The following is a 49329-nucleotide window of genomic DNA, read 5'->3' as shown; positions in this document are numbered from 1 at the left end:
AATAGCGATCTTTTCCTGTGTAGTACGCCGTCTGCGTTTCTCCGGTCCTAAGACATCAATCATCTGCTCTCCAATGACTAGTCTAAAAACTAGTATTAAGACTATCACTTATTTAAGTGATATTGGTTGTCTGGAGATTCAAGGGGCCAGTCTAATAACAAACTATAGCTGTACATCCACTACACAGCCACGAAGGATGATAATGAAGCATTGCCTGTACGATCAATCGACTTTGTAGAGTTTCGGACGAAGGTCCGCAGAATATTCGCAGTATTAAATAAGTGTTCATTAATGCGGCAAAAACAAATACACCGCATCAATATAACATCTCTGCGGTGTATGAAGAATAACCAGAATGGTTAATAGGCGTTAGACCGCGCGGAAGGAAATCTCGCCTGGAATGACTTCACCCTGCCAGTAGAGCTGAGCTGCAACGCGGTCAGCCAGCTGGCGGTAGATAGCGGTAAATTCGCTCTCCGGACGGCTGATAACCGTTGGCGTGCCTTTATCGAGATCCTCACGTAAGGAGATGTGTAACGGCATCTGCCCCAGCAGCTGTGTGTGGTATTTTTCAGCCAGTTTCTCAGCACCACCGGTACCGAAAATCGGTTCATGGTGACCACAGTTACTGCAAATATGCACACTCATGTTCTCGACAATACCAAGCACCGGAACCTCGACTTTCTCGAACATCACAATGCCTTTTTTCGCATCGATCAACGCGATGTCCTGCGGGGTGGTGACCACGACTGCACCAGTTACTGGAATGTTTTGCGCCAGCGTCAATTGAATGTCACCGGTGCCTGGCGGCATATCAAGCACCAGATAGTCGAGATCCGGCCACAAGGTTTCCTGCAACATCTGCATTAACGCCTTGCTCGCCATCGGTCCACGCCACACCATCGCATTGTCGTCAGTGACCAGATAACCAATTGAATTGGTTGCCAGGCCATGAGACATAATCGGTGCCATATGGGTACCGTCCGGCGAAGTTGGACGCTGATTTTCTGCGCCCAGCATGGTGGGAATTGATGGGCCGTAGATATCGGCGTCCAGAATGCCGACTTTCGCCCCTTCCGCCGCCAGTGCCAGCGCCAGGTTTACCGCCGTGGAGGATTTACCCACGCCGCCTTTACCGGAACTGACCGCAATGATGTTCTTCACACCATTAATACCCGGCTGATTCTTCACGCGTTTTAAGGTGGCGATATTGTGCGACAGTTTCCAGTCGATAGCTTTCGCCCCGGTGATACGCAGCAGTTCGGCGCTACATTGCTCTTTTAACTCTTCAAACGCGCTATGCCAGACGAATGGCATAACCAGTTCCACATGCAACGTGTCGTCCATCCAGGCGACATGGTGCAACGCTTTCAGCGTGGTGAGGTTATGCTTCAGGGTTGGGTGCTGAAAATTGGCCAGTGTCCCGGCGACCATTGCGCGCAAGGCTTCTGGTGATTTGGCCTGGGATTGTTCGTTCATCCCGACTCCTTTTTTGTATAAATAAACCATCAGCTGATAGTTTACCTGAAGAATATAGAGAAGTACTTACTTAACATTTTCCCATTTGGTACTATCTAACCCCTTTTCACTATTAAGAAGTAATGCCTACTATGACTCAAGTCGCGAAGAAAATTCTGGTGACGTGCGCACTGCCGTACGCTAACGGCTCAATCCACCTCGGCCATATGCTGGAGCACATCCAGGCTGATGTCTGGGTCCGTTACCAGCGAATGCGCGGCCACGAGGTCAACTTCATCTGCGCCGACGATGCCCACGGTACACCGATCATGCTGAAAGCTCAGCAGCTTGGTATCACCCCGGAGCAGATGATTGGCGAAATGAGTCAGGAGCATCAGACTGATTTCGCAGGCTTTAACATCAGCTATGACAACTATCACTCGACGCACAGCGAAGAGAACCGCCAGTTGTCAGAACTTATCTACTCTCGCCTGAAAGAAAACGGTTTTATTAAAAACCGCACCATCTCTCAGCTGTACGATCCGGAAAAAGGCATGTTCCTGCCGGACCGTTTTGTGAAAGGCACCTGCCCGAAATGTAAATCCCCGGATCAATACGGCGATAACTGCGAAGTCTGCGGCGCGACCTACAGCCCGACTGAACTGATCGAGCCGAAATCGGTGGTTTCTGGCGCTACGCCGGTAATGCGTGATTCTGAACACTTCTTCTTTGATCTGCCCTCTTTCAGCGAAATGTTGCAGGCATGGACCCGCAGCGGTGCGTTGCAGGAGCAGGTGGCAAATAAAATGCAGGAGTGGTTTGAATCTGGCCTGCAACAGTGGGATATCTCCCGCGACGCCCCTTACTTCGGTTTTGAAATTCCGAACGCGCCGGGCAAATATTTCTACGTCTGGCTGGACGCACCGATTGGCTACATGGGTTCTTTCAAGAATCTGTGCGACAAGCGCGGCGACAGCGTAAGCTTCGATGAATACTGGAAGAAAGACTCCACCGCCGAGCTGTACCACTTCATCGGTAAAGATATTGTTTACTTCCACAGCCTGTTCTGGCCTGCCATGCTGGAAGGCAGCAACTTCCGCAAGCCGACCAACCTGTTTGTTCATGGCTATGTGACGGTGAACGGCGCGAAGATGTCCAAGTCTCGCGGCACCTTTATTAAAGCCAGCACCTGGCTGAATCATTTTGACGCTGACAGCCTGCGTTACTACTACACTGCGAAACTCTCTTCGCGCATTGATGATATCGATCTCAACCTGGAGGATTTCGTTCAGCGTGTGAATGCCGATATCGTGAATAAAGTGGTTAACCTGGCCTCCCGCAACGCAGGCTTTATCAACAAGCGTTTTGACGGTGTGCTGGCAAGCGAGCTGGCTGACCCTGAGCTGTACAAAACCTTTACCGATGCCGCTGAAGTGATTGGTGAAGCGTGGGAAAGCCGTGAATTTGGTAAAGCAGTGCGCGAAATCATGGCACTGGCTGACCTGGCTAACCGCTATGTCGACGAGCAGGCTCCGTGGGTAGTCGCAAAACAGGAAGGTCGCGATGCTGACCTGCAGGCGATTTGCTCAATGGGCATCAACCTGTTCCGCGTGCTGATGACTTACCTGAAGCCGGTACTGCCGAAACTGACCGAGCGTGCAGAAGCCTTCCTCAATACGGAACTGACCTGGGATGGTATCCAGCAACCGCTGCTGGACCACAAAGTGAATCCGTTCAAGGCACTGTATAACCGCATCGATATGAAGCAGGTTGAAGCACTGGTGGAAGCGTCTAAAGAAGAAGTGAAAGCAGCTGCCGCGCCAGTTACTGGCCCACTGGCAGATGATCCGATTCAGGAAACCATCACTTTTGACGACTTCGCCAAAGTTGACCTGCGCGTAGCGCTGATCGAAAACGCAGAGTTTGTTGAAGGTTCTGACAAACTGCTGCGCCTGACACTGGATCTCGGCGGTGAAAAACGCAATGTCTTCTCCGGTATTCGTTCTGCCTACCCGGATCCGCAGGCACTGATTGGTCGTCACACCATTATGGTGGCTAACCTGGCACCACGTAAAATGCGCTTTGGAATCTCCGAAGGCATGGTGATGGCTGCCGGTCCAGGCGGGAAAGATATCTTCCTGCTAAGCCCGGATGCTGGTGCTAAACCGGGTCATCAGGTGAAATAATCCCCCTTCAAGGCGCTGCATCGACAGCGCCTTTTCTTTATAAATTCCTAAAGTTGTTTTCTTGCGATTTTGTCTCTCTCTAACCCGCATAAATACTGGTAGCATCTGCATTCAACTGGATAAAATTACAGGGATGCAGAATGAGACACTTTATCTATCAGGACGAAAAATCACATAAATTCTGGGCGGTGGAGCAACAGGGAAACGAGTTGCATATCAGTTGGGGAAAAGTTGGCACCAAAGGGCAAAGTCAGATAAAAAGTTTTTCAGATGCTGCGGCAGCGGAAAAAGCGGAACTTAAGCTGATTGCGGAGAAGGTGAAGAAGGGGTATGTGGAGCAAGCGAAGGATAATTCTTTGCAACCTTCCCAAACGGTAACGGGCTCTCTCAAGGTAGCGGACTTATCCACCATTATTCAGGAACAACCCTCTTTCGTAGCAGAAACCCGTGCGCCTGACAAAAATACAGATGCTGTTTTACCGTGGCTGGCGAAAGATATTGCTGTCGTTTTTCCGCCCGAAGTTGTACACACCACGTTAAGTCATCGCCGCTTTCCCGGAGTTCCTGTTCAGCAAGCAGACAAATTGACCCAATTACGTCGCTTAGCCTGTAGTGTGTCGCAACGGGATAATAAAACAGCCACATTTGACTTCAGCGCCTGTTCTTTAGAATGGCAAAACACCGTCGCCCAGGCGATCAGTCAGATCGACGGCCTGAAAACAACACAGTTACCATCACCAGTAATGGCTGTACTCACGGCACTTGAAATGAAATGCACAAGATATAAAGTGCGTGAGGATGTTATGGATCAGATCGTCCAGGAAGGCGGTCTGGAATATGCTACTGATGTAATAATACACCTTCAACAGATTGATATTGAATGGGATTATGCGAATAATGTCATTATTATTCTGCCGTCTGGCATTGCACCTAGCTACTTGGAGCAATATTCCAGATTTGAATTACGCCTACGTAAACATTTATCACTGACGGAAGAGTCTCTCTGGCAAAAATGTGCACAAAAACTTATTGCCGCAATTCCACATATTCCAGAATGGCGGCAACCATTAATTGCTTTGTTATTACCCGAAAAACCAGAAATTGCACATGAAATTGCCCAGCGTCTACTGGGGCAAAAAAAATTACCCTCGCTTGAGTGGTTAAAAATAGTGGCGACTGATGAGCACATTCTTGCCTCATTAGAAAAATATCACGAACCATATGCCATTTTTGATGATTACTATTGTGGTGCGATATGGTCAGCCACCGTATTACAGGAGCAAGGTGTTGCAGCCCTGCCCCGATTTGCTCCCTATGCCGCAAGTGACTACTGCGCCGATGTGTTGCGTCATATCAATCATCCGTTCGCATTGACACTGCTTATACGTGTAGCCGGGCAAACTAAACGCTGTCACGATCGGATGACGAAAGCCATTGCTGCGTTCCCACATGCAGCAATGGCGGCACTGACGGAACTTCTTGGGCAAAAAGAAGAGAACAGTTGGCGCATTATGCTAATGACAATGCTTATCTCACAACCAGCACTGGCAGAACAGGTCATTCCCTGGCTCTCGACACCCGCAGTTGCCGTACTGAAATCATGCCAGCAACAACTGACACAGCCCTCAAACCATGCCAGCGCCGATCTACTGCCAGCCGTAGTAGTCTCCCCTCCCTGGCTTTCGAAAAAGAAAAAATCGCCGATTCCGGTGCTGGATTTAGCGCCATTAGGCATTGAGCCAATCTGTTATCTGACAGAAGAAATCAGTAATCAACTTTTGGCGAAATATATCTGGTATTCAAAACACATCACGGTTAGCCATGAAGAAAGTACTACCAACCTGTTGGCAAGGATGGGTTTTCAACGACGGATCGCTGGTACATATATTAAAGCTCCCGAAGCGGTAGTTGAGGCATGGCTAAATGAAGATTATTCAACCTTACTAAGTGAATTTAAGGTGTTTCATTCACCTACCGGGCATTATTGGCAGTTGGGGATTTTGACAACATTGCCGCTGGAGAAAGCAGTAAAAGCATGGAATGCCCTTACCCTATCTCCACATACCGATACCGAATACTCCATGTTACATTTTGGACTCAAAGGGTTACCTGGGTTAGTAAACTCACTTGCACGCTATCCACAAGAAGCCTTGCCCATCACGAATTACTTCGCAGCGAGTGAGCTGGCTCCTGCCGTCGCCCGTGCCTTCAACAAACTGAAAACGCTACGCGAAAACGCCCGTAGCTGGCTGTTGAAATACCCGGAACATGCCCTTACCGGCCTGCTGCCTGCGGCGCTCGGCAAAGCCGGTGAAGCACAGGATAACGCCCGCGCTACCTTGCGTATGCTTACCGAAAACGGTCATCAGCCATTACTGCAAGAAATCGCCCGACGTTATAACCAGCCGGAAGTAACCGATGCGGTGAACGCTCTGCTTGCGCTCGATCCCTTAGATAATCACCCGACAAAAATCCCCACTCTTCCGGCCTTTTATCAGCCATCGCTCTGGACGCGCCCGGTATTAAAAGCAAATGCCCAATCACTGCCAGATAGCGCCCTCCTCCACCTCGGTGAAATGCTCCGCTTCCCTCAGGAAGAGGCTCTGTATCCGGGATTATTGCAGGTGAAAGACGTCTGTTCCGCCGACTCACTGGCGGGATTTGCCTGGGATCTGTTTACCGCCTGGCAGACCGCTGGCGCGCCGTCGAAAGAGAGTTGGGCGTTCACTGCGTTAGGCGTTCTCGGTAACGATGACACCGCCCGCAAACTGACGCCATTAATACGCGCCTGGCCTGGTGAATCCCAGCATAAACGCGCCACCGTTGGGTTGGATATTCTCGCTGCTATCGGTAGTGATATCGCCCTTATGCAGCTTAACGGCATCGCCCAGAAACGGAAATTCAAAGCATTACAGGAGCGGGCAAAAGAAAAAATTGCCGACATTGCCGAGAGCCGCGAACTCACGGTGGCGGAGCTTGAAGATCGGTTAGCACCGGATCTCGGTCTGGATGATAACGGTTCGCTGCTGCTGGATTTTGGCCCACGGCAGTTCACCGTCAGCTTTGATGAAACCTTAAAACCGTTTGTGCGTGATGTTTCCGGCAGCCGCCTGAAAGACCTGCCCAAACCGAACAAAAGCGATGATGAAACGCGGGCGAACGATGCGGTTAACCGCTACAAATTGCTGAAAAAAGATGCGCGTACCATCGCCGCCCAGCAGGTAGCAAGGCTGGAATCCGCCATGTGCCTGCGCCGCCGCTGGTCGCTGGAAAACTTCCAGCTCTTCCTGGTTGAGCATCCGCTGGTTCGTCACTTAACCCGCCGTCTGATTTGGGGCGTTTATAGCGCCGAAAACCAGCTACTGGCTTGCTTTCGCGTAGCAGAAGATAACAGCTCCAGCACCGCTGACGATGATCTTTTCACCCTGCCGGAAGGCGATATCTCTATCGGCACTCCTCACGTTCTGGAAATATCACCAACGGATGCTGCCGCCTTTGGTCAGCTTTTTGCCGACTACGAACTGCTACCACCGTTCCGCCAGCTCGACCGTAACAGCTACGCCCTGACAGAAGCCGAGCGCAATGCCAGTGAACTGACCCGCTGGGCAGGCAGAAAATGCCCGAGTGGTCGGGTCATGGGGCTGGCGAATAAAGGCTGGATAAAGGGCGAACCACAGGATGGAGGCTGGATCGGATGGATGATCAAACCTTTGGGTCGCTGGTCGTTAATCATGGAAATCGATGAAGGCTTTGCGGTAGGCATGTCGCCAGCCGAACTCAGCGCTGAGCAGCTCTTAAGCAAGCTGTGGCTATGGGAAGGCAAAGCAGAAAGATATGGCTGGGGGAGTAATTCAACACAGGAAGCGCAGTTCTCCGTAATCGATGCCATCACCGCCAGCGAGCTAATTAACGATATTGAAGCCCTGTTTGAATAAGGAAAGAGCATGGACAAGGAATTACCGTGGCTGGCGGATAACGCCCAACTGGAACTGAAATATAAAAAAGGCAAAACGCCGCTCAGTCATCGTCGCTGGCCGGGCGAACCAGTGTCCGTTATCACTGGAAGTCTCATCCAGACATTGGGTGATGAATTGCTACAAAAAGCTGAGAAGAAAAAAAACATTGTCTGGCGTTATGAGAATTTTTCACTGGAGTGGCAGTCCGCCATCACGCAGGCCATCAACTTGATCGGCGAACACAAACCCTCAATCCCGGCCCGGACAATGGCGGCGCTAGCCTGTATCGCGCAAAATGACAGCCAACAGTTGCTCGACGAAATCGTCCAACAAGAGGGGCTGGAATATGCGACTGAGGTGGTGATTGCACGCCAGTTTATTGCGCGGTGTTATGAGAGTGATCCTCTGGTAGTGACATTGCAGTATCAGGACGAGGATTATGGCTATGGTTATCGCTCAGAAACCTATAACGAATTCGATCTCCGACTGCGTAAGCATCTCTCTCTGGCAGAGGAAAGCTGCTGGCAGCGTTGCGCCGACAAACTCATTGCCGCACTACCAGGAATAACCAAAGTTCGCCGCCCTTTTATTGCGCTGATCCTCCCGGAAAAACCAGAAATAGCCAATGAGTTGGTAGGCCTTGAATGCCCGCGAACTCATTTTCATTCTAAGGAGTGGTTAAAAGTTGTTGCTAATGACCCCACAGCGGTGAGAAAACTCGAACACTACTGGAGCCAGGATATATTTAGCGATCGAGAAGCCAGCTACATGTCGCATGAAAACCACTTCGGCTACGCGGCCTGCGCCGCCCTTTTGCGCGAACAAGGACTGGCAGCCATTCCGCGCCTCGCGATGTATGCCCATAAAGAAGATTGCGGCAGTCTGCTGGTACAAATTAACCATCCGCAAGTCATCCGCACCTTGCTACTGGTGGCTGATAAAAACAAACCCAGCCTGCAACGTGTAGCTAAATACCATAAAAACTTCCCCCATGCGACGCTCGCCGCACTGGCAGAACTGCTGGCGTTAACAGAACCACCAGCCCGCCCTGGTTATCCAATCATCGAAGACAAAAAGCTGCCTGCACAGCAAAAAGCACGCGATGAATACTGGCGTACGCTGTTACAAACGCTGATGGCATCGCAGCCACAACTGGCAGCAGAAGTGATGCCGTGGTTAAGTACTCAACCCCAGTCAGTGCTGAAGAGTTATTTATCGGCACCGCCCAAACCGGTTATTGATGGCACCGATAACAGCAATCTGCCAGAAATCCTCGTTTCACCACCGTGGCGTAGTAAGAAAAAAATGACAGCTCCACGTCTTGATTTGGCACCGCTCGAATTAACTCCGCAAGTTTACTGGCAACCAGGCGAACAAGAGAGGCTTGCCGCCACTGAGCCTGCCCGTTATTTCAGCACAGAATCTCTTGCGCAACGCATGGAACAAAAAAGTGGACGAGTTGTATTACAGGAACTGGGTTTTGGGGATGATGTATGGCTGTTTCTGAATTATATACTCCCCGGAAAACTGGATGCTGCACGCAATTCACTCTTTGTTCAGTGGCATTACTACCAGGGGCGGGTTGAAGAGATCCTGAATGGCTGGAACTCCCCGGAAGCACAATTAGCAGAACAGGCGCTCCGCAGCGGTCACATAGAAGCGTTAATTAACATATGGGAAAATGACAACTACTCACATTATCGTCCGGAAAAGAGTGTCTGGAACCTGTATTTATTGGCACAGTTGCCGCGTGAGATGGCTTTGACCTTCTGGCTGCGTATCAATGAGAAAAAGCATCTGTTCGCGGGTGAGGACTATTTTCTCAGTATCCTCGGATTGGATGCGCTACCAGGTCTGCTGTTGGCTTTTTCACATCGTCCAAAAGAAACATTTCCGTTAATTTTAAATTTTGGCGCAACAGAACTGGCGCTGCCTGTTGCCCACGTCTGGCGACGTTTCGCGGCGCAGCGTGATCTGGCTCGCCAGTGGATTTTACAATGGCCGGAACATACGGCTAGTGCACTTATCCCTCTTGTCTTTACCAAACCCAGCGATAATAGCGAAGCCGCATTACTTGCCCTGCGTTTACTGTACGAACAGGGACATGGCGAATTGCTACAAACCGTGGCAAACCGCTGGCAGCGTACAGATGTATGGTCTGCCCTGGAGCAGTTGCTTAAACAGGGTCCAATGGACATTTACCCGGCACGCATTCCAAAAGCCCCTGATTTCTGGCATCCGGCAATGTGGTCCAGGCCTCGACTTATCACTAATAATCAGCCTGTTACCGGTGACGCTCTGGAAATTATCGGCGAAATGCTGCGCTTTACCCAGGGGGGACGTTTTTATAGCGGGCTGGAACAACTGAAAACGTTCTGCCAGCCACAAACGCTGGCAGCTTTTGCCTGGGATCTCTTCACTGCGTGGCAACAAGCTGGTGCCCCCGCAAAAGACAACTGGGCATTTCTGGCGTTAAGTCTCTTTGGTGACGAAAGCACGGCACGGGATCTGACGACACAGATCCTCGCCTGGCCACAAGAAGGCAAATCTGCCCGTGCTGTCAGCGGCCTGAACATCCTTACCCTGATGAATAATGATATGGCGCTGATACAGCTGCATCATATATCGCAACGGGCTAAATCCCGCCCCTTACGTGATAACGCGGCGGAATTTCTTCAGGTGGTCGCAGAAAATCGCGGGCTAAGCCAGGAAGAGCTAGCGGACAGATTAGTCCCAACCCTGGGCCTTGATGATCCGCAGGCGTTGAGTTTTGATTTTGGTCCCCGGCAGTTTACCGTTCGCTTCGATGAAAACCTCAACCCGGTTATCTTTGATCAGCAAAACGTTCGCCAGAAAAGCGTTCCCCGTTTGCGCGCCGATGACGATCAACTGAAAGCGCCCGAGGCACTGACCCGACTAAAAGGGCTAAAAAAAGATGCTACTCAGGTGAGCAAAAACCTGCTCCCGCGTCTTGAAGCTGCCCTACGTACCACCCGACGCTGGTCGCTGGCAGATTTTCATTCTCTGTTTGTTAATCATCCCTTTACCCGTCTGGTTACCCAGCGATTAATATGGGGGGGTTATCCGGCAAATGAACCGCGTCGTTTACTCAACGCCTTTCGTGTGGCCGCAGAGGGGGAGTTCTGCAATGCGCAAGATGAGCCAATTGACCTGCCTGCGGACGCTCTGATTGGCATTGCCCACCCGTTAGAAATGGCAGTAGAAATGCGCAGTGAATTTGCACAGCTTTTTGCCGATTACGAAATTATGCCGCCTTTTCGCCAGTTGTCGCGCCGCACGGTGCTGCTCACACCTGACGAGTCAACCAGTAACAGCCTGACTCGCTGGGAAGGTAAATCCGCTACCGTTGGGCAACTTATGGGAATGCGATACAAAGGCTGGGAGTCAGGCTATGAGGACACATTTGTCTATGACCTGGGCGAGTACCGGCTGGTCCTTAAGTTTTCACCCGGTTTTAACCACTACAATGTTGATAGCAAAGCGTTAATGAGCTGCCGTTCTCTTCGAGTGTACCGTGACAATAAATCCGTCACTTTTGCCGAACTTGATGTGTTTGATTTGAGTGAGGCGTTAAGCGCACCTGACGTCATTTTCCATTAAAACACAGCGGGCAGTGATGCGACTGCCCGTTATCTACACGACTTACCAGCGGGGAAAGCGATGATCGTGCAAAAAGAGCTGGTTGCTATTTACGATTATGAGGTCCCTGTACCTGAAGATCCGTTTTCCTTCAGACTTGAGATCCATAAATGCCCTGAATTATTTACAGGTTCCGTCTATCGACTGGAGCGATTCCGGCTACATCCAACATTTCATCAACGTGATCGAGAAGATGCTGACCCGCTAATAAATGATGCGTTGATTTATATAAGAGATGAGTGTAATGATGAGCGGAAATTACGAGGTGAATCACCTGAAACTGTAATAGCAATTTTTAATCGTGAACTACAGAATATATTCAACCAAGAAATAGAATAATATACTCTAAATAATTCAAATTGGTCCGATCCGGCGCAACGTCCCAATGGCCTGGATTATAAATCTCATTATCTTAATTGCAACGGGGTCCAGCCGTGGTTATAATTCGTTCGTTGGAACACGATGTTGCACAGGCTGCGGTGTTGGGCCTGAAAATAGTAAATAAAAGAACCTGCCTCACCAGCAGGTTTTTTTATTTACTGTGATCTGCTTTCCAGATATTTTCCGCTCAAACAACTAATGCGCCAAACATTTATTGCGCGTAAAATATCGTTTATTTCATTAATACATTTCAGGGATGAATATATGTCACCGCAGAATAATCATCTGCAGCGTCCGCCTGCCGCTGTGTTATACGCCGATGAACTGGCAAAATTAAAACAAAATGATAACGCACCTTGCCCGCCCGGTTGGCAGTTAAGTTTGCCTGCGGCCCGTGCTTTTATCCTTGGCGATAGCGCGCAAAATATTAGCCGTAAAGTGGTGATTAGTCCCTCTGCTGTCGAACGTATGTTAGTCACTCTTGCCACCGGGCGCGGTTTGATGTTGGTGGGGGAACCTGGCACCGCAAAATCTCTCCTGTCTGAATTACTGGCAACCGCTATTAGCGGCGATGCCGGGTTAACCATCCAGGGCGGGGCATCTACCACCGAAGATCAAATCAAGTATGGCTGGAACTACGCCCTGCTTATCAATCATGGTCCGTCAACGGAAGCGCTGGTCCCTGCCCCGCTTTATCAGGGAATGCGCGACGGCAAAATCGTCCGTTTTGAAGAGATAACGCGTACACCGCTGGAAGTGCAGGACTGTCTGTTAGGTATGCTTTCTGACCGGGTTATGACGGTGCCGGAACTCACCAGTGAAGCCAGTCAGCTCTATGCGCGAGAAGGCTTTAATATTATTGCCACTGCCAATACCCGCGATCGCGGCGTCAATGAGATGAGTGCCGCGCTAAAGCGTCGCTTCGATTTTGAAACTGTCTTTCCGATTATGGATTTCGCCCAGGAGCTGGAACTGGTCGCCAGTGCTTCGGCGCGTTTGCTGGCCCATAGCGGTATTCCGCATAAAGTGCCTGACGCGGTACTGGAGTTACTGGTCCGCACCTTCCGCGATCTGCGTGCCAACGGCGAAAAGAAAACGTCAATGGATACCCTGACGGCAATTATGTCCACCGCTGAAGCCGTGAACGTGGCCCACGCAGTGGGCGTCCGCGCCTGGTTTTTAGCGAATCGCGCAGGTGAGCCAGCCGACCTGGTGGACTGCATTGCCGGAACCATCGTCAAAGATAATGAAGAAGATCGCGCTCGTCTGCGCCGTTACTTCGAACAGCGTGTCGCCACACATAAAGAAGCTCACTGGCAGGCTTATTATCAAGCCCGCCACCGCCTGCCGTGAGGAAAGATGCATGAGCGAGCCGTTAATTGTCGGCATCCGGCATCATAGTCCGGCCTGCGCCCGGCTGGTGAAATCGTTAATCGAAAGCCAGCGGCCACGATACGTGTTGATTGAAGGCCCGGCTGATTTTAATGACCGGGTAGACGAACTGTTTTTAGCCCACCAGCTTCCGGTAGCTATTTACAGTTATTGCCAGTATCAGGACGGTGCAGCCCCCGGGCGTGGTGCCTGGACGCCATTTGCTGAATTTTCGCCGGAGTGGCAGGCGCTACAAGCCGCTCGTTGTATTCAGGCACAAACTTACTTCATCGATTTGCCTTGCTGGGCGCAGAGTGAAGAAGAGGACGATTCGCCTGATACGCAAGAGGAAAGCCAGACCTTGCTGCTGCGTGCCACCCGCATGGATAACAGCGACACCCTGTGGGATCACTTGTTCGAAGATGAAAGCCAGCAAATTGCATTACCCTCTGCGCTGGCGCACTATTTTGCCCAACTGCGCGGCGATTCCCCCGGCGATGTACTCAATCGTCAGCGCGAAGCCTTTATGACCCGCTGGATTGGATGGGCGATGCAGCAAAATGATGGCGACGTATTGGTTGTCTGCGGTGGCTGGCACGCTCCGGCACTGGCAAAGATGTGGCGCGAATGCCCTCAGGAAATTAACAAGCCAGAATTGCCCTCGCTGGCAGATGCCGTTACAGGTTGTTATCTCACACCCTACAGTGAAAAGCGCCTTGATGTGCTGGCAGGATACCTTTCAGGAATGCCTGCCCCGGTATGGCAAAACTGGTGCTGGCAGTGGGGCTTGCAGAAGGCCGGTGAACAACTGCTAAAAACTATCCTTACCCGTTTGCGCCAGCACAAATTGCCCGCTTCTACCGCGGATATGGCTGCCGCTCATCTGCATGCGATGGCGCTGGCACAGTTGCGCGGTCATACACTACCGTTACGCACTGACTGGCTGGATGCCTTAGCAGGCTCGCTGATTAAAGAAGCCCTGAATGCGCCGTTGCCGTGGAGCTATCGCGGCGTTATTCATCCCGATACCGATCCGATTCTGCTAACGTTGATAGACACATTAGCGGGTGACGGATTCGGTAAACTTGCCCCTTCTACGCCACAACCGCCTCTGCCAAAAGATGTCACCTGCGAACTGGAACGTACCGCAATCTCTCTTCCGGCGGAGCTTACCTTAAATCGCTTTAACCCCAATGGACTAGCGCAAAGTCAGGTGTTACATCGGCTGGCAATACTGGAGATCCCAGGGATTGTACGCCAGCAGGGAAGTACACTGACACTTGCAGGCAACGGTGAAGAACACTGGAAATTAACCCGCCCGCTTAGCCAGCATGCGGCATTGATTGAGGCCGCCTGCTTTGGTGCAACACTCCAGGAAGCCGCACGCCATAAATTAGAAGCCGATATGCTGGACACGGGTGGAATCGGCAGTATCACCACATGTCTTAGCCAGGCGGCGTTAGCGGGTCTGGCGTCCTTCAGTCAACAATTACTGGAGCAACTCACATTATTAATCGCCCAGGAAAATCAATTTGCCGAAATGGGCCAGGCGCTGGAAGTGCTATATGCCTTATGGCGGCTGGATGAAATTAGCGGTATGCAAGGCGCGCAGATATTACAAACGACGTTATGCGCGGCTATCGATCGCACGCTGTGGCTGTGTGAATCCAACGGCAGACCGGATGAAAAGGAGTTTCACGCTCACCTGCATAGCTGGCAAGCGTTGTGTCATATCCTGCGCGATCTGCATAGCGGTGTGCAGCTCCCCGGCATTTCTCTTTCTGCGGCGGTAGCCTTACTGGAGCGACGCAGTCAGGCAATCCATGCCCCGGCGCTGGATCGCGGCGCGGCTCTTGGCGCACTGATGCGTCTGGAACATCCCAACGCCAGTGCCGAAGCGGCGCTGACGATGCTGGCGCAGTTATCCCCGGCACAATCCGGCGAAGCGCTGCACGGTTTGCTGGCATTAGCCCGTCATCAACTGGCCTGTCAGCCGGCATTTATCGCCGGTTTCAGCAGTCATTTAAATCAACTGAGTGATGCCAATTTTATCAATGCCCTGCCCGATTTACGCGCGGCGATGGCCTGGCTACCACCACGAGAACGCGGGACGCTGGCGCATCAGGTGCTTGAGCATTATCAACTGGCGCAACTTCCCGTTTCGGCGCTGCAAATGCCGTTGCATTGTCCACCACAAGCCATTGCACATCATCAACAACTCGAACAGCAGGCACTGGCATCGCTGCAAAACTGGGGAGTTTTCCATGTCTGAACTGAACGATCTTCTGACCACCCGTGAGCTACAACGCTGGCGATTAATTCTTGGCGAAGCGGCAGAAACGACGCTTTGTGGGCTGGATGACAACGCCCGGCAGATAGACCACGCGCTGGAGTGGCTGTATGGGCGCGATCCTGAACGGCTCCAGCGTGGTGAACGCTCCGGTGGATTAGGTGGCTCAAATCTCACCCCCCCTGAGTGGATCAACAGTATTCACACGCTGTTTCCGCAACAGGTGATTGAGCGGCTGGAAAGCGATGCCGTACTGCGCTATGGCATTGAAGATGTGGTGACGAATCTCGACGTGCTGGAACGTATGCAGCCTTCTGAAAGCCTGCTACGCGCCGTTTTGCACACCAAACATCTGATGAATCCCGAAGTACTGGCTGCCGCCCGCCGGATAGTGCGCCAGGTTGTTGAAGAAATTATGGCTCGACTGGCAAAGGAAGTTCGTCAGGCTTTTTCTGGTGTCCGCGATCGCCGTCGCCGCTCATTTATTCCACTGGCGCGAAACTTTGATTTCAAAAGTACTCTGCGCGCCAACCTGCAACACTGGCACCCGCAACACGGCAAGTTGTATATCGAATCCCCCCGCTTTAACAGCCGCATTAAACGCCAAAGCGAACAATGGCAACTGGTCTTACTGGTTGATCAAAGCGGCTCGATGGTCGATTCGGTGATCCACTCTGCGGTGATGGCGGCCTGTTTATGGCAGTTACCCGGCATTCGTACCCATCTGGTGGCGTTTGACACCAGCGTGGTTGATCTCACGGCAGACGTTGCCGATCCGGTAGAGTTATTAATGAAAGTGCAATTAGGCGGCGGAACCAATATCGCCAGTGCCGTGGAATATGGTCGGCAACTTATTGAACAACCAGCGAAAAGCGTCATTATCCTCGTGAGCGATTTTTACGAAGGGGGTTCATCATCATTACTGACGCATCAGGTGAAAAAGTGTGTCCAGAGCGGCATCAAAGTGCTGGGACTGGCGGCGCTCGATAGCACCGCAACACCTTGCTATGACCACGATACGGCCCAGGTGCTGGTAAATGTCGGCGCACAAATAGCCGCCATGACACCGGGCGAGCTGGCATCATGGCTTGCGGAGAATCTTCAGTCATGAATTCACTACGTCCGGAATTATTAGAACTGACACCGCAGGCCCTGACAGCGTTAAGCAATGCCGGTTTTGTTAAGCGCAGTCTTAAGGAACTGGAAAATGGCAACGTCCCGGAGATCAGCCATGAGAACGGCGCTTTAATCGCCACCTTCAGTGACGGTGTCCGTACCCAGCTGGCGAACAGCCAGGCACTGAAAGAGGCTCAGTGCAGCTGCGGGGCCAGCGGCATGTGCCGTCATCGCGTGATGCTGGTGTTAAGTTATCAACGACTTTGTGCCACCGTCCAGCCCACGGAAAAAGAAGAAGAGTGGGATCCGGCAATCTGGCTGGAAGAACTGGCTACCCTGCCCGATACCACCCGCAAACGCGCACAGGCGCTGGTCGCTAAAGGCATCACCATTGAGTTGTTCTGTACGCCGGGCGAAATTCCCTCTGCCCGCTTACCGATGAGCGATGTGCGTTTTTATTCCCGTAGCAGCATTCGTTTCGCCCGTTGTGATTGTATTGAAGGCACACTTTGCGAACATGTCGTACTGGCAGTACAGGCCTTTGTCCAGGCAAAAACTCAGCAAGCGGAATTTACTCATTTAATCTGGCAGATGCGCAGCGAACACGTCACATCATCTGACGATCCGTTTGCCAGCGAAGAAGGCAAAACGTGTCGTCAATATGTTCAACAACTAAGCCAGGCATTATGGCTGAGCGGCATCAGCCAGCCGCTTATTCACTACGAGGCCGCTTTCAACCGCGCATTGCAGGCGGCAGAGGCCTGCAACTGGCGCTGGGTGAGTGAATCGCTACGGCAACTGCGCGCCAGCGTTGATGCCTTCCACGCCCGCGCCAGCCACTATCATGCCGGAGAATGCTTACGTCAGCTTGCGGCATTAAACAGTCGATTAAATTGCGCACAAGAGATGGCCCGGCGCGACAGTGTTGGTGAAGTTCCTCCTGTGCCGTGGCGCACGGTCGTTGGCTCTGGCATTGCCGGAGAAGCAAAGCTTGATCATCTGCGGCTGGTGTCTTTAGGTATGCGTTGCTGGCAGGATATTGAGCATTATGGTTTACGCATCTGGTTTACCGATCCCGACACCGGCAGTATTTTGCATCTTTCGCGTAGTTGGCCGAGAAGCGAACAAGAAAACGCTCCCGCGGCAAAACGTCGGCTGTTTAGTTTTCAGGCTGGCGCACTGGCAGGTGGGCAAATTGTTTCACAAGCAGCGCGTCGCAGTGCCGAAGGCGAACTGCTGTTCGCGACCCGTAACCGCTTGAGTAGTGTTGTTCCACTGTCGCCAGATGCCTGGCAAATGTTGAGCGCGCCGTTGCGCCAGCCGGGCATTGTGGCTTTGCGGGAATATTTACGCCAGCGTCCCCCCGCCTGCATACGGCCTCTTAATCAGGTCGATAACTTATTTATTCTGCCGGTCGCTGAGTGTATTTCACTAGGTTGGGATAGCAGCCGCCAGACGCTGGATGCGCAGGTAATCAGCGGCGAAGGTGAAGATAATCAGCTGACGTTATCACTGCCAGCCTCAGCCAGCGCGCCTTATGCCGTTGAACGCATGGCGGCGCTTTTGCAACAAACAGACGACCCCGTGTGTCTGGTTTCTGGCTTTGTCAGTTTTGTTGATGGGCAATTGACACTGGAACCACAGGTAATGATGACAAAGACTCGTGCCTGGGCGCTGGACGCAGAAACTGCGCCTGTGGCACCGCTACCTTCTGCCAGCGTTCTGCCTGTGCCGTCTACTGCTCATCAGTTGCTGATGCGCTGCCAGGCATTACTTATTCAACTGCTCCATAACGGCTGGCGCTATCAGGAACAGAGTGCTATTGGTCAGGCAGAGTTGCTGGCGAATGACCTCACCGCGGTGGGTTTTTATCGGCTGGCACATGTGTTGGGACAATTTCGTAATACAGAAAGCGAGGCACGGGTAGAAACAATGAATAACGGTGTTTTGCTGTGCGAACAATTATTCCCTATGCTTCAGCAACAAGGATGAAATAGTGCTTTTTACTAAGAGTTCTACTCCAGTTCCGGACTGCTCACGCCACGGTATTAGGCATATCCTATATAGCCCCTGGTGAGAGTCACCAGTTCCTTGATTAAATAAAATGGAGTTTTACATGAAGGCTTTCAATAAGCTGTTTTCCCTTGTTGTTGCATCTGTTCTGGTTTTCTCTCTTGCTGGCTGCGGTGACAAAGAAGAATCGAAGAAATTCAGCGCCAATCTGAACGGCACTGAAATTGCCATTACCTATGTCTACAAAGGTGACAAGGTGCTTAAGCAATCTTCTGAAACCAAAATTCAATTTGCCTCCATTGGTGCAACCACCAAAGAAGATGCTGCCAGGACACTTGAGCCGTTAAGCGCCAAATACAAAAACATCGCGGGTGTTGAAGAAAAATTAACCTATACCGATACCTACGCGCAGGAAAACGTGACTATCGATATGGAAAAAGTAGATTTTAAAGCCCTGCAGGGTATTTCAGGAATCAACGTTTCTGCTGAAGATGCCAAAAAAGGTATCACTATGGCGCAAATGGAACTGGTGATGAAAGCCGCTGGTTTTAAAGAAGTGAAATAATCTGTCGGCGGCCATGTTTCGCATGGCCGCCATACCCGTCTTAGCTTTTCTTCACATGCTGGCGCGCTGCCAGTCCACGCAGAAAATAACGTAAAAATTGATCGCCGCATTCGCGGAAATTTTTATGATCCGGTGCACGCATCATCGCCGTAATTTCCGGCATCGAAACGCGGAACTGCTGTTCGGTGAGGATCGCCAGAATGTCATCGGTTTTCAGCGAAAACGCGATGCGTAATTTTTTCAGCACGATGTTGTTATTAATGCGACGTTCCGGCTCCAGTGCCGGAGCAGACTCATCCTTGCCGCGTTTTTCATAAATCAGGCCATTGAGGAATGACGACAAAACAATGTCCGGACAACGCTGAAAACCCTCTTCGTCTTCTTTACGTAGCCAGACGGCGATCTGTTCCGTGGTGGCTTCGACATTACCCAACGCCAGAATACGCACCAGGTCATTGTTATTGGCTTTCAAAATGTAGCGCACGCTGCGCAGAATATCGTTACTTAGCATGAGGCCTTCAGGTGTTGATGAGGCAAAAAGCCATTTTAGCAGTCTTTTACAGGCCAATCGCCTCTTTTAAGCTTTTCAGATAACGGCGGCTGACCGGCACGGTTAAGCCATTACGCAAAATCAACTCGGCCTGGCCGTTATCTTCCAGACGAATCTCCTGTAAATGCGCGAGGTTAACCAGATACTGACGATGGCAGCGCAGTAGTGGTGTACGACTTTCCAGGGTACGTAATGTCAATTCGGTAAAGCCCTCTTTCCCTTCGTGGCTGGTAACGTAGACACCGCTCATCCGACTGCTGACAAATGCCACATCTTTCATTTGCAGCAAATAAATCCGACTATGCCCCGTACAAGGGATAAATTTCAGCGCCTGTTGATTTTCCGGTAACAGCGAAACATCCTGCTTGCTGCGTTCCTGACGCAAACGCGCCAGCGTTTTCTCCAGTCGCGCTTCATCAATTGGCTTCAGCAGATAATCAAAGGCATGTTCTTCAAAGGCTTTAATAGCGTATTCGTCAAACGCGGTGAGAAAAACGATATACGGGCGATGTTCCGGGTCAAGCATCCCCACCATTTCCAGACCACTGATGCGCGGCATCTGGATATCGAGAAACAGCACATCCGGGCGCAGTTTATGCACCGCGCCGATCCCTTCCACGGCGTTTGAACACTCTCCAACGATTTCAATATCGCTCTGCTCCTGCAAAAATACGCGCAGGTTCTCCCGTGCTAACGGTTCATCATCGACAATTAAGACTTTAATCATGCCTCGTCCCTCCATGGTAGTCGTAACGTTATTCGGGTGTAACTATCAGGCTCACAGGCGACGCTTATCCCATAGTCATCGCCAAACCGTTCACGTAAACGCTTATCCACCAGATTCATCCCCAGCCCACTGGCATTGGTTACCGGTTGATACAAACCGGCATTGTCTTCGATCTCCAGCATTAAATGTTGCCCCTCACGTCTGGCGCTGATTGCCACTCGCCCTGTATCCAGCAGTTGTGATGTCCCATGTTTAATGGCGTTTTCCACTATCGGTTGCAGGGTAAACGCGGGCAATTGCTGCTGGGATAATTCTTGCGGAATAGCAATGTTGACCTGCAACCGCGACTGGAAGCGCGCCTTTTCAATTTGCAGATAAGCGTTCACATGTTCAATTTCGTCGGCGAGAGTAACAAACTCCGAAGGCCGCTTTAAGTTTTTGCGGAAAAAAGTGGAAAGATACTGCACCAGCTGGCTGGCCTGTTCGCTGTCGCGACGGATCACCGCTTTAATGGTGTTAAGCGCATTAAACAAAAAATGGGGGTTCACCTGGGCGTGAAGCAGTTTGATCTCTGACTGGGTGAGCATCGCTTTTTGCCGCTCATATTGCCCGGCGAGGATCTGCGCCGAAAGCAGTTGCGCAATCCCCTCGCCCAGCGTGCGGTTGATTGAACTGAATAAACGGTTTTTGGCTTCATACAATTTGATGGTACCCATCACCCGCTGATTTTCGCCACGCAACGGAATTACCAGCGTCGACCCCAGTTTGCATTGCGGATGCAAAGAGCAACGATAAGGTACTTCGTTGCCATCAGCGTAGACCACTTCACCGGTTTCAATCGCTTTTAAGGTGTAAGTCGAAGAAATCGGTTTGCCGGGTAAATGGTGGTCGTCACCAATTCCGGTAAAGGCCAGCAATTTCTCTCGATCGGTAATCGCGACTGCACCAATATCCAGCTCCTGATACAGCACCTGTGCCACTTTCATGCTGTTCACTTCGTTAAACCCCTGGCGCAAAATGCCTTCCGTCGAGGCCGCCACTTTCAGCGCAGTGGCAGAAAAAGCTGAAGTGTATTTTTCAAACATCGCGCGTTTATCGAGCAATATACGCATAAACAGCGCCGCGCCGACGGTATTGGTGACCATCATTGGCGCAGCAATATTACTCACCAGACGCACCGCATCTTCATAAGGTCGGGCGATCGCCAGGATGATCAACATTTGCACCATTTCAGCGACGAACGTGACGGCACCGGCGGTAATGGGGTTAAAGACTTTATCAGTGCGCCCGCGGCGGATCAGGATGCTGTGTACCAGGCCACCGAGTAATCCTTCAACGATGGTCGAGATCATGCAACTTAGCGCGGTCATGCCCCCCATCGAATATCGATGTAACCCGCCGGTCAGGCCAACCAGCCCACCGACGACCGGACCGCCGAGTAAGCCGCCCATTACCGCGCCTATCGCACGGGTATTGGCAATAGAATCGTCAATGTGCAACCCAAACCAGGTGCCCATGATGCAGAAGATGGAAAAGACGATGTAGCAGAGAAACTTATGCGGCAGACGAACCGTGACCTGCATTAACGGTATGAATAATGGCGTTTTACTCATTAACCATGCAATGACTAAAAAAACGCACATCTGCTGAAGCAGCAGCAACACCAGATTAAAATCGTACATACCCGCAAACCACACTTCCCTTTAAAACGCGTAACATACATTGCCTGCGTTTAACTTTCTTTGAACTCTTGCAGAAAAATGAGAATTCGTGAGTACGATCACTCAAAATCGCCTGGCAAAAATAAAATCACCCTATAAATGCACAAAAAACGGGCAAAACTACCTGGTTCGCAAAACTGCGTCTAAAGTTAAACCGGGACCTCGCGAGCAAGGGTGAGACGATGGCGCTTTACACAATTGGTGAAGTGGCGTTGCTTTGTGATATTAACCCTGTCACGTTACGCGCGTGGCAGAGGCGTTACGGATTGCTGAAACCGCAACGGACAGACGGCGGTCATCGGCTGTTCAACGATGCCGATATTGACCGGATCCGCGAGATCAAACGCTGGATCGACAACGGCGTGCAGGTCAGCAAAGTTAAAATGCTGCTCAGTAATGAAAATGTTGATGTGCAGAACGGCTGGCGCGATCAGCAAGAAACATTACTGACTTACTTGCAAAGCGGCAATCTGCATAGCCTGCGAACGTGGATCAAAGAGCGCGGTCAGGATTACCCCGCCCAGACGCTCACCACGCATTTGTTTATTCCTCTGCGCCGACGGCTTCAGTGCCAACAACCGACTCTCCAGGCGCTGCTGGCGATCCTCGACGGCGTACTGATCAACTACATCGCCATTTGTCTGGCTTCGGCACGTAAAAAACAGGGTAAAGATGCGCTGGTGGTTGGCTGGAATATTCAGGATACCACCCGTCTGTGGCTGGAGGGCTGGATTGCCAGTCAACAAGGATGGCGCATTGATGTCCTCGCCCACTCGCTCAATCAACTACGCCCTGAACTGTTCGAAGGCCGTACATTGCTGGTGTGGTGCGGTGAAAATCGAACCTCCGCCCAACAGCAGCAACTCACCAGTTGGCAAGAACAAGGCTATGATATTTTCCCACTCGGCATTTAATGATTCGTTAACAAATGCGCTTTACTGTACAATCCTTTCGTTAACATAAGGAGTGCATTATGCGCATAGCTAAAATTGGGGTCATCGCCCTGTTCCTGTTTATGGCGTTAGGCGGAATTGGTGGCGTCATGCTCGCAGGTTATACCTTTATTTTGCGTGCTGGCTAAGCGCCTGCACCAGCCTTTCAAACAGGCGGTCTGCGATGATCGCCGCCAGTGCCACCAGTAACGCCCCCTGGATCACATACGCGGTATTAAATCCGCTAAGCCCGATGATGATGGGCGTACCCAGCGTGTTGGCCCCTACCGTTGAGGCGATCGTCGCCGTACCAATGTTGATAATCACCGAAGTTCGCACGCCCGCCAGAATCACCGGAGCCGCCAGCGGTAGCTCGACCTTACGCAGTCGCTGACCTCGACTCATTCCCATACCTTTCGCAACTTCTGTCACGCTGGCATCAATCGCTCCCAGCCCGGCAAGTGTCGCCTGCAGGACGGGCAGCACACCGTAAAGGATCAAGGCGATAATCGCTGGTTGCAGACCAAACCCGATCACCGGAACGGCGATCGCCAGCACCGCGACGGGCGGAAAAGTCTGTCCAACGGCGGCAATAGTTTCCACCAGTGGGCGAAATTCCGCGCCCCACGGGCGAGTGACAGCAATTCCGGCACCAGTACCAATGATCACCGCAAACAAACTCGAAATTCCCACCAGCCAGAAATGAGCCAGTGCCAGAGCTGCAAAACTTTCTTGCTGATAAACGGGTCGTGGCAGTTGTGGGAACAAGGCAGCAAACAGCGGCTGGCTGTAAGGCAGCCAGAAAATCAGTGCCACAAACAAAGCAATGAGCCAGAACAGCGGATCGCGCAACATCTTCATACGCTTACGCCTCCACCAGCAGATCCTGAAAATGCAGCGTGCCGCAAGGCTGGCCCTGCGTGTTCACCACCGGCAGCACCTCGCATCCCCGCGCGACAAACAGAGAGAGCGCATCGCGTAGCGTCATCTCTTCTGCCAGTGCCTCACCTTCTGCTCGTTCTTCGCGACGCACGTAATCCACCACACTACGTAACGAAAGCAGGCGCACACCCAGTTCACTACGTCCAAAAAACTGGCGGACAAAATCATTCGCCGGACGAGTCAGCATCGTCAGCGGATTCCCCTGCTGCACCACTTCACCGTGATCCATCAATACCAGATGTTCTGCCAGCCGTAGCGCCTCATCAATATCATGAGTGACCAGCACAATAGTGCGCCCCAGCAAACGGTGAATGCGCGTCATCTCTTGTTGCAACGCGCCGCGCGTTACCGGGTCCAGTGCGCCAAAAGGTTCATCCATCAGTAAGACTTGCGGATCGGCAGCCAGTGCGCGCGCCACTCCCACACGTTGCTGCTGACCACCGGAAAGCTGATGTGGATAACGCTCACGTAAATTTGACTCCAGCCCCAGTAGCGCCATTAATTCGTCGATACGATCGTCAATCCTCGCCCGCGACCATTTTTGTAATTGCGGCACGGTGGCAATGTTTTGCGCCACGCTCCAGTGGGGAAACAGGCCAATAGATTGAATGGCATAGCCCATACGGCGGCGCAACTCCAGTACTGGCAGCGAGCGAATTTCTTCTCCGGCAAAGCGGATCTCTCCGCTGTCATGTTCCACCAGGCGGTTAATCATTTTCAGGGTGGTGGATTTGCCGGAACCAGATGTGCCAATCAGCACCGAAAAACTCCCTTCCTGAAAATTGAGATTGAGATCGTTAACGGCTTTTTGTGCGCCGAACAGTTTGCTGACATGGCTAAATTCAATCATTACGTTTCACCTTCAACAGTGCGATAAGTAAATCGAACAGCGCATCGATCAGCACCGCCAGAACAATTACCGGGATCACCCCCAGCAACACTAAATCAATGGCGCTGCTTAGCAGCCCCTGGAAAACCAGCGCACCAAAACCGCCTGCGCCGATTAACGCCGCAATCACCGCCATGCCTACAGTTTGCACCATCACCACCCGCAGGCTGCGCAGAAATACCGGTAACGCCAGCGGTAACTGAACATGCAGGAATCGCTGCGCCCCGCTCATCCCCATCGCTCTGGCGCTCTCCAGCACATCGCGCGGGATCTGGTTCAAGCCTACTACCACGCCGCGCACCAGCGGCAGCAAGGCATAGAGCACCAGCGCAATCAGTGCGGGTGTCATTCCGGTTCCTGCTATGCCGAACTTCCCCAGCCACGGAAAGGCCGTAACCAGTCCGGCAAGCGGCGCAATCAGCAGGCCAAAGAGCGCCACCGAAGGCACGGTCTGAATGACATTGAGCAGAGAAAAAATTGCCCCCTGCCGCGCAGTGGAAAAGTAGCACCAGATGCCCAACGGCACACCAATCACTAACGCAGGCAGCACCGCACCAAACAGCAACGTCAGATGTTGTGCCAGCGCGTCGTCAAACACATCCTGACGGTTGGCGTATTCTTTCATTAGTGAGAGATCGTTAAGCGTGCCGGAGTACAGCAACCACAGCGGAATAATGGCAATCTGCATATGCAACAACCAGCGCCACAGCGGATGCGTGGAGATTCGGCGGATGGCATCGCTACAGGCCAGCAATGCCAGCGCCGCAGCCAGCCAGAAACCACTGCCGAGGCTGGTACGCGCCAGCGCACTGCCATTTTGCGCCAGTTGGGTCGCCGCCTTTCCTGCTCCCCACACCAGCAATACGAAGACGAATTGCGCCAGAATGAGTGCAAAAATGCTGCCTTTTTTAGCGGGAATAAAACAGGCTGTCAGCCAGGCGCAACCAACGCCCACCAGCATCCAAATCGTTTGCGGCCACAGCTGCCAGAGATGTCGCCCTTCACCCGAGACTAAACGATTAGGCGCGTAACTGATAAACGGCAGCGCCGCTGCGATTGCCGTCAGCAACAGCAGCAGCGCCAGAACAGGATTGATACGTAGATAAGTCACGGGAAATTACTTCGTCCACCCTTTTTGTTTCAGGTAGTCGGCAGCCACTTTTTTGGCATCCAGTCCTTCAACTGCAATGCTGGCATTCAGTTGCTGCAATGTTTTTTCATCGAGGCTGGCGAAGACTGGCTGTAGCCACTGTGCCATTTGCGGATACTCCTTCAACACCGATTCACGCACCACTGGTGCAGGCGCGTAGATAGGTTGCACGCCTTGCGGATCGCTTAAGGTTTGCAGCCCCAGCGCCGCGACCGGACCGTCAGTGCCGTAAGCCATTGCGGCATTAACGCCAGAAGTTTGTTGGGCAGCGGCTTTAATCGTTACCGCCGTGTCGCCGCCAGCCAGTGACAGTAACTGATCCTGATCGAGTTTAAAGTCGTAGGCTTTTTCAAACGCGGGTAACGCATCGGCGCGTTCGATAAACTCTGCCGAGGCTGCCAGTTTGAAGGTGCCGCCCTCTTTCAGATAACGACCGAGATCGGCAAGCGAAGTGAGTTTGTTTTTCTCTGCCACATCCTGACGCACGGCGATGGTCCAGGTGTTATTCGCCGGTGCAGGCGTCAGCCAGATTAACTTGTTTTGCTCTGCATCGAGTTTTTTGACTTTCTCGTAACCTTGCTGCGCGTTTTTCCATGCCGCATCGTTTTCATCTTTAAAGAAGAAAGCGCCATTGCCGGTATATTCCGGATAGATATCCAGTTCACCGGAAGTAATCGCCCCGCGCACCACAGGAGTCGTTCCGAGTTGCACTTTATTCACCGTCGGTACGCCGTGGCTTTCGAGTACTTGCAAAATGATATTGCCGAGCAGCGCGCCTTCGGTATCGATTTTTGAACCGACTTTAACGGGAGAAGCTGCCTGTAGCGGCAGGCTCACGGCTGCCAACATAACCAGTGAACCTGCCCAGACCTTTGAGAGTGGCATGATGCTTTCCTCATTCTTTTACTGTTGTTTTCAGCGAATTAAGAGAAAAGCATAGTTGATAATGACAGAGTTAGCCTGAGCGGACGGATTCAGTTGCAGAATCAGATAAATACTTAAGAGGCATATTCGGTCCGGCGTTTCCTGCCGGATGCGGCGCGAGCGCCTTATCCGGCCTACAAAGGGCGAAAATTCAGCAAGTTAAGATATGAACATCAGGCAAAGGGCGCAAACGTCGCGCCCTTACTAAAGCATTACAGCAACTCAAACTCGCCTTTCTTAACGCGTGCGGAATCAGTGCCGATAAAGACATTGAACTTGCCAGGCTCGGCGTCATATTTCATCTGTTGATTCCAGAACTTCAGCGCCTCGATATCAATCGGGAAGCTAACGGTCTGAGTTTCGCCCGGTTTCAGGGTGATTTTCTCAAAGCCTTTCAGCTGTTTCACCGGACGACTCATGGAAGCCGTCACATCCTGCAAGTACATCTGCACTACCGTGGCCCCTTCGCGTTTACCGGTGTTCGTCACCTGCACGCTGGCCGTCACTTTGCCGTCACGCTTCATGGTCGGCGCAGAAAGTTTCACATCAGAGACGGTGAAAGTGGTATAGCTCAGACCATAGCCGAACGGATAAAGCGCCCCGTTAGCTTCATCAAAATAACGCGAAGTGTATTTGTTCGGCTTGTCGGCATTATACGGACGACCGGTGTTCAGATGGCTGTAGTACACCGGGATCTGCCCGACAGAACGCGGGAAGGACATCGGCAGCTTGCCGGACGGGTTGTAATCGCCAAACAACACATCGGCAATTGCATTACCGCCTTCAGTCCCCGCAAACCAGGTTTCCAGAATCGCATCAGCCTGCTGATCTTCTTTCACCAGCGCCAGCGGACGCCCGTTCATCAGCACCAGCACCAGCGGTTTACCGGTGGCTTTCAGCGCCGCAATCAAGTCACGTTGGCTTTGCGGAATAGTAATATCGGTACGGCTGGAGGCCTCGTGCGCCATCCCCTGTGCTTCACCGACTACAGCCACCACCACATCAGATTGTTTCGCCGTCTGCACCGCTTCATCAATCATCTCTTGCGGCGAACGCGGATCGACTTTGACCGCTTCTTCATACTGATTCAGGAAATCGATAATGCCTTTGTCACTGGTAACGTTCGCCCCTTTGGCATACAGCACTTTACCGTTTTCACCGACGGCATTTTTAATCCCGGTCAGCACGGTCACGGATTGATCTGCAACACCTGCCGCCGACCAGCTTCCCATCACGTCACGCTTGCTGTCTGCCAGCGGGCCAACCACCGCAATGGTTGCGGATTTTTTCAGCGGTAACGTTTCGAGACGGTTTTTCAGCAACACCAGGCTTTCACGCGCCACTTCACGCGCTTCTTTGCGGTGCAAGCGGCTTTCGGCATTGGTATCCACCGGGTCAGACTCTTTCGGACCGAGATGGCTGTATGGGTCGTTAAACAACCCCATATCATATTTAACGTTCAGTACATGGCGGGCAGCATCGTCCAGCTCTGCCATCGTCACTTTACCGGATTTAATCAACCCAGGCAGATACTTCGAGTAGTACTCGTCGCTCATGCTCATGTTGATTCCGGATTTCAACGCCACGCGCACCGCATCTTCCGGATCTGCCGCCGTGCCATGTTTAATCAGCTCTTTGATTGCACCGTGATCGGAAACGGTGATGCCTTTAAAACCCCACTGGTCGCGCAGAACATCTTTCAGCAGCCAGGAATCGGAGGTGGCTGGCGTGCCGTTCAGCGAGTTCAGCGCCACCATCACCGCGCCGCTGCCTGCGTCCAGCCCCGCTTTGTACGGCGGCATATAATCATTAAACAGGCGCTGCGGACTCATATCGACGGTGTTGTACTCTTTACCGCCTTCTACCGCACCGTATGCGGCAAAGTGTTTGACGCTGGTCATCACTGAGTAGCGATCTGCCGGGCTTTTACCCTGCATCGCTTCCACCATGGTTTTACCCATTATTGAGGTGAGATACGTATCTTCGCCAAAACCTTCGGAAGCACGTCCCCAGCGCGGATCGCGCGAGACATCGACCATCGGTGCCCAGGTCATATTCAGGCCATCATCTGCCGCTTCATAAGCAGAGACACGTCCGACCGTTTTTACTGCATCGAGGTTAAAAGACGAGGCCAGACCGAGGCTAATCGGGAACACCGTGCGCTGACCGTGCAGCACGTCGTAAGCAAAGAAAAGAGGAATTTTCAGGCGGCTTAATTCCATCACCTGATCCTGCATGGCGCGGATATCCTGACGGGTTACGGTGTTGAAAATCGCCCCAACCTGACCGTCTTTGATCATCTCGCGGATCGCCTCTTTCGGGTTATCCGGGCCGACGCTGATTAAGCGCAGCTGACCAATTTTCTCATCAACTGTCATTTTCTTAAGCAGTTCGGTGACGAACGCATCCCGCGCTTCAGGCGTTAATGGATGGTTACCGAATAAATCATCCGCCAGTGCTGGCTGCAGGGCCAGACTCACCGCGATTCCTACTGAACATAGCCATTTCATATGGATTTTTCTTCCTTTGTTGCCCGACGTGGCAGCGAAAATGGTGCAAAAACCGTAGTTTGCCATAAGCATGATGGAGAGAGAAAAAGAATGCTCAGTTTATTGTCTGAATTTTCAAAATATTCACTCGCTGAATTGTCATACAAGGCGCTATTCTAGTTTGTGATATTTTTTCGCCACCACAAGGAGTGGAAAATGTCTTCCATGACAACAACTGATAATAAAGCCTTTTTGAATGAACTTGCCCGTCTGGTCGGTCATTCACACCTGCTCACCGATCCCGCAAAAACGGCCCGCTATCGCAAGGGCTTCCGTTCTGGTCAGGGCGACGCGCTGGCTGTCGTTTTCCCTGGCTCACTACTGGAATTGTGGCGGGTGCTGAAAGCCTGCGTCACCGCCGACAAAATTATTCTGATGCAGGCTGCCAATACAGGCCTGACCGAAGGATCGACGCCAAACGGTAACGATTATGATCGCGATATCGTGATCATCAGCACCCTGCGTCTCGACAAGCTGCACGTTCTCGGCAAGGGCGAACAGGTGCTGGCCTATCCGGGCACCACGCTTTATTCGCTGGAAAAAGCCCTCAAACCGCTGGGACGCGAACCGCACTCGGTGATTGGTTCATCGTGCATTGGCGCATCGGTCATCGGCGGTATTTGTAACAACTCAGGCGGCTCGCTGGTGCAACGTGGCCCGGCGTATACCGAAATGTCGTTATTCGCACGCATAGATGAAAACGGCAAGCTGACGTTGGTTAACCACCTGGGGATTGATCTGGGCGAAACGCCGGAGCAGATCCTTAGCAAGCTGGATGACGATCGCATCAAAGATGACGATGTGCGTCACGATGGTCGTCACGCCCACGATTATGACTATGTCCACCGCGTTCGTGATATTGAAGCCGACACGCCCGCACGTTATAACGCCGATCCGGATCGGTTATTTGAATCTTCTGGTTGCGCCGGGAAGCTGGCCGTCTTTGCAGTACGTCTTGATACCTTCGAAGCGGAAAAAAATCAGCAGGTGTTTTATATCGGCACCAACCAGCCGGAAGTGCTGACCGAAATCCGCCGTCATATTCTGGCTAACTTCGAAAATCTGCCGGTTGCCGGGGAATATATGCACCGGGATATCTACGATATTGCGGAAAAATACGGCAAAGACACCTTCCTGATGATTGATAAGTTAGGCACCGATAAGATGCCGTTCTTCTTTAATCTCAAGGGACGCACCGATGCGATGCTGGAGAAAGTGAAATTCTTCCGTCCGCATTTTACTGACCGTGCGATGCAAAAATTCGGTCACCTGTTCCCCAGCCATTTACCGCCGCGCATGAAAAACTGGCGCGATAAATACGAGCATCATCTGCTGTTAAAAATGGCGGGCGATGGCGTGGGCGAAGCCAAATCGTGGCTGGTGGATTATTTCAAACAGGCCGAAGGCGATTTCTTTGTCTGTACGCCGGAGGAAGGCAGCAAAGCGTTTTTACACCGTTTCGCCGCTGCGGGCGCAGCAATTCGTTATCAGGCGGTGCATTCCGATGAAGTCGAAGACATTCTGGCGCTGGATATCGCTCTGCGGCGTAACGACACCGAGTGGTATGAGCATTTACCGCCGGAGATCGACAGCCAGCTGGTGCACAAGCTCTATTACGGCCATTTTATGTGCTATGTCTTCCATCAGGATTACATCGTTAAAAAAGGCGTGGATGTGCATGCGTTGAAAGAACAGATGCTGGAACTGCTACAGCAGCGCGGCGCGCAATACCCTGCCGAACATAACGTCGGTCATTTGTATAAAGCACCGGAGACGTTGCAGAAGTTTTATCGCGAGAACGATCCGACCAACAGTATGAATCCGGGGATCGGTAAAACCAGTAAGCGGAAAAACTGGCAGGAAGTGGAGTAAAAATTACGGATGGCAGAGTATCGCCATCCGTAATTCACTCAATCGTTCTGTGCCGTCTGCCCCGCCGCCGCCATTTGGGCGGCTTTTTGTTTTTTATAGCTTAACGCTGCTGCCGGAACAGGCATCACTTTACCGGTCTCAATCCAGGTACGCAGGCGGCTGGCATCGGCAAAATGGGTATATTTGCCAAACGCGTCCATCACTACCAGCGCTACCGGTTTATTATTGATAACCGTACGCATCACCAGACAATGGCCCGCCGCATTGGTAAAGCCCGTTTTGGTTAACTGAATATTCCAGTTATCGCGATACACCAGATGGTTAGTATTGCGGAACGGCAGCGTATACGTCGGGTTAGAGAAGGTTGCCATATCTTCCCGGGTAGTACTTAACTGACCGATCAACGGATATTGTTTGCTGGCAATGAGCAGTTTGGTTAAGTCACGGGCAGTTGAAACGTTATGCACCGACAATCCGGTCGGTTCAACAAAGCGCGTGTTGTTCATTCCGAGCGATTTCGCTTTCGCATTCATCGCCTTAATAAAGGCTTTGTAACCACCGGGATAATGGTGCGCAAGGCTTGCCGCCGCGCGGTTTTCTGAAGACATCAGCGCCAGCAACAGCATATCTTTACGGCTGATTTCGCTGTTCAGTCGTACGCGCGAATAGACCCCTTTCATCTCCGGCGTCTGGCTGATATCCACTTTTAGTTTTTCATCCAGCGGCAGTCGTGCATCCAGCACAACCATCGCGGTCATTAATTTGCTGATAGACGCAATCGGACGCACCAGATCCGGGTGGTTCGAATAGATCACTTTGTTGGTATTCAGATCAACAATCATCGCGCTACCGGAGGCAATTTCCGGTTGTGAAGCGGTGGTAGCTGCTGCCGTTTTCGCAACGGCCTGCGGTGCAAAAGGCACAGCCAGCATAAGGGCCAGGCTAAATAAAGAAACTCGAAATTTCGGCATGATGAGCATTCAGATAGTGGTTCACGCGCACGGGTTGCGCACCGCCGGAGTAAGGATTTACTGAGGCTAGCGACGCCATCATAACGAGCAAAAAGTGCGATCGTCAAAGGAGAATCGTGAGGAAATGCTGCATTGCTGACATTTACGCCAGCAATGCAACGTCAAAGAACTTTCTAGAACAAACGATAACCGTAGCCCCATAGTATAACGGTTAGGGCGAGCAGCACTTCCAGTACCAGCACGCCAATCGCCAGCGTCGAACTGGAGAAGCTAAGGCCTTCCTCTTTGTTGATATTCAGGAAGCTCGGAATACCAAGGTAAAGCAGGTAACCGGTGTAAAACAGTGCCACCGTGCCGACCAGCGCACACAACCAGACCAGCGGATAAAGCGCCACCAGACCGCTTAAAAACAGCGGAGTTGCAACGTAGCCCGCGAAGACCATGCAGTGCGCAAGTGACGGACGCTGCGGGTAATTACGCGCCATCCACCAGATGACCCGCCCCATCACCGCAACCCCAGCCAGCATAACGCCGTAAAACAAGACAGCCAGCGCCAGTCCGGTAAACCAGGATAACTTCAGGATAGTGCCATCGCCAAAATTCCAGCCAATCTGTGTAGTGCCAATGAAGGCGCAAATCACCGGAATCGCCGCCATCAGCAAAACGTGGTGGGTGTAATGGTGAGAAATCGTTTCGTTTTCGCGATTAATCACCTGCATTTCACGATCGGGATGGGAAAACAGTCCCCAGACATGGCTCATACCGCCCCCTTGTTGTGAGTTCATGAACCTGACAGTTCAAGTATAAGTCAGCTTGTGATTATTTTTTGTTCGCTCATGTAATTTGCACCGTCTGATGTACGTCCTTTTTCAGCGTGAATGATTTCCAGGGTGTATGCTTACAGGCAACCAAAGGGAGACAGACTGGCCTATGGATCTCAATACACTCATCTCACAATATGGTTATGCCGCGCTGGTGATCGGTAGCCTGGCGGAAGGTGAAACCGTGACTTTGCTGGGAGGCGTTGCGGCGCATCAGGGGCTATTAAAGTTCCCGCTGGTGGTACTTTCTGTAGCGCTTGGCGGCATGATTGGCGACCAGGTGCTCTATCTGTGCGGGCGGCGGTTTGGCGGCAAGCTGTTACGCCGTTTCTCGAAACATCAGGATAAAATTGAGCGGGCGCAGAAACTGATCCAACGCCATCCGTATCTGTTTGTCATTGGTACGCGCTTTATGTATGGCTTTCGGGTGATTGGCCCGACGCTGATTGGTGCCAGCCAGCTGCCGCCGAAAATCTTTCTGCCGCTGAATATTCTCGGCGCATTTGCCTGGGCGTTGATTTTTACCACTATCGGTTACGCTGGTGGTCAGGTGATTGCGCCGTGGTTGCACAATCTCGACCAGCATTTGAAGCACTGGGTCTGGTTGATTCTGGTCGTGGTTCTGGTGGTAGGCGTGCGCTGGTGGCTGAAACGGCGCGGGAAGAAAAAGCCGGATAATCAGGCGTAAAAACATTGCTCTGGATAAGGCGTGCGTACCGCATCCGACATCCGGTGCACCATGCCTGATGCGGCGCTTGTGCGTCTTATCATGTCTACCAAAATTTTACCCATTGAAATAACCACGCACCTCACTGCGCTATTCTGGGTTGAACTGCGGATTCGCCAACATAAAGCCGCCATCCACTATCAACGACTGCCCGGTGGTGTAATTTGCACCCTCCGAACAAAGCCACGCCACCAGGCTGGCAATCTCATGCGTTGCGCCAAAACGCCGCAGAGGAATCGAAGGCTCCGCGTCGGGCTTCACGTCGCTATCATCCATGCCGTTCATTGGCGTAGCGATCGCCCCAGGTGCGACTGCGTTCACCAAAATCTTATGCCTGACCAACTCCAGCGCCATTGCTTTGGTTAACCCACCGAGCGCATGTTTAGCGGCTGTGTAGCCGCTGGCATCCGGCAGCGGCGTATGTTCATGTACCGACGTAATGTTGATGATGCGACCACCCTGCCCTTGTTTCACCATCTGGCGGGCAGCAATTTGCGAGCATAAAAATGCACCATCGACATCAACGGTAAAAATCTTGCGCCACTCATAGAAAGCCATATCAAGAAACGGCGCTTTGGTCATTGCGCCCGCATTATTCACCAGCACATCAATACGCCCCAGCCGTTGAATGAGTTTCTCCAGCGCCTGCGCACCTTCTGGCAGTTTACCGAGATCCAGCTGCACAATCTCCGCACGTACGCCGTGGCTAACTACCTCACGCGCGGTATCTTTTGCCCCTTCTTCATCTGAGTGCCAGGTAATGCCAATATCAAACCCTTGCTGCGCCAGTAATAACGCGCACTCTTTGCCGATCCCCGAATCGGAGGCGGTAATAATCGCTACCTGTGCCATCGAGTTCTCCACTTAACGCTGAATAAACGTTAAGTATAGAAGTCACATATCATCAGCGTTTGTAACCCCCGCCCAACGCACCAGTGAGTTGAATGGAGGCATCCAGCCACTGCCCTTGCAATAACAGGCCATTGGCCCGCTCACGCAGCGCGGGGATTCTGGCTTCGCTGACGCGGGAACCAGCAATGATGCCCGCGTTAAAGCGGGCCTGCGCAAGACCTACCACACGCAAGGCATCGCGCTCAATTTGCGCCTGATGCTGGTTTTTCTCCGCCAGTGTCTGAACCTGACTGGCTGCCCGCGCCACGTCATTCACCGCTTCAACCACCGCTTTGTTGTAGCTGGCGATAGACAAGTTGCTTTCGGCTTTTGCGATATCGAGGTTGGCGTTAAGACGACCACTATCGAAAATGGGTAGCGTCAGGCCTGCCGTAACGCCCATTTGCTGCGCGGAATGACGGAACAGATCGCTTAAATGCAACGCATCCTGTTGCAGGAAGGCCATCAGGTTGATGTCAGGATAAAATGCCGCTTTTGCCGCATCAATGGTGCTTAGCGATGACTCAACGTACCAGTGCGCCGCCTGCAAATCTGCCCGCCGGGCCAGTAAGGAGTACCCCAGTTCATCAGGAAGCTGGCTTGCCACTTTCGGCAACGCGACCGGTTTAAGCTTCAATGACTTTGTCTGGTGATTTGTAAGTGCGCTTAACCGTGCCTCAATAATTTTCATTTTCCCCGCGACATCGTTGAGCTGCTGCCGGGTTTTGCTGGCATTAATATCGGTTTCCACACCTTCAACTGAAGAAGTAATCCCGTTCTGATATAGCTGGCGATCGGTCGCGATAATGGTGTTCTGCTCTTTTTCGATTTGCTGCAAGACAGTGTTTAACGCCGCCTGGGTTTGCCACTCCCAGTACAGGCGGGCTACGCTGCCAGCCAGCAATTGGCGGGTTTGCTCGCGTTCCGCCGCCCGTGCTTTAACCGTACCCAGGCGGGCAGTAACCTCCGCCCGATTCTTTCCCCAGATATCGAGATGCCAGCCCGCCGTTAAGCCAAAAGTTCCGTTGGTGTACCACGGACCGGTCGTACCTGCGGCCGGATCGTTCAGAGCAAACGGCCCCATTAGCCCTTCTGCCGACATTTTTTGCCGCTCCATATCCGCAGAAAAGTCGATCTGCGGACCATCCTGAGTGGCAATTGCCTTCGCCTGGGCTTCAGCTAGCTGAATGCGCTGTTCAGCCACCTGCATATCCGGTGCGTTCTGTAGTGCATTGTTAATTAATGAAGTGAGTTGATTATCGTGATACTCCAGCCACCATTGGCTGTCTGGCCAACCATTTTTCAGCGCCGTGGGTAATGCGGTGTCAACTTGTGCAGCGGGCGTTTGCTGGCTTAACGCCTGGCGGGTTTCATGCATAGGCGCACACCCGGCCAGCATCAGTAACAGCGGAAAACAGGCGATGGCTGGATAAAAGGAATCACGATTCATGGGGGAATAATCAGGTAAGAAAAGGTGCGCGGAGATTACCGTGTGTTGCGATATATTTTTTAGTTTCGCGTGGCAATACATCAGTAGCAATAAAACGACATATCCAGAAAAATATACACTAAGTGAATGATATTCTCCGATTTATCTTAATCGTTTATGGATAACGGCAAAGGGCTTCGTTTTTTCCTATACTTATTCAGCACTCACAAATAAAGGAACGCCAATGAAAATTATACTCTGGGCTGTATTGATTATTTTCCTGATTGGGCTACTGGTGGTGACTGGCGTATTTAAGATGATATTTTAAAAATCAGATATGGCATATAAGTTGTCAGGTCAGGAACTAGATATTTTGTGTACTTGATTTGCAAACAGCTCCGGTGTTGGTGGCGTCAAAATCGCTGAAGCGTTCCCCGAAGGCCGGGGCAGCCCACATGGATGTGGGCTGAGGGCGCGTCTTACAAGGACGTTACCTCGCGCCCGACCCGGTAGCCGAAGGGGATAAGCTGAAGGTACCGCGCAGCGGCGATTTTGTTCGCCAGAGCCCGGGGGTGCAGGGGGAGGAGGCGATTGTCCTCCCCCTGCGCGCTCCTTGCGCCAGTGGCAATATGTGGCTTAGCTCATGAAAGGAGCGCAACAAGATGATGAAGCTGAATAAGCGATTCATTGTCTCTGATAAACTGCGATTCCACTATTATCGCAGCTTATCGATATCAATTGCCTGAATAGCCCTTGCAATATCATGGGAATTATTCAACACCCGAACATGCTGAAATAATTCCGTTGCTTCATCGTATTCTTTACGCAAATAACTCAACCACTGTTTAATCCGCGCTACGTGATATAACCCGGTATCGCCCTGCTTTTCCAGACGGGTATATTTTTGCAGCAAAGCAACCACCTCCGGCCACGGCATTCGCGGTTCGTTATATTTTACCACCCGGCTCAGGTTGGGAATATTGAGCGCCCCGCGACCAATCATCACTGCGTCGCAGCCGCTGATCGCCATGCATTGTTGCGCGCTCTGCCAGTCCCAGATTTCACCGTTGGCAATCACCGGAATATTCAGCCGCTGGCGAATCTCACCAATCGCCTGCCAGTCAATATGCTCCGCGCGGTAACCCTGCTCTTTTGTCCGTCCATGCACCACCAGCTCCGTAGCACCAGCCTGTTGAACCGCATCGGCGATTTCAAATTTCTTCTCACCGCTGTCCCAGCCCAGACGCACTTTCACGCTGACGGGCAAATGCGCCGGTACAGCTTCACGCATCGCTTTTGCCCCCTGGTAGATGAGTTCAGGATCTTTGAGTAACGTCGCCCCGCCGCCGCTACCGTTAACCGTTTTCGACGGGCAGCCGCAATTGAGATCCACGCCCCAGGAACCTAACTCCACCGCACGGGCGGCGTTCTCTGCCAGCCATTGTGGGAACTGACCTAACAACTGAACGCGCACCAGCGTACCGGATGGTGTCCGGCTGGCGTTTTGTAACTCAGGGCAAATGCGATGAAAGACTTTTACCGGCAGCAGTTGATCCACCACGCGGACAAACTCGGTGATGCACAGATCGTAGTCGTTAACTTCGGTCAGCAATTCACGCACCAGAGAGTCAAGCACACCCTCCATCGGTGCCAGTAACACACGCATATCATCACCCGCAAAAAAATGAGGCGCTATGTTAGCGCCTATGGTCAGCGGATTAAAGGTCTGCAAAGAGGGATTGCTGCAAACTGCAATCCCTCTCTATGCTTGATGTATGCCTGAGTTCGCTGCTCATTGCGTAATACCGGGGAGCGAAAAAATAAGCGCTGATTTCTTAATGTGATCGGTAGCACGTTTTACGAATTAATTGTATGATGAATCCATCTCATCTGGGGTGTTGATTATGAGTAAGACACTGAACATTATCTGGCAATATTTACGCGCTTTCGTCCTGATTTATGCCTGCCTGTATGCAGGCATTTTCATTGCTTCCCTGCTACCGGTAACCATTCCGGGCAGCATCATCGGGATGCTGATCCTGTTTGTCCTGCTGGCCTTGCAAATTCTTCCGGCGAAATGGGTCAATCCGGGGTGCTACGTACTGATTCGCTATATGGCGCTATTGTTTGTGCCGATTGGCGTAGGCGTCATGCAATATTTTGATTTGCTCCGCGCACAGTTTGGCCCGGTAGTGGTTTCCTGTGCAATCAGTACGCTGGTGGTTTTTCTGGTGGTGAGCTGGAGTTCGCAACTGGTACACGGTGAACGTAAAGTCGTAGGTCAGAAAGGATCAGAAGAATGATGGCGAATATCTGGTGGTCATTACCGCTGACGTTGATTGTCTTTTTTGCCGCCCGCAAACTAGCGGCACGGTATAAGTTTCCCCTGCTTAACCCGTTGCTGGTAGCAATGGTGGTGATCATTCCTTTTTTAATGCTGACCGGCATCTCTTACGACAGTTACTTTAAAGGTAGCGAAGTGCTAAACGATCTGCTGCAACCGGCGGTCGTCGCGCTGGCCTATCCTTTATATGAGCAGCTACACCAGATCCGCGCGCGCTGGAAATCGATCATCACCATCTGTTTTATCGGCAGCGTGGTTGCGATGGTGACGGGGACTTCCGTGGCATTGTTGATGGGCGCTTCACCGGAAATCGCCGCGTCAATCCTGCCGAAATCAGTCACCACGCCTATTGCAATGGCGGTTGGCGGCAGTATTGGCGGTATTCCGGCAATCAGCGCAGTTTGCGTGATTTTCGTCGGCATCCTCGGCGCGGTATTTGGCCATACATTGCTTAATGCGATGCGTATTCGTACCAAAGCTGCGCGCGGTCTGGCAATGGGGACTGCCTCGCACGCCCTCGGTACAGCGCGCTGCGCCGAGCTGGATTATCAGGAAGGTGCATTTAGTTCGCTAGCGCTGGTGTTATGCGGGATAATTACTTCGCTGATCGCACCGTTCCTTTTCCCGATTATTCTGGCAGTAATGGGCTAAAATTTGCGATGCGTCGCGCATTTTTGATGTAAGTTTCACGCGTTGCATAATTAATGAGATTCAGATCACATATAAAGCCATAACGGGTTCGTAAACTGTTATCCCATTACATGATTATGAGGCAACGCCATGCATCCACGTTTTCAAACCGCTTTTGCCCAACTTGCGGATAACTTGCAATCTGCACTGGAACCTATTCTGGCAGACAAGTACTTCCCCGCTTTGTTGACCGGGGAGCAAGTCTCATCGCTGAAGAGCGCAACGGGGCTGGACGAAGACGCGCTGGCATTCGCACTACTTCCGCTGGCGGCGGCCTGTGCGCGTACGCCATTGTCGAATTTTAATGTTGGCGCAATTGCGCGCGGTGTGAGCGGAACCTGGTATTTTGGTGCCAATATGGAATTTATTGGTGCGACAATGCAGCAAACCGTTCATGCCGAACAAAGCGCGATCAGCCACGCCTGGTTGAGTGGTGAAAAAGCGCTTGCAGCCATCACCGTTAACTACACGCCTTGTGGTCACTGCCGTCAGTTTATGAATGAACTGAACAGCGGTCTGGATCTGCGTATTCATCTGCCGGGCCGCGAGGCACACGCGCTGCGTGACTATCTGCCGGATGCCTTTGGGCCGAAAGATCTGGAGATTAAAACGCTGCTGATGGACGAGCAGGATCACGGCTATGCGCTGACTGGTGATGCGCTTTCTCAGGCGGCGATTGCGGCGGCAAACCGTTCGCACATGCCTTACAGTAAGTCGCCAAGCGGTGTCGCGCTGGAATGTAAAGACGGTCGTATTTTCAGCGGCAGCTACGCTGAAAACGCCGCATTCAACCCGACTCTGCCACCGTTGCAGGGAGCGTTAATTCTGTTGAATCTCAAGGGTTATGATTACCCGGATATCCAGCGCGCGGTTCTGGCAGAAAAAGCCGATGCGCCGTTGATTCAGTGGGATGCCACCTCCGCAACGCTAAAAGCGCTCGGCTGTCACAGTATCGACCGCGTGCTTCTCGCTTAAGCCTGGTGCCGGATGCGGCGTGAACGCCTTGTCCGGCTTGCCAGCCCTCTCCTGGTGTCGAAAATCCCGGCAAACAGTTTGCCGTTTCTTGCGCAAAACCAGCGGGTAAAGTAGCCTGATGGAAATTTTCCTTAGATCGAGTCTCCTGCATGTTAAAGCGCGTGTTCCTCAGCCTGTTAGTCCTGATCGGCTTGCTGCTGTTGACTGTGCTCGGCCTCGATCGCTGGATGAGCTGGAAAACCGCGCCTTATATCTACGACGAATTGCAGGATCTCCCCTACCGCCAGGTCGGTGTGGTGCTCGGAACAGCAAAATATTATCGTACTGGCGTAATTAATCAGTATTATCGCTACCGCATTCAAGGAGCGATTAATGCCTATAACAGCGGTAAGGTAAATTATCTATTACTGAGCGGCGATAACGCATTGCAAAGTTATAATGAGCCGATGACCATGCGCAAAGATTTAATCGCTGCTGGTGTCGACCCATCAGATATTGTTCTCGATTACGCAGGCTTTCGTACGCTGGATTCCATAGTGCGTACACGCAAAGTTTTCGATACTAATGATTTCATTATTATCACCCAACGTTTCCACTGTGAGCGGGCATTATTTATTGCGCTGCATATGGGGATTCAGGCTCAGTGTTATGCCGTACCGTCACCGAAAGATATGCTGTCAGTACGTATTCGTGAATTTGCCGCCCGTTTCGGTGCGCTGGCTGACCTTTATATTTTTAAACGTGAACCGCGTTTTTTAGGGCCGCTGGTCCCTATTCCGGCTATGCACCAGGTGCCGGAAGATGCGCAGGGGTATCCCGCCGTCACACCCGAACAGTTACTTGAATTACAAAAGAAACAAGGAAAGTAGTTATGGATGTACAGCAGTTTTTTGTCGTTGCCGTTTTTTTCCTTATCCCGATATTTTGTTTCCGCGAAGCATGGAAAGGCTGGCGCGCAGGCGCGATTGATAAACGGGTTAAAAATGCACCGGAACCGGTGTATGTCTGGCGAGCAAAAAATCCCGGACTCTTTTTCGCTTATATGGTGGCATATATCGGCTTCGGAATTTTATCTATCGGCATGATTGTTTATCTTATTTTCTATCGTTAATATTTTCTCTTTTCTGTTAATTATTGAGAATAATTATTACTTCACTCAATAAGCTGCGGATATAACATTCTGAACCGCAGCTATTTGTGAATCCTTTCACAGTTTAAATTTCCCCACGCGCATAGCCTTAATATCAGCACGCAATATTTATTTAGCGTTCGCCTTAATTACTCATAGCATTAAGGAAGATCACATGCCGCAACAAAATTATCTGGATGAACTCACTCCGGCTTTTACGCCTTTACTGGCGATTAAAGAAGCCTCTCGCTGTTTATTATGTCACGACGCTCCCTGTAGTCAGGCTTGCCCGGCACAGACCGATCCGGGGAAATTTATTCGCTCAATCTACTTTCGTAATTTTAAAGGCGCTGCCGAGACAATTCGCGAAAATAATGCCCTCGGTGCCGTTTGTGCCAGAGTGTGCCCGACGGAGAAATTATGCCAAAGCGGTTGTACCCGTGCCGGTGTTGATGCTCCCATTGATATCGGCCGCTTACAGCGTTTTGTTACTGATTTTGAACAACAAACCGGGATGGAAATTTATCAGCCTGGTACTAAAACGCTCGGCAAAGTCGCGATTATTGGCGCAGGTCCTGCCGGATTGCAGGCCAGTGTGACACTGACAAACCAGGGTTATGACGTCACGATTTATGAGAAAGAAGCGCACCCCGGTGGCTGGTTGCGTAACGGTATTCCGCAATTCCGGTTACCGCAATCAGTGCTGGATGCAGAGATCGCCCGTATTGAAAAAATGGGCGTGACCATTAAGTGCAATAACGAAATCGGTAAAACACTCACCCTGGAGCAACTGAAAGCGGAAAACCGCGCGGTACTGGTCACCGTGGGGTTATCAAGCGGTTCCGGGCTACCGCTGTTTGAGCATAGCGACGTTGAGATTGCCGTCGACTTCCTGCTACGTGCACGACAGGCGCAAGGCGATATCAGCATTCCACAAAGCGCATTAATTATCGGCGGCGGTGATGTCGCGATGGACGTAGCCAGCACGCTGAAAGTTCTCGGCTGTCAGGCGGTAACCTGCATAGCGCGTGAAGAGTTAGATGAGTTTCCGGCAAGCGAAAAAGAGTTTGCCAGCGCCCGGGAGCTGGGCGTTTCGATCATCGATGGATTCACGCCAGTAGCCGTGGAAGGCAATAAAGTCACGTTTAAGCATGTACGGTTATCGGGCGAACTGACGATGGCGGCAGATAAAATTATTCTCGCCGTCGGTCAGCATGCCAGACTGGATGCCTTTGCGAAGTTAGAGCCGCAGCGTAACACCATCAAAACACAAAATTATCAGACCCGCGATCCGCAAGTCTTTGCTGCTGGCGATATTGTTGAGGGTGACAAAACCGTGGTCTATGCCGTGAAAACCGGGAAAGAAGCCGCCGAGGCGATTCATCACTATTTAGAGGGAGCTTGCTCATGTTAACGAAAGATCTTTCGATTACTTTTTGCGGCGTGAAGTTTCCCAACCCGTTCTGCCTCTCTTCTTCGCCGGTAGGCAACTGCTATGAGATGTGTGCCAAAGCCTACGACACAGGTTGGGGCGGTGTGGTGTTTAAAACGATCGGCTTTTTTATCGCCAACGAAGTCTCGCCGCGTTTTGATCATCTGGTGAAAGAAGATACCGGTTTTATCGGCTTCAAAAATATGGAGCAGATTGCTGAACATCCGTTGGAAGAGAATCTGGCCGCCCTGCGTCGGCTGAAGGAAGATTACCCGGACAAAGTATTGATCGCTTCGATCATGGGGGAAAATGAGCAGCAATGGGAGGAGCTGGCGCGCCTGGTGCAAGAAGCTGGCGCGGATATGATCGAGTGTAACTTCTCCTGTCCGCAAATGACTTCTCATGCGATGGGTAGCGATGTCGGGCAAAGCCCGGAGCTAGTAGAAAAATATTGTCGGGCAGTGAAACGGGGTTCCACGCTGCCAATGCTGGCGAAGATGACGCCGAATATCGGTGATATGTGCGAAGTGGCGCTGGCGGCGAAGCGCGGCGGCGCAGATGGCATTGCGGCGATTAACACCGTTAAATCCATCACCAATATCGATCTTAATCAGAAAATCGGTATGCCGATCGTTAACGGAAAATCGAGTATTTCCGGATATTCCGGTAAAGCGGTAAAACCGATCGCCCTGCGCTTCATTCAGCAAATGCGCACCCATCCAGAACTGCGCGATTTCCCAATCAGCGGTATCGGCGGCATTGAAACCTGGGAGGATGCGGCGGAGTTTTTATTGCTCGGCGCAGCAACGTTACAGGTCACCACCGGCATTATGCAGTACGGGTATCGGATAGTGGAAGATATGGCGAGCGGGTTGTCGCATTATCTCGCCGATCAGGGATTTGATTCGTTGCAGGAGATGGTAGGTCTGGCGAATAACAATATTGTCCCGGCGGAAGATTTAGACCGCAGTTATATTGTCTATCCCCGTATCAATCTTGATAAATGTGTTGGCTGTGGACGCTGTTATATTTCCTGTTACGACGGCGGTCACCAGGCGATGGAATGGAGCGAGAAAACCCGCACACCGCATTGTAATACCGAGAAATGTGTGGGTTGTCTGCTTTGTGGTCACGTCTGCCCGGTGGGTTGTATTGAGCTCGGGGAAGTGAAGTTTAAGAAAGGCGAGAAAGAACACCCGGTAACGTTGTAAAACCAGAGACGCATCCGGCATTTGGCACCGATTGCCGGATGCGGCGCATCCGGCAATACCCACAATCACATCACTTCTTACGCGCGTATTTCAGTGAATCCAGCGCCACGGCGAAGATAATAATCGCCCCTTTGATGATGTACTGCCAGTATGGGTTTACGCCGATATACGTCAGGCCATAGTTGATGACGGTAAAAATAATTACCCCGGTAACCACACCAATCACCGTCCCCACACCGCCGCTGAACGATACACCGCCTACCACGCACGCCGCGATAGCATCCAGCTCATACATAAAGCCGAGGTTGTTGGTGGCAGAGCCGATACGTCCGGCTTCTAACATCCCGCCAAAGGCATAGAACACGCCAGACAACGCGTAGATCATCAGCAGGTTCAGGCCGACATTGACACCAGATACTTTTGCCGCTTCCGGGTTACCGCCAATGGCAAAAATGTTCTTACCGAAGCGGGTTTTGTTCCACAACACCCAGACGAACGCCACCGCAATCAACGCGTAGAAAGTGATGTAAGAGAGACGGAAACTCCCCAACGCGACAAAGCCCTGAGCAAAGGTAGAGAAGCCACTGTCAAAACCAGAAATTGGCGACGCCCCGACAAAGTCGTAATAGAGCGAGTTGATGCCATAGACGATGATCATCGTGCCGAGCGTGGTAATGAACGGCGTCACGTTGAGATAAGCGATAATCAGACCGTTGATCAAACCGATCACCGCACCAATGGCACAGACAATCAGAATAACCAGCGCAATCGGCATCGTCGCCATTTCCGGGAACACTTTGTTGGCGTTATCCATGGACTGCAATAATGTCGCTGCCACCACTGCCGCCAGCCCTACTTGACGCCCCGCAGAAAGGTCGGTCCCCTGGGTGACAATTAACCCTGCCACACCGAGCGCGATAATAATACGCACCGATGACTGGGTGAGAATATTACTTAAGTTCAACAGACTTAAAAATGTTGGGTCCTGGAAAATAATAATCGCCAGCAAAACTAAAAGAACGACGTAAATACCGCCCTCTTTCAGGTAAGTAAGAAAACTTTTCTTATTTAACGCACTCATGGGAAGCCCCTAATCTTAAAGGTGCAAAGACGCAAGACGCAGAATTTCGTTTTGCGTTGTTGTTTTTGTGTCGACAATTCCGGAAACGAGACCATTGCTCATGACCAGAATACGGTCTGTTATCCCTAACAACTCAGGCATTTCAGAGGAGATAATAATAATCCCTTTGCCTTTCTTCGCCAGTTCGGCAATTAACTGATAGATCTCAAACTTCGCCCCGACATCAATACCGCGCGTCGGTTCATCGAGCATTAATATTTCCGGTTGCGTTAGTAGCCAGCGCCCAATAATCACCTTTTGCTGATTACCACCTGAGAGCGAACCAATTTGCGTCCGATGCCCCGGTGTTTTTACCCGCATCGAATCAATCACCCACTGGGTATCGCTTTTCATCCGCGAGTTATCCAGTAAACCAACTTTATTTTTGTAGTTGCGAATATTGGAAATTAACGAGTTAAAACCGATATCCAGATAGGCATAAATTCCCGTTGAGCGGCGCTCCTCAGTTACCAGAGCAAATCCGTGGTTTATGGCTTCATTGGCATTATGGTTATTGATCTTTTTGCCGTGCAACGTAATGGTGCCAGCCGATTTCTCGCGAATACCAAATAACGTCTCAACAATATCGGTACGTTTCGCCCCCACCAGACCGGCAATACCGAGGATCTCCCCTTTATGCAGATCAAACGAGACATCGCGAATCGACGGCTGGCGCAGTGACGTCAGGTTACGCACCTCGAGGATGACTTCGCCCGGCTTGTTTTCTTTGTCAGGAAAACGCTGGTTAAGAGAACGCCCAACCATCATGGCGATAATCTTGTCCATCGTCAGCCCTGCCAGCGGTTCGGTGGCGATCCACTGACCGTCGCGCAATACGGTAACTTCATCACATAACTGGAAGATTTCTTCCATTTTATGCGAGATATAAACAATACCGCAGCCGCGCTCTTTTAATTTACGAATAATAGTGAACAGATGATTGACCTCTTTTTCGGTTAACGAAGAAGTCGGTTCATCCATAATTACAATTTTCGCGTTATAGGAAAACGCTTTGGCGATTTCGATCATCTGCATTTGCGAAACAGATAATGTGCCGACGCGCGCACGCGGATCGATATCAATATCCAGTTCATCAAAAATCGCTTTGGTTTCGCGGTACATTTTGTCCTGATCGACAAACATGCCTTTGGTGGGATATCGCCCCAGCCACATGTTATCCATCACCGAACGTTGTAATACCAGGTTTAACTCCTGGTGTACCATCGAAATACCATTTTCCAGTGCTTCTTTGGCAGAATGGAAATCGATCTCTTTACCCTGGAATAAAATGGTGCCGGAGTCTTTTTGATAAATACCAAACAGGCATTTTAATAATGTTGATTTTCCTGCGCCGTTTTCCCCCATTAATGCATGGATAGAATGTGGCCGGACTTTTAAATTAACGTTATCAAGTGCCTTAACACCAGGAAAGGACTTGTTGATACCGCTCATTTCCAACAAGTATTCCCCGGAAGACGGAGTCGTTGAGCTGACCATATAATTTTACCTTGTTGGCCATACAATAAGGGCGCAGTAAACGACTGCGCCCAATCAGTCTTATTTCTTGCTGAATTCAGCCAGGTTGTCTTTATCTACGCCAACATAAGGTACGCGGACCACTTTGTTGTCGATTTTCCAGTTGGTGCCATCAGCCGCACCTTTGCCATCGGCCAGGTTTTTCGCCAGATCAAAGGTCGCTTTCGCCTGGTTGTTAGCATCGTTCAGTACGGTGCCCGCCAGTGCACCGGATTTCACCAGCGCCAGCGCTTCTGGCAGCGCATCGACGCCAAACACCGGAATGCTGGACTTGTTGTGTGCTTTCAGTGCTTCTACCGCGCCCATTGCCATCGCATCGTTGTTGGCGATAACCACTTCGATTTTGTTGGCGTTCGGGCCAGACAGCCAGGCGTCCATCTTATCTTTCGCCTGAGCGGTGTCCCACATTGCGGTATCTAACTGTAACTGTTCAGTTTTGATGCCTTTATCGTTCAATTCTTTAATCACGTAAGTGGTACGTGCTTCTGCATCCGGATGGCCCGGTTCACCTTTCAGCAGTACGAACTGAATCTGACCGTCTTTGTTCAGATCCCAACCCTGATTCGCCGCCCAGTGTTTAGCAATCAAATCGCCCTGAATAATGCCGGACTCTTTGGAGTCAGTGCCAACGTAGTAGGCTTTGTCGTAGCTATCCAGCGCCTTACGAGACGGTTCTTTGTTAAAGAAAACCACCGGCACGTTTTGCCCACGCGCTTTCTCAATCACCGTACCCGCAGCTGCCGGGTCAACCAGGTTGATTGCCAGTGCCTTCACCCCTTTCGCCAGCAATACGTCGATCTGATCGTTCTGCTTGGACTGGTCATTCTGAGAATCATTCATCAGCAGCTGAACATCTGGCGCGGCTTTCGCATCCTGCTCAATAGCCTTGCGCACCACAGACATAAAGTTATCGTCGTACTTATAGATTGTTACACCAATGCGAGTATCAGCAGCGTGTGCAGCGGCACCGAATAACATGCTGGCCATCACAGCAGACAGGGTTAACACCTTCTTATTCATGGTATCTCCGGTTTTTCTTATGCAGGGTAGTGCTTGAGATAAATGCTCGGCGGGGCAGTAGAGTTAATGAAGTGTTACTGAACGCCGAAGCTCACTTTTTAAAATTCGTTCTTCCATGCCCGGTAACGCTCCAGAAAACGGCTTTAATTGTTGTTATGACGCTATTACCTCGGTGAAAGTGATTATTCACTGTTACATACGGGTTACAACGTTAAAACGGTGCAATCATAGCTATCACATTGTTAAGATACTGTGAAATCACTCACAGATTGAAAGCGGTTACATCGCCTGATTTGTTGAGTTAGTGATCGCCGCCGCATTCTGGCGCGTTGCGACAGAATGACGACGCACTAACGTCGGCATAAAACAGTGGCTGGCACGAGGATCAATATTGCCTGCTGCCCCCTGCAAGGCCAGTTCGGTGGCTAATTTAGCCATTGAAGCAATGGGATAACGCACGGTCGTTAATTGCGGGTCGGTGTAACGGGCGATGGGAATATCATCGAAACCGATGATTGAGAGATGTAACGGAATCGCAATACCATTATCTTTTAATGCTGTCAGTGCGCCAGCAGCCATATTGTCGTTATAAGCAAATACAGCGGTAAGTTGTAGATTGCGCCCCAGCAGTTCAACCATCGCCGCCTCACCGCCCGGCATGTCCGGCGTACCAGTGCCAATCCAGCTTTCCGGCGGAATAATATCCTGCTCTTTCAACGCACTCATCCAGCCTGCTTTACGCATGGCGTCATCTTCAATGCCGTGGCTGGAAGAAAGATAACCAATACGTTGATGACCGTTATTCAGCAACATGCGCGTCGCCATTCGGGCACCGCTGAGATTATCCAGGCAAACGCAACGATGGGCGTACCCCGGCACAACGCGGTTGATTAACACCATACCGGGAATGTTATCCATAAATTGCGCCAGTTCATCGTCACTCAATGCTTTTGAGTGAACAATCAATGCATTACAACGCTGGCGAATTAACACCTCAATGGCGTGACGTTCTTTTTCCGCTTCATGATAGCTATTGCCGATTAGCACGTATTTCTGATGCTGCTGGGCGACCAGATCCACCGCTTTTACCAGCGCGCCGAAAAACGCATCAGAAACGTCCATCACCACCACGCCAATGGTGTCGCTAACCTGAGTTGCCAGCGCCTGGGCATTGGCGTTTGGCCGATAATCCAGCTCACTCACGGCTTTCATTACTGCTTCACGCGTGTCGGCACTGACCAGCGTGCTGTTATTGAGCACCCGGGAAACCGTTGCCACAGAGACGCCAGCCTGACGCGCTACATCACGAATGGTGATCATATTCACTACCTGTTATGAGATTGCAGTAAATGACTGCTTGCTGGCGGCTATTTTGTCAGCACTGAATACAGGACTTCGTGAATCGAGTCACAGCAATGGAAACGGTTACAGCCGTTTTGTTAACGAATGTGATCCAGATCGTTATCTTGATGTTTTAGATATTGCCGGTCCGGCAGCACGCAAAGTTAACTGACGCCAGAGCCATTCCACCGGCCCCTGGCGGAAGTAACGCAGCCAGATAACAGAGAAGAGGATATTCGCCAGCCATACCGGAATAACAAACGCCAGCAATCCCAGACGGTCAAACTGCATAAACAAACCGAGGTGGTAAAAAAGCGTGGTACAAATCAGCGTTTGCAATAGATAGTTGGTCAGCGCCATCCGTCCGACGCAGGCGATCGCAAGCACCAGCTTAAAGCGGCTCAATTGCGGCCAGAAGCCATAAAACAGCGACGCATAGC

General features: G+C 51.4%; 40 protein-coding genes (1 of these 40 cut by a window edge). 21 read left to right on the top strand and 19 right to left on the bottom strand.

Translation table 11 applies throughout. The features are described from left to right. Positions 1-369 precede the first annotated feature (369 nt). Entirely contained in the window at positions 370-1479 is a 1110-nt protein-coding gene (apbC, locus tag ACJHW7_RS06230; RefSeq protein ID WP_001005448.1) for an iron-sulfur cluster carrier protein ApbC, read from the bottom strand. Between the two features lie 131 nt (positions 1480-1610). Between apbC and metG the strand changes: the two genes are divergently transcribed. From metG to ACJHW7_RS06185, 9 genes are all read left to right on the top strand, one after another. Next, complete coding sequence (gene metG, locus ACJHW7_RS06225) at positions 1611-3644, top strand: methionine--tRNA ligase (RefSeq protein ID WP_001338997.1); 2034 nt, start codon at positions 1611-1613, stop codon at positions 3642-3644. A 140-nt stretch (positions 3645-3784) separates the two neighbouring features. Further along, the gene (locus ACJHW7_RS06220; protein ID WP_024233554.1) at positions 3785-7579 is read left to right on the top strand and encodes a DUF4132 domain-containing protein; all 3795 of its coding nucleotides are present in this window, start codon (positions 3785-3787) and stop codon (positions 7577-7579) included. 9 nt (positions 7580-7588) lie between these two features. Then, positions 7589-11221 carry a DUF4132 domain-containing protein YehI gene (gene yehI, locus ACJHW7_RS06215; RefSeq protein ID WP_000356821.1) on the top strand — a complete coding sequence of 1211 codons (3633 nt, stop codon included), beginning with the start codon at positions 7589-7591 and terminating at the stop codon, positions 11219-11221. A gap of 60 nt (positions 11222-11281) precedes the next feature. Further along, on the top strand, positions 11282-11599 hold the full coding sequence (yehK, locus tag ACJHW7_RS06210) for a protein YehK (RefSeq protein WP_000636918.1): 318 nt from the start codon (positions 11282-11284) through the stop codon (positions 11597-11599). Positions 11600-11905: 306 nt separating this feature from the next. After that, positions 11906-12994 (top strand): ATP-binding protein, encoded by a 1089-nt coding sequence (locus ACJHW7_RS06205; RefSeq protein ID WP_001351787.1) that lies wholly within the window; start codon positions 11906-11908, stop codon positions 12992-12994. A 10-nt stretch (positions 12995-13004) separates the two neighbouring features. Next, on the top strand, positions 13005-15284 hold the full coding sequence (locus tag ACJHW7_RS06200) for a DUF5682 family protein (protein ID WP_410233560.1): 2280 nt from the start codon (positions 13005-13007) through the stop codon (positions 15282-15284). Next, on the top strand, positions 15277-16413 hold the full coding sequence (locus ACJHW7_RS06195) for a VWA domain-containing protein (RefSeq protein WP_021556972.1): 1137 nt from the start codon (positions 15277-15279) through the stop codon (positions 16411-16413). The genes ACJHW7_RS06200 and ACJHW7_RS06195 overlap by 8 nt, the downstream gene beginning before the upstream one ends. Next, a complete protein-coding gene (locus tag ACJHW7_RS06190) occupies positions 16410-18410 on the top strand; it encodes an SWIM zinc finger family protein (RefSeq protein WP_021556973.1) in 2001 nt (666 codons plus the stop codon). The genes ACJHW7_RS06195 and ACJHW7_RS06190 overlap by 4 nt, the downstream gene beginning before the upstream one ends. 124 nt (positions 18411-18534) lie before the next feature. Next, positions 18535-18996, top strand: a complete 462-nt coding sequence (locus tag ACJHW7_RS06185) for a YehR family lipoprotein (RefSeq protein WP_001296231.1) — start codon at positions 18535-18537, stop codon at positions 18994-18996. A 40-nt stretch (positions 18997-19036) separates the two neighbouring features. On the opposite strand, the gene ACJHW7_RS06180 is transcribed toward ACJHW7_RS06185, so the two are convergent. Genes ACJHW7_RS06180 through btsS form a run of 3 tightly spaced genes read right to left on the bottom strand, consistent with a single transcriptional unit; the run spans position 19037 to position 21955 of the window. Beyond that, a complete protein-coding gene (locus ACJHW7_RS06180) occupies positions 19037-19507 on the bottom strand; it encodes a DUF1456 family protein (protein ID WP_001551352.1) in 471 nt (156 codons plus the stop codon). 46 nt (positions 19508-19553) lie between these two features. After that, on the bottom strand, positions 19554-20273 hold the full coding sequence (btsR, locus tag ACJHW7_RS06175; RefSeq protein ID WP_000598641.1) for a two-component system response regulator BtsR: 720 nt from the start codon (positions 20271-20273) through the stop codon (positions 19554-19556). Next, positions 20270-21955: a two-component regulatory system sensor histidine kinase BtsS gene (gene btsS, locus ACJHW7_RS06170; RefSeq protein ID WP_001295431.1), complete on the bottom strand. Its 1686-nt coding sequence runs from the start codon at positions 21953-21955 to the stop codon at positions 20270-20272. Before btsS ends, btsR begins: the two co-directional genes overlap by 4 nt. 221 nt (positions 21956-22176) lie before the next feature. Here btsS and mlrA point away from each other — a divergent pair, with 221 nt between their 5' ends. Further along, positions 22177-22908 (top strand): HTH-type transcriptional regulator MlrA, encoded by a 732-nt coding sequence (gene mlrA, locus ACJHW7_RS06165; RefSeq protein ID WP_021556974.1) that lies wholly within the window; start codon positions 22177-22179, stop codon positions 22906-22908. 59 nt (positions 22909-22967) lie between these two features. Next, complete coding sequence (locus ACJHW7_RS06160) at positions 22968-23075, top strand: protein YohO (protein ID WP_001216963.1); 108 nt, start codon at positions 22968-22970, stop codon at positions 23073-23075. On the opposite strand, the gene yehW is transcribed toward ACJHW7_RS06160, so the two are convergent. The 5 genes from yehW to bglX form a co-directional block, all read right to left on the bottom strand. Beyond that, positions 23056-23787: a glycine betaine ABC transporter permease YehW gene (gene yehW, locus ACJHW7_RS06155; protein ID WP_021556975.1), complete on the bottom strand. Its 732-nt coding sequence runs from the start codon at positions 23785-23787 to the stop codon at positions 23056-23058. The genes ACJHW7_RS06160 and yehW overlap by 20 nt on opposite strands. Positions 23788-23791: 4 nt before the next feature. Next, positions 23792-24718 carry a glycine betaine ABC transporter ATP binding protein YehX gene (gene yehX / locus ACJHW7_RS06150; protein ID WP_001625492.1) on the bottom strand — a complete coding sequence of 309 codons (927 nt, stop codon included), beginning with the start codon at positions 24716-24718 and terminating at the stop codon, positions 23792-23794. Next, on the bottom strand, positions 24711-25868 hold the full coding sequence (gene yehY, locus ACJHW7_RS06145) for a glycine betaine ABC transporter permease YehY (RefSeq protein WP_021556976.1): 1158 nt from the start codon (positions 25866-25868) through the stop codon (positions 24711-24713). The genes yehX and yehY overlap by 8 nt, the downstream gene beginning before the upstream one ends. Before the next feature lie 6 nt (positions 25869-25874). Beyond that, complete coding sequence (gene osmF / locus ACJHW7_RS06140; RefSeq protein WP_021556977.1) at positions 25875-26792, bottom strand: glycine betaine ABC transporter substrate-binding protein OsmF; 918 nt, start codon at positions 26790-26792, stop codon at positions 25875-25877. Positions 26793-27043: 251 nt separating this feature from the next. Continuing rightward, complete coding sequence (gene bglX / locus ACJHW7_RS06135; RefSeq protein ID WP_000871482.1) at positions 27044-29341, bottom strand: beta-glucosidase BglX; 2298 nt, start codon at positions 29339-29341, stop codon at positions 27044-27046. A gap of 195 nt (positions 29342-29536) precedes the next feature. Between bglX and dld the strand changes: the two genes are divergently transcribed. Continuing rightward, positions 29537-31252, top strand: coding sequence for a D-lactate dehydrogenase (gene dld, locus ACJHW7_RS06130; RefSeq protein ID WP_000097359.1), 1716 nt, complete (start codon positions 29537-29539; stop codon positions 31250-31252). A 38-nt stretch (positions 31253-31290) separates the two neighbouring features. Here the strand turns inward: dld and pbpG are convergent, their stop codons facing one another. Together pbpG and ACJHW7_RS06120 are read right to left on the bottom strand one after the other, a co-directional pair. Next, positions 31291-32223 (bottom strand): D-alanyl-D-alanine endopeptidase, encoded by a 933-nt coding sequence (pbpG, locus tag ACJHW7_RS06125; RefSeq protein ID WP_001319943.1) that lies wholly within the window; start codon positions 32221-32223, stop codon positions 31291-31293. Between the two features lie 173 nt (positions 32224-32396). Next, a complete protein-coding gene (locus tag ACJHW7_RS06120; RefSeq protein WP_001295454.1) occupies positions 32397-32984 on the bottom strand; it encodes a Yip1 family protein in 588 nt (195 codons plus the stop codon). Positions 32985-33153: 169 nt separating this feature from the next. Here ACJHW7_RS06120 and ACJHW7_RS06115 point away from each other — a divergent pair, with 169 nt between their 5' ends. Then, positions 33154-33732, top strand: a complete 579-nt coding sequence (locus tag ACJHW7_RS06115; RefSeq protein ID WP_000365433.1) for a DedA family protein — start codon at positions 33154-33156, stop codon at positions 33730-33732. Between the two features lie 129 nt (positions 33733-33861). On the opposite strand, the gene ACJHW7_RS06110 is transcribed toward ACJHW7_RS06115, so the two are convergent. Together ACJHW7_RS06110 and mdtQ are read right to left on the bottom strand one after the other, a co-directional pair. Further along, complete coding sequence (locus ACJHW7_RS06110; RefSeq protein ID WP_021556978.1) at positions 33862-34623, bottom strand: SDR family oxidoreductase; 762 nt, start codon at positions 34621-34623, stop codon at positions 33862-33864. A 52-nt stretch (positions 34624-34675) separates the two neighbouring features. Further along, positions 34676-36112, bottom strand: a complete 1437-nt coding sequence (gene mdtQ, locus ACJHW7_RS06105) for a multidrug resistance outer membrane protein MdtQ (protein WP_021556979.1) — start codon at positions 36110-36112, stop codon at positions 34676-34678. 223 nt (positions 36113-36335) lie between these two features. On the opposite strand from mdtQ, the gene yohP reads away from it, so the two are divergent. After that, complete coding sequence (gene yohP, locus ACJHW7_RS06100; protein ID WP_000691708.1) at positions 36336-36419, top strand: small membrane protein YohP; 84 nt, start codon at positions 36336-36338, stop codon at positions 36417-36419. A gap of 387 nt (positions 36420-36806) precedes the next feature. On the opposite strand, the gene dusC is transcribed toward yohP, so the two are convergent. Then, positions 36807-37757 (bottom strand): tRNA dihydrouridine(16) synthase DusC, encoded by a 951-nt coding sequence (dusC, locus tag ACJHW7_RS06095; RefSeq protein ID WP_001311941.1) that lies wholly within the window; start codon positions 37755-37757, stop codon positions 36807-36809. Positions 37758-37995: 238 nt separating this feature from the next. Here dusC and ACJHW7_RS06090 point away from each other — a divergent pair, with 238 nt between their 5' ends. The 7 genes from ACJHW7_RS06090 (at position 37996) to preA (ending at position 43872) form a co-directional block, all read left to right on the top strand. After that, the gene (locus ACJHW7_RS06090) at positions 37996-38394 is read left to right on the top strand and encodes a CidA/LrgA family protein (protein ID WP_001299855.1); all 399 of its coding nucleotides are present in this window, start codon (positions 37996-37998) and stop codon (positions 38392-38394) included. Next, a complete protein-coding gene (locus ACJHW7_RS06085; protein ID WP_000968208.1) occupies positions 38391-39086 on the top strand; it encodes a CidB/LrgB family autolysis modulator in 696 nt (231 codons plus the stop codon). Before ACJHW7_RS06090 ends, ACJHW7_RS06085 begins: the two co-directional genes overlap by 4 nt. A gap of 129 nt (positions 39087-39215) precedes the next feature. Further along, positions 39216-40100 carry a cytidine deaminase gene (gene cdd / locus ACJHW7_RS06080; protein WP_000553555.1) on the top strand — a complete coding sequence of 295 codons (885 nt, stop codon included), beginning with the start codon at positions 39216-39218 and terminating at the stop codon, positions 40098-40100. 149 nt (positions 40101-40249) lie between these two features. After that, entirely contained in the window at positions 40250-40969 is a 720-nt protein-coding gene (gene sanA / locus ACJHW7_RS06075) for an outer membrane permeability protein SanA (protein WP_000920064.1), read from the top strand. Positions 40970-40971: 2 nt separating this feature from the next. Next, positions 40972-41211, top strand: coding sequence for a DUF2542 family protein (locus ACJHW7_RS06070; RefSeq protein WP_000383096.1), 240 nt, complete (start codon positions 40972-40974; stop codon positions 41209-41211). 193 nt (positions 41212-41404) lie between these two features. Further along, positions 41405-42643: an NAD-dependent dihydropyrimidine dehydrogenase subunit PreT gene (gene preT, locus ACJHW7_RS06065; protein WP_001136319.1), complete on the top strand. Its 1239-nt coding sequence runs from the start codon at positions 41405-41407 to the stop codon at positions 42641-42643. Further along, positions 42637-43872, top strand: a complete 1236-nt coding sequence (gene preA / locus ACJHW7_RS06060) for an NAD-dependent dihydropyrimidine dehydrogenase subunit PreA (RefSeq protein ID WP_000956071.1) — start codon at positions 42637-42639, stop codon at positions 43870-43872. Before preT ends, preA begins: the two co-directional genes overlap by 7 nt. Before the next feature lie 70 nt (positions 43873-43942). Here the strand turns inward: preA and mglC are convergent, their stop codons facing one another. The 5 genes from mglC to yeiB all read right to left on the bottom strand — a co-directional run. Next, positions 43943-44953 carry a galactose/methyl galactoside ABC transporter permease MglC gene (mglC, locus tag ACJHW7_RS06055; RefSeq protein WP_001275118.1) on the bottom strand — a complete coding sequence of 337 codons (1011 nt, stop codon included), beginning with the start codon at positions 44951-44953 and terminating at the stop codon, positions 43943-43945. 15 nt (positions 44954-44968) lie between these two features. Beyond that, a complete protein-coding gene (gene mglA / locus ACJHW7_RS06050) occupies positions 44969-46489 on the bottom strand; it encodes a galactose/methyl galactoside ABC transporter ATP-binding protein MglA (protein WP_000255032.1) in 1521 nt (506 codons plus the stop codon). A gap of 60 nt (positions 46490-46549) precedes the next feature. After that, on the bottom strand, positions 46550-47548 hold the full coding sequence (mglB, locus tag ACJHW7_RS06045; RefSeq protein ID WP_001036964.1) for a galactose/glucose ABC transporter substrate-binding protein MglB: 999 nt from the start codon (positions 47546-47548) through the stop codon (positions 46550-46552). A gap of 279 nt (positions 47549-47827) precedes the next feature. After that, positions 47828-48868 (bottom strand): HTH-type transcriptional regulator GalS, encoded by a 1041-nt coding sequence (galS, locus tag ACJHW7_RS06040; RefSeq protein ID WP_000628659.1) that lies wholly within the window; start codon positions 48866-48868, stop codon positions 47828-47830. A gap of 141 nt (positions 48869-49009) precedes the next feature. After that, positions 49010-49329: the 3' portion of a DUF418 domain-containing protein YeiB gene (gene yeiB, locus ACJHW7_RS06035; RefSeq protein WP_040234816.1), read on the bottom strand. It continues 838 nt past the right edge of the window; the window shows 320 of its 1158 coding nt (coding positions 839-1158); its start codon lies beyond the right edge, outside the window — the gene reads right to left on this strand; it ends in the stop codon at positions 49010-49012.

This window comes from Escherichia sp. WS1152, from assembly GCF_046487665.1.
GTDB lineage: Bacteria > Pseudomonadota > Gammaproteobacteria > Enterobacterales > Enterobacteriaceae > Escherichia > Escherichia coli.
The sequence above is the reverse complement of the archived record's forward strand: the minus strand, read 5'-3'. Positions and strand labels throughout refer to the sequence as shown.

Excerpts from the sequence above, each read along its gene's own strand:
- mglA (WP_000255032.1), bottom strand. The coding sequence starts at position 46,489 with ATGGTCAGCTCAACGACTCCGTCTTCCGGGGAATACTTGTTGGAAATG.
- ACJHW7_RS06205 (WP_001351787.1), top strand. The coding sequence starts at position 11,906 with ATGTCACCGCAGAATAATCATCTGCAGCGTCCGCCTGCCGCTGTGTTA.
- btsS (WP_001295431.1), bottom strand. The coding sequence starts at position 21,955 with ATGTACGATTTTAATCTGGTGTTGCTGCTGCTTCAGCAGATGTGCGTT.
- ACJHW7_RS06200 (WP_410233560.1), top strand. The coding sequence starts at position 13,005 with ATGAGCGAGCCGTTAATTGTCGGCATCCGGCATCATAGTCCGGCCTGC.
- dusC (WP_001311941.1), bottom strand. The coding sequence starts at position 37,757 with ATGCGTGTGTTACTGGCACCGATGGAGGGTGTGCTTGACTCTCTGGTG.
- yohP (WP_000691708.1), top strand. The coding sequence starts at position 36,336 with ATGAAAATTATACTCTGGGCTGTATTGATTATTTTCCTGATTGGGCTA.
- mglC (WP_001275118.1), bottom strand. The coding sequence starts at position 44,953 with ATGAGTGCGTTAAATAAGAAAAGTTTTCTTACTTACCTGAAAGAGGGC.
- ACJHW7_RS06195 (WP_021556972.1), top strand. The coding sequence starts at position 15,277 with ATGTCTGAACTGAACGATCTTCTGACCACCCGTGAGCTACAACGCTGG.
- ACJHW7_RS06180 (WP_001551352.1), bottom strand. The coding sequence starts at position 19,507 with ATGCTAAGTAACGATATTCTGCGCAGCGTGCGCTACATTTTGAAAGCC.
- yehX (WP_001625492.1), bottom strand. The coding sequence starts at position 24,718 with ATGATTGAATTTAGCCATGTCAGCAAACTGTTCGGCGCACAAAAAGCC.
- bglX (WP_000871482.1), bottom strand. The coding sequence starts at position 29,341 with ATGAAATGGCTATGTTCAGTAGGAATCGCGGTGAGTCTGGCCCTGCAG.
- cdd (WP_000553555.1), top strand. The coding sequence starts at position 39,216 with ATGCATCCACGTTTTCAAACCGCTTTTGCCCAACTTGCGGATAACTTG.
- ACJHW7_RS06190 (WP_021556973.1), top strand. The coding sequence starts at position 16,410 with ATGAATTCACTACGTCCGGAATTATTAGAACTGACACCGCAGGCCCTG.
- osmF (WP_021556977.1), bottom strand. The coding sequence starts at position 26,792 with ATGCCACTCTCAAAGGTCTGGGCAGGTTCACTGGTTATGTTGGCAGCC.
- mdtQ (WP_021556979.1), bottom strand. The coding sequence starts at position 36,112 with ATGAATCGTGATTCCTTTTATCCAGCCATCGCCTGTTTTCCGCTGTTA.
- ACJHW7_RS06090 (WP_001299855.1), top strand. The coding sequence starts at position 37,996 with ATGAGTAAGACACTGAACATTATCTGGCAATATTTACGCGCTTTCGTC.
- ACJHW7_RS06160 (WP_001216963.1), top strand. The coding sequence starts at position 22,968 with ATGCGCATAGCTAAAATTGGGGTCATCGCCCTGTTCCTGTTTATGGCG.
- galS (WP_000628659.1), bottom strand. The coding sequence starts at position 48,868 with ATGATCACCATTCGTGATGTAGCGCGTCAGGCTGGCGTCTCTGTGGCA.
- sanA (WP_000920064.1), top strand. The coding sequence starts at position 40,250 with ATGTTAAAGCGCGTGTTCCTCAGCCTGTTAGTCCTGATCGGCTTGCTG.
- metG (WP_001338997.1), top strand. The coding sequence starts at position 1,611 with ATGACTCAAGTCGCGAAGAAAATTCTGGTGACGTGCGCACTGCCGTAC.
- mglB (WP_001036964.1), bottom strand. The coding sequence starts at position 47,548 with ATGAATAAGAAGGTGTTAACCCTGTCTGCTGTGATGGCCAGCATGTTA.
- ACJHW7_RS06110 (WP_021556978.1), bottom strand. The coding sequence starts at position 34,623 with ATGGCACAGGTAGCGATTATTACCGCCTCCGATTCGGGGATCGGCAAA.
- mlrA (WP_021556974.1), top strand. The coding sequence starts at position 22,177 with ATGGCGCTTTACACAATTGGTGAAGTGGCGTTGCTTTGTGATATTAAC.
- yehK (WP_000636918.1), top strand. The coding sequence starts at position 11,282 with ATGATCGTGCAAAAAGAGCTGGTTGCTATTTACGATTATGAGGTCCCT.
- yehI (WP_000356821.1), top strand. The coding sequence starts at position 7,589 with ATGGACAAGGAATTACCGTGGCTGGCGGATAACGCCCAACTGGAACTG.
- dld (WP_000097359.1), top strand. The coding sequence starts at position 29,537 with ATGTCTTCCATGACAACAACTGATAATAAAGCCTTTTTGAATGAACTT.
- ACJHW7_RS06185 (WP_001296231.1), top strand. The coding sequence starts at position 18,535 with ATGAAGGCTTTCAATAAGCTGTTTTCCCTTGTTGTTGCATCTGTTCTG.
- btsR (WP_000598641.1), bottom strand. The coding sequence starts at position 20,273 with ATGATTAAAGTCTTAATTGTCGATGATGAACCGTTAGCACGGGAGAAC.
- ACJHW7_RS06120 (WP_001295454.1), bottom strand. The coding sequence starts at position 32,984 with ATGAGCCATGTCTGGGGACTGTTTTCCCATCCCGATCGTGAAATGCAG.
- ACJHW7_RS06115 (WP_000365433.1), top strand. The coding sequence starts at position 33,154 with ATGGATCTCAATACACTCATCTCACAATATGGTTATGCCGCGCTGGTG.
- ACJHW7_RS06070 (WP_000383096.1), top strand. The coding sequence starts at position 40,972 with ATGGATGTACAGCAGTTTTTTGTCGTTGCCGTTTTTTTCCTTATCCCG.
- preT (WP_001136319.1), top strand. The coding sequence starts at position 41,405 with ATGCCGCAACAAAATTATCTGGATGAACTCACTCCGGCTTTTACGCCT.
- pbpG (WP_001319943.1), bottom strand. The coding sequence starts at position 32,223 with ATGCCGAAATTTCGAGTTTCTTTATTTAGCCTGGCCCTTATGCTGGCT.
- yehW (WP_021556975.1), bottom strand. The coding sequence starts at position 23,787 with ATGAAGATGTTGCGCGATCCGCTGTTCTGGCTCATTGCTTTGTTTGTG.
- ACJHW7_RS06085 (WP_000968208.1), top strand. The coding sequence starts at position 38,391 with ATGATGGCGAATATCTGGTGGTCATTACCGCTGACGTTGATTGTCTTT.
- apbC (WP_001005448.1), bottom strand. The coding sequence starts at position 1,479 with ATGAACGAACAATCCCAGGCCAAATCACCAGAAGCCTTGCGCGCAATG.
- ACJHW7_RS06220 (WP_024233554.1), top strand. The coding sequence starts at position 3,785 with ATGAGACACTTTATCTATCAGGACGAAAAATCACATAAATTCTGGGCG.
- preA (WP_000956071.1), top strand. The coding sequence starts at position 42,637 with ATGTTAACGAAAGATCTTTCGATTACTTTTTGCGGCGTGAAGTTTCCC.